This is a genomic window from Microbacterium sp. NPDC056052, assembly GCF_042266785.1.
Lineage (GTDB): Bacteria > Actinomycetota > Actinomycetes > Actinomycetales > Microbacteriaceae > Microbacterium.
Window position 1 is genome coordinate 309,446 of the sequence record NZ_JBHJWV010000005.1, and the last position, 42,615, is coordinate 352,060.

General features: G+C 70.9%; 42 protein-coding genes (1 of these 42 running past the window's edge). 17 read left to right on the top strand and 25 right to left on the bottom strand.

Annotation, left to right across the window (positions count from 1 at the left end; all coding sequences use genetic code 11):
* Positions 1–776 carry the 3' portion of an NERD domain-containing protein gene (locus ACFC1J_RS12130; protein ID WP_375906076.1) on the top strand. The gene continues 349 nt to the left of window position 1, outside the view, so only the last 776 of its 1,125 coding nucleotides appear in the window; its start codon lies off the left edge, out of view; the stop codon is at positions 774–776.
* Between the two features lie 12 nt (positions 777–788).
* On the opposite strand, the gene ACFC1J_RS12135 is transcribed toward ACFC1J_RS12130, so the two are convergent.
* The 4 genes from ACFC1J_RS12135 to ACFC1J_RS12150 all read right to left on the bottom strand — a co-directional run bounded on the left by ACFC1J_RS12135 (position 789) and on the right by ACFC1J_RS12150 (position 4,520).
* Entirely contained in the window at positions 789–2,381 is a 1,593-nt protein-coding gene (locus tag ACFC1J_RS12135) for an APC family permease (RefSeq protein ID WP_375906079.1), read from the bottom strand.
* Between the two features lie 123 nt (positions 2,382–2,504).
* A complete protein-coding gene (locus ACFC1J_RS12140; RefSeq protein WP_375906081.1) occupies positions 2,505–3,005 on the bottom strand; it encodes a hypothetical protein in 501 nt (166 codons plus the stop codon).
* Between the two features lie 338 nt (positions 3,006–3,343).
* Positions 3,344–3,865, bottom strand: a complete 522-nt coding sequence (locus ACFC1J_RS12145) for a hypothetical protein (protein ID WP_375906084.1) — start codon at positions 3,863–3,865, stop codon at positions 3,344–3,346.
* An 82-nt stretch (positions 3,866–3,947) separates the two neighbouring features.
* Positions 3,948–4,520: a TetR/AcrR family transcriptional regulator gene (locus tag ACFC1J_RS12150; protein ID WP_375906087.1), complete on the bottom strand. Its 573-nt coding sequence runs from the start codon at positions 4,518–4,520 to the stop codon at positions 3,948–3,950.
* Positions 4,521–4,625: 105 nt separating this feature from the next.
* On the opposite strand from ACFC1J_RS12150, the gene ACFC1J_RS12155 reads away from it, so the two are divergent.
* From ACFC1J_RS12155 to ACFC1J_RS12175, 5 genes are all read left to right on the top strand, one after another.
* The gene (locus tag ACFC1J_RS12155) at positions 4,626–5,621 is read left to right on the top strand and encodes an SDR family NAD(P)-dependent oxidoreductase (protein ID WP_375906090.1); all 996 of its coding nucleotides are present in this window, start codon (positions 4,626–4,628) and stop codon (positions 5,619–5,621) included.
* A 402-nt stretch (positions 5,622–6,023) separates the two neighbouring features.
* Positions 6,024–8,351, top strand: coding sequence for a phosphoribosylformylglycinamidine synthase subunit PurL (gene purL, locus ACFC1J_RS12160; RefSeq protein ID WP_375906093.1), 2,328 nt, complete (start codon positions 6,024–6,026; stop codon positions 8,349–8,351).
* 18 nt (positions 8,352–8,369) lie between these two features.
* On the top strand, positions 8,370–8,534 hold the full coding sequence (locus tag ACFC1J_RS12165) for a hypothetical protein (protein ID WP_375906096.1): 165 nt from the start codon (positions 8,370–8,372) through the stop codon (positions 8,532–8,534).
* A 344-nt stretch (positions 8,535–8,878) separates the two neighbouring features.
* Positions 8,879–9,739, top strand: coding sequence for a hypothetical protein (locus tag ACFC1J_RS12170; protein ID WP_375906099.1), 861 nt, complete (start codon positions 8,879–8,881; stop codon positions 9,737–9,739).
* Positions 9,729–10,715 carry a Gfo/Idh/MocA family protein gene (locus tag ACFC1J_RS12175; protein WP_375906102.1) on the top strand — a complete coding sequence of 329 codons (987 nt, stop codon included), beginning with the start codon at positions 9,729–9,731 and terminating at the stop codon, positions 10,713–10,715. Before ACFC1J_RS12170 ends, ACFC1J_RS12175 begins: the two co-directional genes overlap by 11 nt.
* Here ACFC1J_RS12175 and ACFC1J_RS12180 read toward each other — a convergent pair.
* The 10 genes from ACFC1J_RS12180 to ACFC1J_RS12225 all read right to left on the bottom strand — a co-directional run bounded on the left by ACFC1J_RS12180 (position 10,712) and on the right by ACFC1J_RS12225 (position 22,986).
* A complete protein-coding gene (locus tag ACFC1J_RS12180; RefSeq protein ID WP_375906105.1) occupies positions 10,712–12,850 on the bottom strand; it encodes a CapA family protein in 2,139 nt (712 codons plus the stop codon). The genes ACFC1J_RS12175 and ACFC1J_RS12180 overlap by 4 nt on opposite strands.
* The gene (locus ACFC1J_RS12185) at positions 12,847–13,830 is read right to left on the bottom strand and encodes an ATP-grasp domain-containing protein (protein ID WP_375906107.1); all 984 of its coding nucleotides are present in this window, start codon (positions 13,828–13,830) and stop codon (positions 12,847–12,849) included. The genes ACFC1J_RS12180 and ACFC1J_RS12185 overlap by 4 nt, the downstream gene beginning before the upstream one ends.
* The gene (gene alr / locus ACFC1J_RS12190; RefSeq protein ID WP_375906110.1) at positions 13,719–14,978 is read right to left on the bottom strand and encodes an alanine racemase; all 1,260 of its coding nucleotides are present in this window, start codon (positions 14,976–14,978) and stop codon (positions 13,719–13,721) included. Before alr ends, ACFC1J_RS12185 begins: the two co-directional genes overlap by 112 nt.
* A 143-nt stretch (positions 14,979–15,121) precedes the next feature.
* Complete coding sequence (locus tag ACFC1J_RS12195; RefSeq protein ID WP_375906113.1) at positions 15,122–16,633, bottom strand: lipase maturation factor family protein; 1,512 nt, start codon at positions 16,631–16,633, stop codon at positions 15,122–15,124.
* A gap of 262 nt (positions 16,634–16,895) precedes the next feature.
* Positions 16,896–17,504, bottom strand: coding sequence for a DUF305 domain-containing protein (locus ACFC1J_RS12200; RefSeq protein ID WP_375906116.1), 609 nt, complete (start codon positions 17,502–17,504; stop codon positions 16,896–16,898).
* Between the two features lie 112 nt (positions 17,505–17,616).
* A complete protein-coding gene (locus ACFC1J_RS12205) occupies positions 17,617–18,147 on the bottom strand; it encodes a hypothetical protein (protein WP_375906119.1) in 531 nt (176 codons plus the stop codon).
* Positions 18,148–18,216: 69 nt separating this feature from the next.
* A complete protein-coding gene (locus tag ACFC1J_RS12210; protein ID WP_375906122.1) occupies positions 18,217–19,146 on the bottom strand; it encodes a glycine betaine ABC transporter substrate-binding protein in 930 nt (309 codons plus the stop codon).
* Complete coding sequence (locus ACFC1J_RS12215; RefSeq protein ID WP_375906125.1) at positions 19,139–20,086, bottom strand: ABC transporter permease; 948 nt, start codon at positions 20,084–20,086, stop codon at positions 19,139–19,141. The genes ACFC1J_RS12210 and ACFC1J_RS12215 overlap by 8 nt, the downstream gene beginning before the upstream one ends.
* The gene (locus tag ACFC1J_RS12220; protein ID WP_375906128.1) at positions 20,083–21,423 is read right to left on the bottom strand and encodes a glycine betaine/L-proline ABC transporter ATP-binding protein; all 1,341 of its coding nucleotides are present in this window, start codon (positions 21,421–21,423) and stop codon (positions 20,083–20,085) included. Before ACFC1J_RS12220 ends, ACFC1J_RS12215 begins: the two co-directional genes overlap by 4 nt.
* Before the next feature lie 411 nt (positions 21,424–21,834).
* Entirely contained in the window at positions 21,835–22,986 is a 1,152-nt protein-coding gene (locus ACFC1J_RS12225; protein ID WP_375906130.1) for a class I SAM-dependent methyltransferase, read from the bottom strand.
* Between the two features lie 332 nt (positions 22,987–23,318).
* Between ACFC1J_RS12225 and ACFC1J_RS12230 the strand changes: the two genes are divergently transcribed.
* Complete coding sequence (locus ACFC1J_RS12230) at positions 23,319–25,310, top strand: DUF5107 domain-containing protein (protein WP_375906133.1); 1,992 nt, start codon at positions 23,319–23,321, stop codon at positions 25,308–25,310.
* A 149-nt stretch (positions 25,311–25,459) separates the two neighbouring features.
* Here the strand turns inward: ACFC1J_RS12230 and ACFC1J_RS12235 are convergent, their stop codons facing one another.
* The gene (locus tag ACFC1J_RS12235) at positions 25,460–25,783 is read right to left on the bottom strand and encodes an ArsR/SmtB family transcription factor (RefSeq protein WP_375906136.1); all 324 of its coding nucleotides are present in this window, start codon (positions 25,781–25,783) and stop codon (positions 25,460–25,462) included.
* A 16-nt stretch (positions 25,784–25,799) separates the two neighbouring features.
* Between ACFC1J_RS12235 and ACFC1J_RS12240 the strand changes: the two genes are divergently transcribed.
* The gene (locus ACFC1J_RS12240; protein WP_375906139.1) at positions 25,800–26,294 is read left to right on the top strand and encodes an SRPBCC domain-containing protein; all 495 of its coding nucleotides are present in this window, start codon (positions 25,800–25,802) and stop codon (positions 26,292–26,294) included.
* Positions 26,295–26,313: 19 nt separating this feature from the next.
* Here ACFC1J_RS12240 and ACFC1J_RS12245 read toward each other — a convergent pair whose 3' ends face one another.
* Positions 26,314–27,078 (bottom strand): M15 family metallopeptidase, encoded by a 765-nt coding sequence (locus ACFC1J_RS12245; protein ID WP_375906141.1) that lies wholly within the window; start codon positions 27,076–27,078, stop codon positions 26,314–26,316.
* Between the two features lie 86 nt (positions 27,079–27,164).
* Between ACFC1J_RS12245 and ACFC1J_RS12250 the strand changes: the two genes are divergently transcribed.
* The gene (locus tag ACFC1J_RS12250) at positions 27,165–27,917 is read left to right on the top strand and encodes a response regulator transcription factor (RefSeq protein WP_375906144.1); all 753 of its coding nucleotides are present in this window, start codon (positions 27,165–27,167) and stop codon (positions 27,915–27,917) included.
* Entirely contained in the window at positions 27,910–29,097 is a 1,188-nt protein-coding gene (locus ACFC1J_RS12255; RefSeq protein ID WP_375906147.1) for a sensor histidine kinase, read from the top strand. The genes ACFC1J_RS12250 and ACFC1J_RS12255 overlap by 8 nt, the downstream gene beginning before the upstream one ends.
* A 28-nt stretch (positions 29,098–29,125) precedes the next feature.
* Here the strand turns inward: ACFC1J_RS12255 and ACFC1J_RS12260 are convergent, their stop codons facing one another.
* Positions 29,126–29,980, bottom strand: a complete 855-nt coding sequence (locus tag ACFC1J_RS12260) for a helix-turn-helix transcriptional regulator (protein ID WP_375906150.1) — start codon at positions 29,978–29,980, stop codon at positions 29,126–29,128.
* Positions 29,981–30,081: 101 nt separating this feature from the next.
* Between ACFC1J_RS12260 and ACFC1J_RS12265 the strand changes: the two genes are divergently transcribed.
* Positions 30,082–30,843 carry an SDR family oxidoreductase gene (locus tag ACFC1J_RS12265; RefSeq protein WP_375906153.1) on the top strand — a complete coding sequence of 254 codons (762 nt, stop codon included), beginning with the start codon at positions 30,082–30,084 and terminating at the stop codon, positions 30,841–30,843.
* Between the two features lie 2 nt (positions 30,844–30,845).
* On the opposite strand, the gene ACFC1J_RS12270 is transcribed toward ACFC1J_RS12265, so the two are convergent.
* Together ACFC1J_RS12270 and ACFC1J_RS12275 are read right to left on the bottom strand one after the other, a co-directional pair.
* Positions 30,846–31,070, bottom strand: a complete 225-nt coding sequence (locus ACFC1J_RS12270; protein ID WP_375906156.1) for a hypothetical protein — start codon at positions 31,068–31,070, stop codon at positions 30,846–30,848.
* Between the two features lie 448 nt (positions 31,071–31,518).
* A complete protein-coding gene (locus ACFC1J_RS12275) occupies positions 31,519–31,761 on the bottom strand; it encodes a hypothetical protein (RefSeq protein WP_375906158.1) in 243 nt (80 codons plus the stop codon).
* A gap of 161 nt (positions 31,762–31,922) precedes the next feature.
* On the opposite strand from ACFC1J_RS12275, the gene ACFC1J_RS12280 reads away from it, so the two are divergent.
* The 4 genes from ACFC1J_RS12280 (at position 31,923) to ACFC1J_RS12295 (ending at position 35,056) form a co-directional block, all read left to right on the top strand.
* Positions 31,923–32,531 (top strand): hypothetical protein, encoded by a 609-nt coding sequence (locus tag ACFC1J_RS12280; protein WP_375906161.1) that lies wholly within the window; start codon positions 31,923–31,925, stop codon positions 32,529–32,531.
* A gap of 119 nt (positions 32,532–32,650) precedes the next feature.
* Positions 32,651–33,277 (top strand): copper resistance protein CopC, encoded by a 627-nt coding sequence (locus ACFC1J_RS12285; RefSeq protein WP_375906164.1) that lies wholly within the window; start codon positions 32,651–32,653, stop codon positions 33,275–33,277.
* 13 nt (positions 33,278–33,290) lie between these two features.
* Positions 33,291–33,830, top strand: coding sequence for a copper chaperone PCu(A)C (locus tag ACFC1J_RS12290; protein ID WP_375906167.1), 540 nt, complete (start codon positions 33,291–33,293; stop codon positions 33,828–33,830).
* Positions 33,830–35,056: a Dyp-type peroxidase gene (locus tag ACFC1J_RS12295; protein ID WP_375906170.1), complete on the top strand. Its 1,227-nt coding sequence runs from the start codon at positions 33,830–33,832 to the stop codon at positions 35,054–35,056. The genes ACFC1J_RS12290 and ACFC1J_RS12295 overlap by 1 nt, the downstream gene beginning before the upstream one ends.
* Before the next feature lie 88 nt (positions 35,057–35,144).
* Here ACFC1J_RS12295 and ACFC1J_RS12300 read toward each other — a convergent pair whose 3' ends face one another.
* The 6 genes from ACFC1J_RS12300 to ACFC1J_RS12325 all read right to left on the bottom strand — a co-directional run bounded on the left by ACFC1J_RS12300 (position 35,145) and on the right by ACFC1J_RS12325 (position 40,250).
* Positions 35,145–35,921, bottom strand: coding sequence for a DeoR/GlpR family DNA-binding transcription regulator (locus tag ACFC1J_RS12300; protein ID WP_375906173.1), 777 nt, complete (start codon positions 35,919–35,921; stop codon positions 35,145–35,147).
* Complete coding sequence (locus ACFC1J_RS12305) at positions 35,918–36,790, bottom strand: ketose-bisphosphate aldolase (protein WP_375906175.1); 873 nt, start codon at positions 36,788–36,790, stop codon at positions 35,918–35,920. Before ACFC1J_RS12305 ends, ACFC1J_RS12300 begins: the two co-directional genes overlap by 4 nt.
* On the bottom strand, positions 36,787–37,812 hold the full coding sequence (locus tag ACFC1J_RS12310; protein WP_375906178.1) for a 1-phosphofructokinase family hexose kinase: 1,026 nt from the start codon (positions 37,810–37,812) through the stop codon (positions 36,787–36,789). The genes ACFC1J_RS12305 and ACFC1J_RS12310 overlap by 4 nt, the downstream gene beginning before the upstream one ends.
* The gene (locus tag ACFC1J_RS12315; RefSeq protein ID WP_375906180.1) at positions 37,809–38,849 is read right to left on the bottom strand and encodes an ROK family protein; all 1,041 of its coding nucleotides are present in this window, start codon (positions 38,847–38,849) and stop codon (positions 37,809–37,811) included. The genes ACFC1J_RS12310 and ACFC1J_RS12315 overlap by 4 nt, the downstream gene beginning before the upstream one ends.
* A gap of 9 nt (positions 38,850–38,858) precedes the next feature.
* Entirely contained in the window at positions 38,859–39,773 is a 915-nt protein-coding gene (locus tag ACFC1J_RS12320) for an SIS domain-containing protein (protein ID WP_375906183.1), read from the bottom strand.
* Positions 39,774–39,953: 180 nt separating this feature from the next.
* Positions 39,954–40,250 carry a chorismate mutase gene (locus ACFC1J_RS12325; RefSeq protein WP_375906186.1) on the bottom strand — a complete coding sequence of 99 codons (297 nt, stop codon included), beginning with the start codon at positions 40,248–40,250 and terminating at the stop codon, positions 39,954–39,956.
* A gap of 148 nt (positions 40,251–40,398) precedes the next feature.
* Between ACFC1J_RS12325 and ACFC1J_RS12330 the strand changes: the two genes are divergently transcribed.
* Together ACFC1J_RS12330 and ACFC1J_RS12335 are read left to right on the top strand one after the other, a co-directional pair.
* Positions 40,399–41,634, top strand: coding sequence for an AI-2E family transporter (locus ACFC1J_RS12330; protein WP_375906189.1), 1,236 nt, complete (start codon positions 40,399–40,401; stop codon positions 41,632–41,634).
* A gap of 194 nt (positions 41,635–41,828) precedes the next feature.
* Positions 41,829–42,615 (top strand): DUF222 domain-containing protein (locus ACFC1J_RS12335; RefSeq protein WP_375906191.1); only part of this gene is annotated, 787 nt, incomplete at its 3' end.

Here is a 42,615-nt window from a genome sequence, read left to right on the forward strand (position 1 = left end):
TGCGGTGGGAACTCGCCTCGCGCGAGCTGCTCGTCGACGCGTGCACCGCCGCGGGGCTCGACGCGATCATCGCCACGAACATCGTGTTCTCGCCGCACGACGACGAGGCCACCGCGCCGTACTGCGTGCAGCTGGACCATCTGGTGATCACCGAGAAGGCCGTGGTGCTCGTCGACAGCAAGAACTGGAAGGGGCTCATCTTCGACGGCAAGAAGCCTTCGTCAATGGCCGGTGCGCTGTCCATCCTGTTCGACGAGACCGCTCTGCCGACGTCATACGCGATCTCGTTGAAGCGCGACAGCGCCGGGTCCGTTTCGGTGCGCTCGAAGCTCGAGCGCGAGTCGCCGGCGTTCCAGGTGCGGCGGCAGGCACGGCGGTTCCACGGCCACCTCGCTGCCCGGCACGGATCCGCGCCGTACGTGCAGACGTGCGTCTTCTACTCTCATCCGGACGCACGGGTGTGGACGAACGGGCTGGACGAGGGCGAGCGCGGCCGGGCGACGCGGATCGCCTCGGCCCGCACGATCCAGAAGGCGCTCATCGACGTGCAGGCGAACGGATCCGCGCCGACCTCGCATCAGCTGACCCAGCTGGTCGCGACCGTCCGCGAGCTCGGCGCCGACCTGCACGGCACGGGCCGGTTCGCCTCCGAGTTCGCCAGTCCGGTGCCGCTCACCTTCCGCATGCCGGCGCGCGCGGCGCGGACGACGGCTTCCGCGCCGACCGCGACGCAGGACGGCCCGCGGATGGCGGCCCGACGGCGCGCGGTGGCCTGACCGGCCGCCGGTTTACAGCCCGTCGTCGAAGACCTGCGCCGACGTGTCCCTGGTGGCGTCGGTCTGCGCGAGCCGCTCGCCACGGAAGAACGCCGGATCCACCTTGGCCTGCACGAACATCAGGATCACGCCGATCCCGAGCACCGTCACGCCGATGATGCCGACCAGGCCCACTCCGGCGATGTTGCTGCCGGATCCGGCCGACGGATCCATCGCATCGATCGTCGTCTTCACGAACACGATGAGCAGCAGGATCCCGCCGATACCCGGGAGCACGACCTTCGAGATGACGGATCCGAGGCCCTCGCGGAACGCGGATTTGCGGAAGTACCAGGGGCTCGCCAGCGCTGTGATGCCGTAGTAGAAGCAGACCATCATGCCGAGCGCGGTGATCGTGTCCCACAGCACGTCTTCGCTGATGAAACGCATCACCGCGTAGAACACGGATGCGACGACCGAGGAGAGCAGCAGCGCCACATGCGGCGACTTGTACTTCGGGTGCACCTTCTTGATCGCCGCCGGCAGCGCGCCGTAGTGCGACATCGCGAGCAGCGTGCGCGCGGGCGAGATGGCCGTGGAGTTGATCGACGCCATGGCGCTCACCAGGATCGCGAGCGAGAGCAGGATCGCCGCCGGCCCCATGACCGGGTGAGCGAGCGCCGCGAAGACGTTCTCGATGATGTCGGGGTTGCCGAGGCCGGTCGGGCCATCGCCGAGTCCGGCGTAGGCGACGGTCGCGGTCGCGGTGCCGACGTAGAGGACGACGAGGATCCCGACCAGGATCATGGCCGCCTTGCTCTCGGTCGACAGCCGGCCCTTGGACGGCTTCGTCTCCTCGCCCATGGTCAGCACCGTGTCCCAGCCCCAGTAGACGAAGATCGAGACTGCGATACCCGCGGCGAAGGCACTGAAGCTCGACACCTCGAACGGGTTGAACCAGCTCAGCTCCGGCATCTTCGCCTGCTTGTTGGCGGGGTCGCCCGCGCCCACGAACATCGCGACGACGAACCAGACCATGACGGCCATCTGGAAGATCACGGTGATGTACTGGAAGATCTTCGTCGACGTCATGCCGCGGTACGAGATATAGGTCGCGAGCGCCATGAACGCGAGGCACACGAGGATGTTGATGAACTTGTCCGACGCCAGATCGGCGATCGACGGATCCCCGACGAGAATGCTGATCGACTGGAACAGGAACTCCACCGCGATGCCGGCGAGGTTCGACAGTACGAGCACCGTCGCCGCGACGAGGCCCCATCCCGCCATCCAGCCGATCCAGGGACCGAACGCGCGCGTCGCCCAGGTGAAGGACGTGCCGGAGTCGGGCATCGCCGAGTTGAGGGCGCGATAGCCGAGCGCGACGAGCAGCATCGGGATGAAGCCCATGAGGAAGATGGCAGGCGTCTGGTAGCCGACCTCGCTCGCTGCCGGGCCGACCGCTGCCGTCAGCGTGTAGGCGGGCGCGCACGTCGAGATGCCGATCACGAGGGCGCCGAGTACGCCGACGGTTCCCGTCGGAAGACCCTTCTTGCTGATCCCGGTGACCGAGTCGAGGGTTCGTGTCGCCGGATCCGATGTGGCCTGGTCGTACTTCTCTGCCATGAGAGTCCTGCTTCCTGCGTGGGTCGCGCGTGTGCGGGGGTCGGGGGAGCGGATCGGGAGCTCATGACCGCGTGCCGCGATGTTACGACCTTATGGGTTGGCTGAATAGTTGTGGAATCCCGTTCAGCAGCCGGGCGCCGACGGGCGCTCATGACAGGTACCGAGGACGAGTGCTGTGTGTGCCTGGACGACACGGATCTCCTGGCTTGCGGGCGGGCCGTTCAGGGTGCCACGGATCGGGATCCAGCCGCTGCCGAGGTCGATATCCGCGGCGTAGGTGACGGCGACAGAGACGGTGTAGCGGCCGGCCTCCTTGTAGACGTGGCTCGTGCTCGTCGGCGTGAACTGGGCTTGGCCATTCGCGTCCCATGCGGTGCCCGGTCCGGCGCTGTCTCGGCGGTGTCCGTCGCCATAGTCGAAGGCGTAGTTCACGGGAGTGAAGCGGATCGTGAGCGATCGCCCCAGGACCGTGCCGGGGATGGTCTCGGTCTTCGCGCTGCTGAGGAAGTTGGCGGGCAGGCCGACCACCGCGACATTGCCGGGCTCACCCTCGACGGTGGCTGCGGACGGAACGAAACGGGCGAGGTCGGTGACGGTGACGCTCCAGCCCGGTGTGCCGGACATCGGTGCCGCGTCCACTACGCCTACCGGCCTGAGCGAACGGCAGTAGGCGCTCGGCGGTCCTGGCGTTGCCGCGCAGACCTCCTGCGGGGACGGTTCGGCGGCTGCATCGTCGGAATTCTCTGGCGTGCCTGTCTCACCTTCGGAACCACCACCAGTTGTTTCTGACTCGCCGATACTGACATCGCCGTCGTTGGCCCCACAAAGCCCGACCTGAGATTCACGCCAAGTGCACGCTGATGACTGATCCCGTCCAGGACCAGCGCCGGTCGACGGGAGAAGCGCCCACCCAGGGAAGACGAGGGCCACCACCGCCGCCATCATCCCCGCCCTCGCGATCATCATTGGCACGACAGCTCGTTCGGAATGAGGGATACGATCTTGAGCCCGCTTCGGTCAGGAGCCATTCGCACTGAAAGACCCACCAATGACTGCCGATTGTTCGGTGTCACGTCCACTCCAGCGGAGTTCACGACTCGACTCTGAGAGACATCGAGGCATGCGAGACTCTCGACCCCATCGGATTTCGGCTCGAAAGACTGCGCGCGAAAATACTTGATCATGGAAGTACCCGTGATCTTCAATCCCGACTTCTCGAAGTCGCGGACGGATCTGACATCATCAGCCAGAGCAGTCCCAGCAAGGTACTTTTGCGGGTCCACATCCACGGCCCCGTTCTGCTGAGCATTCGCCGCATCGACATAGTCCCGGTACACCTGCTCCGCCGCCTTGAAGGCCTCCGCTTCGCTCGCGAACAGCGGGGTGGGCGTCGGTGTGGGCGCCGGGCCTGGCGTGCAGCCGGCGAGCGCGATCACGGCAGCGACGACGGCCGTGGTGATGAGAGCACTGCGCCGGGGATTCATCCCGATACCGTAGCTAGGTCCTCCGGAGCGCCGCAGAAGTTATCCACAGGCCCGGCGGGCGGATGCGTCGGGCAAACGAGCCTCAGCGCACCGCGAGCCCGTGCATCACAAGGTCCACGAGTGCGTCCACGCGCTCGGCCGTCAGGGGACGGCCGAGCAGCGCCGCGTACGACGTCGCTGCGACGAACTGGTCCGCGACGGCAGCCGGGTCCGCGTCAGGCCGCACCGCGCCCTCGTCCTGCGCACGGGTGATCCTGGCGACGATCCACGTCACGATCGGATCCGCGAACCGATGGTTCAGGGCCATACCCAGCTCCGGATCCGTCGCGGTCACGGCGATGAGCGCACGGGCGAGCTCCACGTTCTCGGAGCGGGACAGGTGCTCGCCCGCAGTGGCGAACCACGCCCGCAGGTCCGCCGCCAGGTCTGCCGAGAACGGCAGAGCGACGTCGGCGCCCGGGAGCGAGCCCTCGAGCAGGGCCTCGCCGAGGATCGCCGCCTTCGATCCCCACCACCGGTAGATCGTCTGCTTCGAGACACCGGCCTCGGCGGCCAGGCCCTCGATCGTCACGGCGTCGTAGCCGTCTGCCGCGAGCGCGCGACGCATCGCCGCCAGCACGGACTGGCGGGCGTTCTCACTGCGCGGACGAGGCACCCTCCGAGGGTAGCGAGGTGTACGCTCGTGAATAAGTGGACGCGCCGTTGCGAAACTCGATCGCAGCCGAACGACCGGATCCACGAGCGAACGAAGGAGACACCCATGGCCCTGACCGCGAATTCCTCCATCGGCGACTGGCTGGCCGATCCGGCTGGTGGCGAGCTGATCCGCGGGCTGCTGGCGCAGTCCGGCGCGAGCGCCGACTCGCTCACCCCCGTGCTCGGCCTGCCCTTGCAGCAGCTCGTCGTGATGAGCCAGGGCGCCATGCCGCAGTCCGTGGTCGACGACCTCGTGCGGGCGGCGAACGGCGGAGTGATCCCCGAGGACGCCGAGCCGCGGGGCTGGACGGAGCAGGTCACGCCCGGACGCTTCACCGGGAAGACCCTGATCGTCACGGGCGCCGCATCCGGAATCGGGAAGGCCACCGCTTCCCGCATCGCCCGCGAGGGAGGCCGCGTCATCGCCTGCGACATCGCGGCGGACAAGCTCGACGCGCTGAGCGCGGAACTCCCCGGCATCGTGACCGTCGCCGGCGACCTCACCCAGCAGGACGCGATCGACCGGGTCGTCGCCGCAGCGGGCGACCGCATCGACGGCCTCGCCAACGTCGCCGGCATCAACGACGACTTCTCCCCCGCCGGCGAGACGCCCGACGCCGTCTGGGACCGCGTGATCGCGATCAACCTCACCGCGCCGTTCAAGCTCATGCGCGCGGTGCTGCCGCTCATGGAGGCGGCGGGCCGTGGATCCATCCTCAACGTGTCGAGCGAGGCCGGCCTGCGCGGCAACGCGTCCGGCAACGCCTACACGGCCAGCAAGCACGGCATCATCGGCGTCACCAAGTCCGCGGCCTTCATGTACGGGCCGAAGGGGATCCGCGTGAACTCCGTCGCCCCCGGCGGCGTCGCGACCGGGATCCCGATGCCGCCGCGCATGTCCGAATACGGATCCGGCCGACTCGCGCCCTTCCAGCAGGCCATCCCCACCGTGGCCACGGCCGAGCACCTCGCGGCGTCGATCACCTTCCTGCTCTCGGACGACGCCGTGAACATCAACGGCGCGATCCTCGCCTCGGACGGCGGCTGGTCGGTGCAGTAGTCCGCCGCGACACCCCAAGTCCCGGGCCGATTCGGTATTGGCCCGGGTCTTTTCGCTGGTGGACCCGGATCTTTTCTATGCAGAAGTGCCGACGCCGCCCGAGATCGACCCGCGACCCATCCAGGCCTACGCGAACTCCGCCAACACGTCCGGAGGGATCCAGCTCCCCGACGAGGCCACCCTGGATCTCTGAGTACCCCAGAGCCCCTCGGGCGCGACGATCCGCACAGCGCGTCGCGATCCGCACAGGATTCGGCCGGATCCGTGTGCAGATCGTCACATCGTGTGCGGATCGTCGCGGCGCAGAGCGGCGGCCGGAGCGGCGCGAACGGCGGCGGACCGACCCTCTCCACCGCAAGTAGACTGGGTCCTGCCCCGCCTCCCCTCGCTCCAGGAGCCCGCGTGACCTCTCCGAACACCCCCACCGACCACGTCCCCGACTCGGTCGCCAACGCAGAAGCGACTCCGGAGAAGGAGCAGCCGTACGCGGCGCTCGGCCTCAAGGACGACGAGTACGCGCGGATCCGCGAGATCCTGGGCCGCCGCCCCACATCGGGCGAGCTGGCGATGTACTCGGTCATGTGGAGCGAGCACTGCTCCTACAAGTCCTCGAAGAACTACCTGCGCCGGTTCGGCCAGAAGGTCTCCGACGAGATGAAGAAGCGCCTCATGGTCGGCATGGGCCAGAACGCGGGCGTCATCGACGTCGGCGAGGGCTGGGCCGTCACGTTCAAGGCGGAGTCGCACAACCACCCCTCCTTCATCGAGCCGTTCCAGGGTGCGGCCACGGGCGTCGGCGGCATCGTCCGCGACATCATCTCGATGGGCGCCCGCCCTGTGGCCGTCATGGACGCGCTGCGCTTCGGCGCGATCGACGACCCCGACACGGCCCGCGTCGTGCACGGCGTCACCGCCGGCATCAGCTTCTACGGCAACTGCCTCGGCCTGCCGAACATTGGCGGCGAAACGGTGTTCGACGCCGTCTACCAGGCCAACCCCCTCGTGAACGCGCTCGCCGTGGGCGTGCTGCGCCACGAGGACCTCAAGCTCGCGAACGCCACCGGCGTCGGCAACAAGGTCGTCCTCTTCGGCGCCCGCACCGGCGGCGACGGCATCGGCGGTGCGTCGATCCTCGCCTCCGACTCGTTCGATTCGACGGGCCCGACCAAGCGTCCCGCCGTGCAGGTCGGCGACCCGTTCGCCGAGAAGGTGCTCATCGAGTGCTGCCTCGAGCTGTACCGCGATGAGCTCGTCGAGGCGATCCAGGATCTCGGCGCCGCGGGCATCTCCTGCGCCACGAGCGAGCTGGCCGCGAACGGCGACTCCGGCATGCACGTGTCGCTCGACAACGTGCTGCTGCGCGACCCCACCCTGACCGCTGAGGAGATCCTCATGTCGGAGTCGCAGGAGCGCATGATGGCGATCGTCGCCCCCGAGAAGCTCGACGCGTTCCTCGCCGTCGTGAAGAAGTGGGACGTCGAGACCTCGGTCCTCGGCGAGGTCACCGGCGACGGCCGCCTCATCATCGACTGGCAGGGCGAGCGCATCGTCGACGTGGATCCCTCCACCGTCGCCGTCGACGGCCCGGTCTACGACCGCCCGGTCGCCTACCCCACCTGGATCGACGCGCTGCAGGCCGACGCAGCCGAGCTGCTCCCCCGCGACAACGACCCCGAGGCGCTCACCCAGCAGTTCCTCGCGCTGCTGGAGAGCCCGAACCTCGCCGACACCCGCTGGATCACCAACCAGTACGACTACTACGTGCTCGGCAACACCGCCCTCGCCTTCCCCGACGACGCCGGCATGATCCGCGTCGACGAGGAGTCGGGCCTCGGCTTCTCCATCTCGACCGACGCGAACGGCCGCTACAGCCAGCTCGACCCCTACGCGGGTGCGCAGCTCGCCCTCGCCGAGGCGTACCGCAACGTCGCCGTCACGGGCGCGGAGCCCACCGCGATCACCGACTGCCTGAACTTCGGATCCCCCGAGAACCCCGAGGTCATGTGGCAGTTCGGCCAGACGGTCGACGGCCTCGCGGATGGCTGCTTCGAGCTCGGCACGCCGGTCACCGGTGGCAATGTCTCGTTCTACAACCAGACCGGAGACGTGCCGATCCACCCCACCCCGCTGGTCGGCGTGCTCGGCATCATCGACGACGTCTCGCGCCGGATCCCCTCCGGCTGGCAGGACGAGGGGCAGAACATCTACCTGCTCGGCACCACCTCCACCGAGCTGTCCGGATCCGCCTGGGCCGATGTCATCCACGGCCACCTCGGCGGCCTGCCGCCCAAGGTGGACCTTGCCGGCGAGAAGCGTCTGGCCGGCCTGATCGGCGCGGCGCGCGACGAGTGGCTGATCTCCTCCGCGCACGACCTGAGCGAGGGCGGCCTCGGCCAGGCCCTCGCCGAGGGCGTCATGCGCTTCGGCGTCGGCGCCCGCGTGTGGCTGACCGAGCTCATGGAGCGCGACGGCGTGGACGCCGCGACGGCCCTGTTCTCCGAGTCGGCCGGCCGCGTGATCGTGACCGTGCCCCGCGAGGACGACGTGAAGTTCCAGGGCCTCTGCGAGGGCCGGGGCTACCCCGTGCTGCGCATCGGAGTGACCGACAGTGCCCCGCAGCTCGAGGTGCAGGACGTCTTCACGATCTCGGTCGACGAACTGCGCGAGACCGCCCAGGCGACCCTTCCGGCCGCGTTCGGCCCCACCGTCGCGGAGCCGGTCGGCGCCTGACGGCCCGCGAGGACGCTCATGAACAGCACCCCCGACCCTTCGACGAACTCAGGGACCACCGAGGACCTCTCGATCTACAGCACCCGACGGCAGCGCCGGATCCGCATCACCGCATGGGTCGTGATCGTCGCGCTCATCCTGGTGGGAGGCGGATCCACCGTGCTCGCGGTGCTGCTCGGCTGAGGCGCAGGCCTGCGCGCGCGCAGGGCGGGAGGACCACGATCGAGGATCCGGGCGGCGTCGCGAACGGGCGGCGTCGCGAACGGGCGGCAGAGCGCCTCGCCGACCGTCTGGGGAACGGCCCGCCGTCTGGGGAACGGCCACTGAAGGTCGAGGCGCCCCACCCGGCCCAAGTCCCGCTGGGCCGATCGGAGCCGTGCACGACCCCGTTCGATGATGATGCAACCGATATACCAGATAGGCAACCCCTGCGGCGAACACCACCGATCGCGAACGGGTGCTCGGCATCGCCCGGCAGACGTCCTCGCCCGCACCGCGGATCCGTGCGCAATAGGCTGAGGGGCATCATGGACGCTCTCAACCAGATCTTCGCGTGGTTCGGCGGCCACTGGTGGATCATCTTCCCCCTCATGGGCGTGGGTGGCGCCATCGCCGGGCGGGTGCAGTCCCTCTCCCGCCAGCACCACAAGCAAAAGCTGGAGACGCTGCGCCTGAAGGGCGAGATCAAGGCCGCCCAGCTCGCCGCGAGGGGCCAGATCGCGCCGCAGCCGTCCCCCCGCGAGGCCGCCGTGCAACACGCGAACGCGTCGAAGGAGCTGCTCGAACGCCTGTTCGCCGAACATGACGGGATCACCGCCCGCTGGCTGGACTACGAGCTCGACGTCGCGAAGATGATCGCGTTCCCCGCGATGAGCGACGGACGCCAACCGCTGACCGCCGCCTTCCTGCGCGCCAAGAAGATCGCCGATGCACTGCGTCCGAGTGCTTCCGACGCGAAGGTCGCAGAGCAGCAGGTCTCCGAATACCTCGATGCGGTCGGCAACTACGCGGTCGCCTTCGAGATCGCGGAGAAGGACGCCCGTCGGCTGCGCGACTCGACCTTCACCGACGACGAGCGCAAGCGTCTCGAACGCGCGCAGCACCTGCTCAAGGTCGCCGTCGACCAGTCCGCCACGCCTGCCGAACGACAGACCGCCTATCGTCGCGTGCGCGAGGAACTGGACGGCCTCATCGACCTCTCGGACGCCGCCGTCGAGAACCTCGAGAAGAAGGTCGCGCTCCAGCTCGAGCCCGGTCGCGCCCCCGAGCCCGTGACCGCGGAGCCGGTCGCGGATCCGATCCCGGTCCCGGACCCTCTCGCGAAGGCCGATCCGCTGCGGCAGGCCGCGCCGTCGCGCAACCCGGAGCACGGACACCATGCCGGGTGAGAGCGCGCCGCCGCGGGTCGGGCTGATCGGCGCGGGCGCCATCGCCGCCGCGCACCTCGACGCGTGGCAGGCGCTCGGCGCGGAATGCGTGATCTCCTCGCGCACCCGGCCGACCGCGCTCGCGGAGCGCTTCGGTGCGGAGATCGCGGAGGACGCGGACGCGCTCATCGACCGGGTCGACATCGTGGGCATCCTCGCCCCCACCCCGACGCACCTCAACCTCGCCCTGCGTGCGATCGCGCGCGGGCGGCACGTCGTGTGCGAGAAGCCGCTCGCGCTGACCTCGGCCGAGGCGCAGCGCATGGCGGACGCGGCGGATGCGGCGGGCGTGCGGCTGCTCCCCGCGCACGTGGTGCGATACTTCGCCGCCTACCGGCGGATCCAGCAGGCCGTCGTCGCCGGCGGAATCGGGGCGCTGCAGACCCTGCGCCTGAGTCGTGCCGGCGCGGGTCCCACCACCGCATGGTTCTACGACGAGAACGCAGGCGGCGGACTCATCCGCGACCTGCTGATCCACGACATCGACCAGGCGCTCTGGCTCGCCGGCACCGTGACCTCGGTGAGCGCGAGGCAGGATCCGCCCAGCATCGACGGACGCCTGTCGGCCCCCGTGACGGCGACGGTCGAGCTGACCCACGCGAACGGCGTCACCTCGCGGATCGACGGCGGCTGGCTGGGCGAGGGAACGCCGTTCCGCACCACGATCGAGGCCGTCGGCACCGCCGGGGCGCTTGCGCACGACAGCGCCGCGGAGGCCGGCGGCACTGCGCGCGCCTCGTCGGTCGATGCCGATACCGGATACCTCCCGCCGCAGACCGAGGACCACCCCTACCGCGCCCAGATCGCCGACTTCGCGGAGGCGATCCGCACCGGGCGCCCTGCCCTGGTGACCCCGGCCGACGGCGTCGCGGCGGTGGCCGTCGTGGATGCCGCCTACGCCTCGCTCGCGGCGGGCGGCGCGCCGATCCCTGTCTAGGGCATCGCGATCACGCCGTCGGGCCCGACGCGCACCGCGGCGCCGTGGAAGTCGCGGTGCCCGCGCTGATCCATGAGGCGCGCGGCCCCGCCGTCGGGATCCGGCACGGGGACCCTATCGAGATAGTCGAATCGCACGGACTGCACGCGGCCCGCGATCACGGTCCCATCCGCGCGCAGCCGCACCGAGAGATAGGCCCCGTAGCGCGTGGCGGGGTCCTTGCCGAAGACGCCCCCGCCGCCGAAGTTGCCGAGGCTGTATGCGATGAGCCGGCCGTGGTACCACTCCATCCCGCGCAGCACGTGCGGCCCGTGGCCGAGGACGAGATCCGCTCCCGCGTCGATCGCCGCATGGGAGAACGCGACAGGATCCCCGCGGTCCTCCCCGTACATCGTCTCGGTCCCCGGCGTGACCGCGTCCGCGTTCGGCCCCTCCGCACCCATGTGCGCCTGCACGATCACGACATCCGCGCGCGCAGCGGCGGCGCGGACGACCGCGCTCACACGCCGCAGGTCGGTCAACCGGTTGAACTCGCCGTAGGGCGCGAAGCCGATCATCGCCATGGTGATCCCGCCGACGCGCGTGTAGACGATCTCGTCCCTGCCGCCCACCGCGCGGATGCCCGCGCCCGCGAGGGCAGCCCTGGTCTCGTCGTAGCCGGCCTGCCCGAAGTCGCGGCTGTGATTGTTCGCGAGGTTGAGGATGTCGAAGCCGGCGAGGCCCGCGACGGAATCGGGATCGCTGCGGAAGGCGAGGCAGTCGGCGTCCTTCCCGCACTTGTCGTGCCCCGTGTCGGGCGAGATCGCCTGTTCGAGGTTGCCCGTGACGAGATCCTGCGTGAACCAGGGGCGCACCCGGTCGAAGTGGCCGGCGCCGTGGTCCGCGGGCACCGTACGGCTCGCGTCGTAGAGCAGGATGTCGCCGGTCGCACCGATGCCGACCTCCCCGGCGTGCTGTGCGGACTGCTGCGGGATCCGTGCCGGCATCGCGGGGAGCGCCGCCGCCCCGGTCGAGGCGATGCCGACGGCCACCAGCGCGACCACGGCGACGGGCGTGCGCCACGGGAGACGAGGGCGGATCCCGGCGTCGGCGCGAGCGCGCCGGCGCGGCAGGTCGAACAGCCAGGACAGCCGGTCGCGGGTGATGAGGTCGCCGATCGCCAGGCTGACCGCGATCACGACGGCTGTGAGGACGACGGGGAGCACGACGGCCGCGACCAGCTGCACCGCCTTCCCGGCATCCGACACCCACCCCGCCACCAGGGCGTCGACGAGCGCGAGCACCGGCATGTGGATCAGGTAGATCTGCAACGTGCGCCCGCCGAGCCGGCCCAGGCCGGGTCCGAGTCGGGGCGTCCTCGCGAGCAGCGGCGCCACGGCCATCCCCGCGCCGAGTCCGATCAGCGCGACGGCGGGCCACACCCCGGGGAACAGCTCCACTCCGGTGATCCTCACGGCCGCGAACGCCGCCAGGTAGAGCACGACGGCGCCGGCGGCGAGCACGGGGCGCGGCCGGGCAGCGAATCCGATGATCTGCCGGGAGAAGGAGGTGCCGAGGAGGAAGTAGAGCAGGTTCGCGAGCAGCGATCCCCGGTTGCTGACGACGTCGATGAGCCCCGCCCCCACGGCGGTCGTCAGCACCGCGGCCGCGGCCAGCGGGATCCAGACGGGCAACCAGCGCAGCCCCTTGGCGACGAGGAAGTAGAGCGCGAGGGCATAGAGGTACCAGGCGTTCGGCGGGCTGATCGTGATCGCGTCGACGAACGCCGCGACGGATCTCGGGACCAGGGTCGGGAAGTCGGGGAACGCCCACAGCGTCGCCATGTGGATGAGGGTCCAGAGCAGATACAGGTACAGGAAGCGCAGGACGCGGCCCCGGAGCACGGCGGCCCACGGCCGGGCGATCGCGTTCGCGGCGAAGCATCCGGAGATGAGGAAGAACAGCGGCATCCGCACCGGGTAGGCGAGGTCGGAGATGAGGCCCCAGGCGCCGGGGATCGGCAGGCCGATGCGCCAGTCGATCGTGAGGTAGCTCTTGAGCACGACATGCCAGAACACGACGAGGACGATCAGCAGCCCCTTGGCGGTGTCCGCCCAGGCCAGCCGTGTCGTCGGAGCCGTCGCGGCAGCCGTCATCCGGGCGCCCCGGCCCGCCGCGGCGCCGGCACCGCGTCGAGGAGCTCGGCGATCAATCCGGTGTAGTCGAGACCGATCGCCGCGTACATCAGCGGAACCTGCGAGCGCTCGGTCATGCCCGGCGCCGTGTTCACCTCGTTGAGCACGGGCCCGTCGGCGGTCACGAAGAAGTCGAAGCGGGCGACTCCGGCGCACCCCAGCGCCTCGTAGAGCCGGGCCGCCGCCGCGCGGACGGCCGCCTCCTCGGCGTCGCCGATCGGGGCAGGCACCGTGAACCGGGCGCTGCCGTCGTACTTCTCGACCGCGCCGAACACGCCGCCGGACGAGACTCCGATCTCGAGCGCGGCGCCGAGGCGCAGCACGCCGTGCCGATCGCGGAAGACGGCGACGTCCACCTCCCGCCCCGCGACGTACTCCTCGACCAGGACCGGATCCCCGAACGCCCTCGCCCGGTCGACGGCCTCGGCGACGCCGCTGGGATCTGCGACGACGAAGACCCCGTTGCTGGATCCGCCGCTCGCGGGCTTCACGACGAAGGGCGGGGTCAGACCGGTGATCGCCGCCACGGATCCGGCCTCGATGAGACGCGCGTTCGCCGTCGCGATGCCCAGCGATGCCGCGACCAGCTTCGTGACGTGCTTGTCCATCCCCCGCGCGCCCGCGCGGACCGGCGAGCCTGCGGAGGGCACTCCGCAGAGCTCCAGCAGGCCTGCGATCGCGCCGTCCTCGCCCCGGACGCCGTGCAGCATCGGGATCGCCCCATCGCAGCCGGTGAGCAGCTCGATCGCGCGAGGGGCGGGCAGCACCGCGTCCTGCTCGTCCCGCCACGCGCCGTCCTCGCCGATCGTGAGCAGGACCGCGGTGTGCCTCAGCGCGCGGACAGCGCGCGCGACGGCGGCCGCCGAGGCGAGGGAGACCGCGTGCTCGTCGTTCGCGCCGCCTCCGATGACGGCGATCCGGCGGCGGGTGTGCTGAGGCATGCGGTTTCTCCAGAGGGTGCGGGCGTGCGGGGGGTCGAGGTGTCGAGGGTGCGGCGGATCCGGGAGGTCCGGGAGCCCACCGCGGTCACGATCTCGTGCTCGATCGTGTGCGACCAGGCCGCCCATTCGGCGACCGTCGGCTCGCCGTCCCGGCCGGGGCCGAAGACCGTGACGCGCTCCCCCGGGCGCAGGAGCACGCCCCCGGTGTCGACGACGACCATGTCCATCGAGAACCTGCCCACGAGCGGCCGGCGCTCTCCGCGTACGAGCACCTCCGCCTGCCCGGACGCCGCGCGAGGGAGCCCGTCGGCGTAGCCGAGCGACAGCAGCGCGAGGTGGGTGCGCTCCGGGGTGACGAAGTCGTGGCCGTATCCGACGCCGGTGCCCGCCGGCGCCTCGCGGGACGACACGACGGTCGACGTCAGGGTCAGCGCGGACCGCAGAACATCGGTCGTGCGCGACGGGTCGATGCCGAACAGCCCTGCGCCGATGCGGTGCGGACCGTATCCCGCTCCCGCGCCGGTGATCGTCGCCGCCGTGGCCGCGAGGTGCAGGAGGTGCGGGCGCAGCGCGCGACGGCGCGCGGTGCGGATCGCGTTCTCGAACACCAGGCGCTCGCGCACGTTCTGCCCGTTCAGGGGGTCGTCGGCGCAGGACATGTGCCCCATCACCCCGACCACGCGGATCGCACCCGCCGCCTCCTGCTCGCGGGCGAGGGCGCACAGCGTCGCCCAGTCGCGCGGAGGGCAGCCGTCGCGGCCGGTGCCGACATCGATGTGCAGGTGCACGCGGGCCGTCGCCCCCGCGGCCCGCGCGGCGCGTGCGATCTCGAAGAGCAGTTCGAGGCCGGGCACGGCGAGGTCGATGCCTTCGCGCACCGCCGTCTCGAAGTCGGCGCCCGGCGCATTGAGCCAGCTCAGGATCGGCGCGCCGACATCCGCCTGCCGGAGGGCGAGCGCCTCGTCGATACTCGTCACGCCGATCGATTCCGCCCCCGCCTCGAGTACCGCGGCGGCGACGTCCCCGTGCCCGAACGCGTCCGCCTTGAGGACCGCCATGAGCCTTCCTCCGGACAGCGCCCGCATGCGGGCGGTGTTCTCGCGGAGCGCGTCCTCATGGACGACGAGTTCCGAGGCGGGTGATCGCATGGATCGAGTCAAGCGAGCGGCGGGTTGCCGGAGCGTATCCGGATTTCGATACGGGCACGATACGAATGTCGACCGGGTGCCAGGCAGCGGGTGCCGGGCAGCGGGTCCGGGCAGCGCCGCCGCGCAGCGGGTCAGGCCCGCCGCTAGCGATCGCCCAGCGACAGCGGACGCACCACCACCCGACGGCGATCGCGGATCCACACGCGCCCGCTCTCACGATGCTGGGCGCGCGTCGTGAACCGATAGCGGTAGGCGACGGCCCGCACCTGGCGCGGCCGCTCCCCCGCGAAGGGGTCGTGTCGCAGCAGCCGCAGCGTGGGGGCATCCGCCTCGAGCAGTCGCACGAGGAGCATCGCGAGCCAGTCCTCGTGCATCCGGCCCAGCGGCAGGAACCACATCAGCCAGTCCAGGCGCAGGTGGTACGGCGCGAACAGCCCCGGAATGCGGTGCAGCTCGCCGGGCTTTCCGCGGAAGCCGTACTCGCGCCACTCCCCCGCGACCGGATCCGGGTCGGCGTCCTGCCGCATCGTGCCCTCCACGACGATCTCGATCCGCTCCTTCGTGACGGTTCCGAAGGCGCCGTACGCGTTCGCGAGCTGCCAGCGGTTGAACGACGCGTTCATCGCCTGGCTGCGCGAGAAGAGGTTCCGCGCCGCCGGCACCGAGAGCCAGACGTAGAGCACGGCCACCGCCGAGGTGACGGCGAACCACGGCAGCGACAGGCCGTCGATCGTCCAGGGCAGGTCCGTCGCCGGGCGGCGCGGCGCGCCTGTCGGGATCCCGACGGCGGAGAAGGCGATCACGATCGTCGCCCAGTTCAGCCATGCGAAGTTGCCGGTCAGGACGAGCCAGAGCTGGGTGGCGATGACCACGCCGGCGCCCACCGCACCCACGGTCGCCGGCCAGGTCGCTGAGCCGGTTGCGGCGCCCGGGACCCACAGTCCGAGGATCGGCACGAGCAGGAGCCAGGGCGCGCCGAGCTGCGCGACGTGGTTGCCGATCACCTCGAGACGGTGGAACCAGCGGGGCAGCAGGTGCGCCTGCCGGCTGAGCGGCCCCGGCATGGGCTGCGTCTCGTGGTGGTACATGAGCGCGGTGAGGTCGCGCCACTCGCGACCGCCGCGGATCTTGATCATCCCCGCGCCGAACTCGAGCCGGATCACGAGCCACCAGAACAGCACGATGACGGCGGTCGGCGGCGGCTGCGACGCGGATCCCAGGAACGCGGCGAGGAACCCGGCTTCGAGCAGCAGCATCTCCCAGCCGAAACCGTAGAAGGTCTGCCCGATCGAGGAGATCGACATGTATCCGAGCCAGAGCAGCAGGAAGCACGCCATCGGCACCCACGGCGGCGCGAGCTGCGGCAGGCCGGTCACGAGTGCGGCCGACAGGACGATCCCTGCGACGCACAGTGCCACGAGCCGTCGATCCGTGTACCGGACGCGCAGGAACAGCGTCGGGCGGAGGAGCCGGCGGGCGCGCGGGGAGGATCCGGCCCAGGCGAGGAGCTCCGGCGCCGGCAACAGGCCGTGCTCGCCCAGCAGCGCGCGGAACTGGTTCAGCGTGCTGACGAAGGCGACCAGATACAGCGCCGCGATGCCCCGCTGGAGCACCTCACGCGCGAAGCCGAAGTCGACCGCCGCGAAGCCGTCCATACCGGAAGGCTACGCGCGCCCCCCGCCTCCGGACAGGTGGTCTGTGCAGCCCACCTCCGAGTCGTCCCCATGAGCGCACCCCAGGGGCTCCGCTGACGGGGACGACCCGGAAGTGGGGGACGCGGAGGGCCGGTCTGCACAGCCCGGCCCTCCGAGTCGTCCCCATGAGCGCACGCCACAGGCTCCGCTGACGGGGACGACCCGGAACTGGGGGGCGCGGAGACCGGGACGACTCAGTCCGGCCTTCCGAGTCGCCTCCCCGTCAGAGCGCGGCGAGCAGGCTCTTCATCTCGGCGATCTCGGCGGTCTGCGCGTCGATGATCGTGCTGGCGAGGGCGACGGCCAGGGGATCCGCGCCGTCCGCCTTCTCGGTGCGGGCCATGTCGACCGCGCCCTCGTGGTGCACGATCATCTGCTGCAGGAACAGCTTCCCCGCCTCGGCGCCCGAGGCCGCCTCGAGCGCCGCCATGTCGGCCTCGCTCATCATGCCGTCGCCATGGTTCATGGATCCGGCCGTCGCGGACGGCATGCCCCAATCGGCGAGCCAGCCGCGCATCTTGGTGATCTCGGGCGTCTGCGCGTCCTTGATCCTGGTCGCGAGGTCGACCACGCGCGCATCCACGCCGGTCTTGGCGAGGAGCGTGTCGCTCATGTCGATCGCCTGCTGGTGGTGGTCGATCATCATGGTCGCGAACATCGCATCGGCGGCGTTCGCGGACCCCTGGGCGTCCCCGGCCGCGGGGGCGGAGGAACCGGGCGACATCCCGGGCATCCCGGAGTGGTCGGCCGTGGGCGCGCAGGCGGTGAGGGCGATCCCGGCGAGGGCGATGGTCCCGATCGCGAGGGCGCGGTGGAGGGTGCGGATGGTCATGTCGTTCTCTGCTTTCGTCGTCGATGACGCGCCCCGCCGGACGGCGGGCGCGAAGCCGTTCCGGTGCGTCCGCCCGCGAAACCGGGGGCTGCGGGACGCATCGGGCGCCGGCTCATCTGCGACTGATGCAGAGCACGGAGATGCTCGGAGGGCGCGGATCCGCGGGGTCGTTGGCCGGAGAGGCGACGACGGATGCCGCGATCGCGGGGCGGAGATCCTCGGCGGGCGGCCCCGGCAGCGCGGCGGGCGCGACCGGCGCGAGCACGCAGGCCTCCGCCATTGCGGCATGCTCGGCGCAGTCCGCGCACCCGTGACCGAGGCCGGCCGGGGCGGCGTCGTGGTGCGCCGACGGCACGAGCGCGGTCGCATCGGCGGCCATCGGCGCCGAGACCGGATCCCCGGTCACGGCCGCCATCGCCGAGACGGGCTCCCCGGTCGACGCCGACATCGCGGGCATCACCTCACCGGACACCGCCAACCCGTCCATCGCGGCGTGCGACGTCGGATCAGCGCCCGCCGCCGGGGATCCGTGCCCGGCGAGCACGTGCATCCCGAGGAGGCCGGCGATCAGCGCCGAGACGAGGAGCACGATCGCCGGCGACCACGTCGTCGACGTGCTCCCCGCTCGGATCCGATACCCCATGGGGGTACAGCATACCGGCCCCGATCCGGAAGGACCGAGGCCGGTGTCAGCGGGCGGCTGCGCCGGAGGCTACTTCTGCACCCAGTCGAAGTCGCCGCCGTGCTCCTGGATCCATCTGTCGATCGCCTGGGGCTCCTCGCCCTCGCCGAACTGGTTCACGACCATGTCCTCGAGCGAGCCGTACTGCGCGTCGTCGAGCTTGATCTTCCCGATCAGGTCGGCCACGTCGGGGTGCTTCTCGGCGAAGCCCTTCGCACCGAGGAAGTGCAGCCCCTCCGGCTTGCCCATCGCGCCCTTGGGATCCTTGAGGTCCTTCACCGGGAAGGCGCTGTTGGCCCAGAACGGACGCCACAGGGTGACCGCGATGTCCTGCTTCTTCTCGGTCGCCGACTTCAGCTCGGTGAGCATCGCGGCGGTCGACGAGGTGATCAGCTGGTACTCGCCGTCCAGGCCGTACTCGGGCAGCATCTTCTGCGCCTGGCCGGTGAGGCCGGCACCGGGCTCGATGCCGATGATCTTGCCGCCGAAGGTCGAGGCGCTGCCCTTGAGCTGGTCGATCGAGTCGATATCGGAGTAGGTCGGCACCGCGATCGTGAGGCGGGCGTTCCCGTAGTACGTGCCGAGATCCTCGATCGACCCCCTGTACTGGTCCATGTACGCCTTCTGCGTCACCTCGGGCCACGCCGACGGGAAGATGTCCACATCGCCCTGCGAGAGCCCGGCATACAGCGGGCCCGCGTCGGAGAGCGTCTGCATCTTCACGTCGTAGCCCATCTTGCCGAGCTGGTCCTGCAGCAGGTACGCGGTGCTCAGCCCGTCGGTCCAGCTGGGCAGGAAGCCGATCGTGATGGTGCCCTTGTCGCCCGAGCCCCCACCGTGCGACGGGGCCTTGCCCGCCATCTCGAGCGTGCCTCCTGCGCCGTCGCTCGCGCATCCGGCCAGGGTGAGGACGGCCGCGACGCCGAGCGCCGCGAGGGCGGTGAATCTGCTCTTACGCATTCTGCAGCTCCTTCTCTTCGGCGGGCAGCTCCGGGGGCGCGACGGCGGCGGCGGGGACCGCCGCGAGGCGCCGCGCGGTGCGACGGCGCGCCATCATGCCGAGCAGCGAGGCGGGGTGCTCCCCGAGCGACCCGAGCGAGGCGGTGACCCGGTCCAGGAACACCGCGATCAGCACGACGCCGAGACCGGCCTCGACGCCCTTGGCGATGTTGACGGTCGAGATCGCCTCGACCACGAGCTTGCCGAGACCATCGGCGCCGGCCATTCCGGCGATGACCGCCATCGACAGCGAGAGCATGATGACCTGGTTGACGCCGGCGAGGATCGTCGGCATCGCGAGCGGCAGCTGGATCCCGCGCAGGATCTGGCCCGGCGTCGCACCGAACGACTGTCCGGCCTCGACCGTCTCGGAGTCCACACCGCGGATGCCGAGCTCGGTGAAGCGCACCCCTGGTGGCAGGGCGAAGATGACCGTGGCCACGAGGCCCGGCACGACGCCGATACTGAAGAACACGATCGCGGGGATGAGGTAGACGAAGGCGGGCATCGTCTGCATGAAGTCGAGCGCGGGCTTGAGCACCGCCCGCACGGTCGCATTGCGGGCGGACCAGATGCCGAGCGGGATCGCGATCAGCACGGCGACCGCGCCGGCCACGAGCACCAGCGCGAGCGTCTGCATCGCGGGGACCCACAGGCCCATCGCGACGATCAGCCCGAACGAGATGACGGTGCCGATCGCCAGGCGCCAGGAGCGCACGAGCCACGCGATGAGCGCGGCGATGAGGATGACGACGTAGAACCACGGCATCAGGAGCACGAAGCTCAGGCCGTCGACGAGGAACGACACCACGGTCGAGATGACGCTCAGCAGGCCGTCGAGATTGGCCTTGATCCAGTCGACCGCGACTGCGACCCAGGATCCGATGGGAAGGACGTTCATCGGGTGACCTCCTCGGTCGGCGCGTCCGGCGTGTGCGGCGTGTGCGGCGTGTGCGGCGTGTGCGGCGAGGGCTCGGCGGTCCAGCCGTCGTCGAGGACCGCATCGACCTCCGCCTGCGGCAGCGGCAGCACCGGGAGGTTGATCTCGCCCGTGGCACCCGAACCGGGGCCGAGCGCCGCGAGCAGCGTGATGCGCGGGATGACGCCGACGAGACGGCCCTCCGCATCGGCCACGGCGAGGGGCAGCGGCGACTCGACGGCCGGGATGAACAGGTTCATCAGGATCTCGTCCTCGTCGACCACCTGCGCCGCGGGCTTGATCACCGAGGTCAGGGTGCTCTGGCCGCGACGGATCAGCTTGACGACGTCGCGGTCGGTCACGATGCCGATGAGCTTGCGGTCGCGGCCGACGACGTACGTCGCCGACATGAACGCATCGCGCATCTGCTTGAGCGCGGTGCGAGGGCCGGCGTTCTCGGAGACGACGGGGCGCGGACGCTCCATGACGTTCGCGGCGGTGAGCACGCGGGCGCGATCCACGTCCTGCACGAACTGCTCGACGTAGCTGTTGGCGGGGTCCGTCAGGATGTCCTCCGGCGTGCCGATCTGCACGATGCGGCCGTCGCGCATCACGGCGATGCGATCGCCGAGGAACATGGCCTCGTTCAGATCGTGCGTGATGAACACGATGGTCTTCTGCAGCTTCTGCTGCAGCTCGAGCAGCTGCTCCTGCATCTCCCGGCGGATGAGCGGATCCAGCGCGCTGAACGCCTCGTCCATCAGCAGGATGTCGGTGTCGGCGGCGAGCGCACGGGCGATGCCGACGCGCTGCTGCATGCCACCGGACAGCTCGGAGGGCAGCTTCTCGCCCTGCCCTTCCAGGCCGACAAGGCTCAGGATCTCCTCAGCCTTGGCCAGGCGCTCGGTCTTGCCGACGCCCTTCAGCTCGAGCGGGTACGCGACGTTCGCGGCGACGGTGCGGTGCGGCAGCAGCGCGAAGTGCTGGAACACCATCGACACGCGATCGCGGCGGATCTCGCGCAGTCGCGAGGCCGGAATGCCGGTGATCGGATCCCCCGCGACGAGGACGGATCCGTCCGTCGCCTCGTGCAGGCCGTTGAGCATGCGGATGATCGTGGACTTGCCGGATCCGGACAGTCCCATGATGACGAAGATCTCGCCGCGGTTGACGGTGAAGCTCGCGTCGATGACGGCGGCGGTGCCGGCGTCGGCGACCTCGGATCGGCTCTCGCCCGCCTTCAGCCGGCGGATGGCCTGGTTCGGATTCTTCCCGAACACCTTGAACAGATGACGCGCTTCCAGAGCGGTTTCGGACACGTTTCCCCCGCGGCCTCACCTCAAGGGGAGGCCTGCATCGGTCTCGCCCGGGTGATGATCACAGGGCCGTTTCGAAGGAAGCCATGCGGGCGGCGCAGGAGGAGGATTTCGGATCCTCAGCAGAGATCATCGACCGTACGCCCACGCCTCTTCGTGCACAGCAGAATCGAAAGAAGGACGCGGCCGCGGACTGGTCTTGGGCCGTCAGGCCCGCGTTCCAACGTAACGAGAACCTGATCCCGTGGCAAATCCGAGATCGATGGCGTAGGGAGTGCGCGCTGGTTCGAGGGCTGGATCTGGGCTGGATCTGGGCTGGATCTGGGCTGGATCTGGGCCGGTTCGGGCTTGTTCTGGGGGCTGCTTCCTGGGCTCGTTCGGGGGCTGGCTCGGGGTTCGCGGCGTCGGGTTCGTTCAGCGGCGCACGGACCGCGTCACGGTGAACTTCGGCGTGCGCGCGAGCTGCTCGGTGTGCCCGACGGCGGCGGTGAGCGCACGACGATGATCGAGGTGCGAGTTGAACACGGTCCAGACCTCGCCGCCCGGACGGAGCATGCGCGCGGCCGCGTCGATGAGGCGACGCCCGGCGCCCTCATGCACGGTCGCGCCGAGGTGGAACGGCGGATTCAGCAGCACGAGGTCGACGGATCCGTCGGGGATCTCGGATCCGGCGTCATCGAGTGTAAGGGTCACCCGATCGGCGACGCGGTTCGCGACCATCGTGGCGCGGGCGGAGCGCACTGCGGCGGCCGAACGGTCCGTCGCGACGACGCGGGCATCGGGAACCGCGAGCGCGAGGGACGCGGCGAGCGCACCCGTTCCGCAGCCCAGGTCCACGGCGGTGAACCCCTCGCGCCGGGAGAGCGCGATGAGCTCGGCGGCATGATCGCGCATCACGTCGAGCAGCACGCGGGTGCCGATGTCGATGCGGTCTCCCGCGAAGGCCCCGCCGTGCGCGCACAGCGTGAGGCCGTATTCGGGATGCGTCGTCGACACCGGGAAGGGCGGATCCGGCGGCACCGGCAGCGGATCCGTCGCGACGATGAGGCGCGACTTCCGCTCTGCACGCTGCGGCTGCACCTGAGCGAAGAAGCGGCCGAGCAGGTCGTTCTGCGCCAGGGTCATGTGCTTCACGCGTCCGCCGGCGAGCAGTACGACGTCGGGCACCGCCGCGCGCGCGACCGCGTCCGCGATCTCCTCGAGCTCGGCGAGACCCTTCGGGAGCTGCAGCAGCACGAGCCGGGCCCCGCGCAGCAGTTGCGCATCGAGCTCGTGCGCGACGAAGCCCGTCGCTCCGAGCTCGGCCGCGTTGCGCGCGAGCGCCCTGCGTCCGGTCACCAGATCCTGGTGCACGCGCACGCCGTCGAAGCCCGCGGCGGTCAGCGCCAGCGCGAGCGCGCCGTAGCCGTCGCCGATGACCGCGATCGCGGATCCGTCGATCCCGCGCTCGGCCGCCAAGGTCAGCGCCCGTGCGACGAGCAGTTCGTCCGTCGCGTCCCACGCCTGCAGGTTCGGCGCCTCCACGTCGGGGTACCGGCGCAGCCGCGCATACGGGAACTCGGGCACCCGCCCAGCGTACGCGCCCCACCACCTTCGGGTCGTCCCCATGAGCGCACGCTCTGGGATCCGCTGATGGGGACGACTCGGAGTGCGGGAAGGGCGGATCCGGGTCGTCCCCATGAGCGCATGCCATAGCGTCCCCTGGCGGGGACGACTCCGAGATGGGGGACGCCACCCAGCCAGTGACGCGGGGTACATGTCTGTGCCCCCTTCCTCCGGGTCGTCCCCGTGAGCGCACGCCAGGGGCTCCGCTGATGGGGACGGCTCGGAGGCGGGAGGGGCGGATCCGGGGGTGAGGGCTTCCGGGGGCATAGGGGGAGCGGGGATACTGGTCCTCGATGAGCGCAACGTTGACCGTCACCCAGGTCGTCCTCCCCACCGCCCCTGTCGGATCCTCGAACCCCCTCCCTGCGATTGCGGCGATGCCGGAGGCGCCGTATCAGGCCACGACGGAGGGCCTTCCGGCCGAGATGGCGGCGAACATCCGGTACGGGCAGGTCACGTCGATCCATCCGTACCTGCTCCAGGACGGCTATGACCGCGAGCGCACACCCGCGCGGATGCGCGTCGCGACGCTGGAGAACGAGCAGCTGCGCGCGGAGTTCGCCCTCGACCTCGGCGGGCGTCTCGTGCGCCTCTTCGACAAGACCACAGGCCGCGACCTCGTGTACCGCAACGCGATCCTGCAGCCCGCGAACCTCGCGCTGCGCGATGCCTGGTTCTCCGGCGGCGCCGAGTGGAACATCGGCATGCGCGGACACTGGCCCCTGACCTGCTCCCCGCTGTACGCCGCCGAGATCACCGGCGCCGATGGCGAGCCGATCCTGCGGATGTGGGAGTACGAGCGCGTGCGCGGGCTGATCCTGCAGCTCGACGCGACGCTCGACGGCTCCGCGCTGCACGTGCGCGTGCGGGTGCGCAACCCCCGCGAGCGCGAGACCGGGATGTACTGGTGGACCAACATCGCCGTCGCGCAGACCGAGGGCAGCCGGGTGTTCGCCCCGGCGACGCACGCGTACATGACGGGCTACGACGGCACGCTCGGCCGGGTGGACCTGACGGAGACGGATCCGCGCCTCCCCGCATCCGCGCCCGCCGCCGCGGACTACTTCTTCGACCTCGCCCCGGGCCTCGAGGCGGACGCCGCCGATGGCGAAGACGACGACGCACCTTCGCCCCGCCCTTGGATCGCCGCGGTCGACGCGGACGGATCCGGCCTCGCGCACGTCTCGACCGCGCGTCTGCTCGGCCGCAAGCTCTTCGTCTGGGGCGACACCCCTGGCGGAAGGAACTGGTGCGACTGGCTCGGCGGCGAGACGGGCGCCTACTTCGAGATCCAGGCCGGCCTCGCCGCCACCCAGTACGAGCACCTGCGCATGCCGGGAGGCGCGACGTGGGAGTGGACCGAGACGTTCCTGCCGCTGCAGCTCGCGGATCCGCGCCTCGACGGCGCATGGACCGAGGATGTCGCGACGGTCGGCGCCCAGGTGCTGCAGACGGCTGACGCGGCCGGATCCGCCGGTATCGCGCGGCTCGAAGCCGCCGCCGACATCGCTCCGGACGCGCTGCTCTCGGTCGGTTCGCCCTGGGGCGCGCTGGAACAGCAGCTCGCCGCACGGACGGGCTCGGCGTTCGATCCTCTCGCCGGCGTGCGGTTCGTCCGCGACGGCGAGGAGGGCGCCTACTGGGCAGGGCTCCTCGACGACGCTCTCAACGCGCCCGCGGGCACCACGGAGCCGGATCCCTCCGAGGCCCCGGCGTCCTACGTCGTCGGGGACGAGTGGGATCACCTGCTCGCCGAGGCCCCCGCCACCTGGCTGACGCACTACCACCGCGCCGTCTCCGCTCACACGCGGGGCGAGCACGGCACCGCGATCTCGCACTACGAGGCGTCGCTGCGCCATCGGCGCAACGCCTGGGCCCTGCGCGGGCTCGCGCTGGCGTTGCGCGAGTCCGACGGCGGCGGCACTGCGGCGCGGGAACAGGGCGTCAGCCGCCTCGCCGAGGCGCGCGAGCTGGCCCCCGACCTCGTCCCGCTCGCCCTCGAGCTCGCCGAGGCCCTGCTCGCCGACGGACGCGCCGACGAGGTGCGCACCCTGCTCGGGACCCTGCCCGCGGAGATGCGGGAGCTTGGACGGTTCCGGGTGGCGGAGATCCGCGCCGCCCTCGCCGGCGGAGATCGGGAGACGGCCGGCCGGATCCTCGAGGACCGCTTCGAGGTGCCGAACCTCCGCGAGGGCGAGCTGAGCATGTCGGCGCTCTGGCACGAGGCCTTCCCCGATCGGCCGGTGCCCGCCTGGTACGACTTCGAGATGGCTCCGGAGGACTGAGGATCCGAGCTAGGGGACGGACGCTGGGGGTGCGCGCTGGTGCGAAACTCAGTCGATTCGGGCCGCCTGGCGGAGAATTCGATGCTCGGGCACCATAGCGACTGAGTTCGGAACGCGGCGTCAACGCCCCGCCCTGAATCCTGAGCCCGTCAGCCCCGGTCGAGGTCGTCCAGCAGCTGGACGGCGGCCGCGGCATAGGCGCCGATCCAGCGATCGTGGATCCGCTTGATCGGCAGCGGAGCGAGAGTGAGGTGCCGCTCCCTGCCCTCGCGGCGCCCGAGCACGAGCTCGGCACGCTCGAGCACCTTCAGATGCTGCAGCACGGTGGTGCGGTCGAGTTCGGGGAAGCACGCGCAGAGCTCGCCCGTGGTCCGCGGCGCCTCGCGCAGGGCATCGAGCATCCGCCGCCGAATAGGGGCGGCGAGCGCCTTGAAGACGAGATCGTCGTCGCCGGTTCCCCTCTCCGCATTCATGTTGTAATCTTACAACATGTCTCAGATCGAAGTCACTGCGGACATGGCTCCGCTCAGCGAATTGTCGTTCTCCGTCTCGGGCCGCGTCTCCCGGCCGCCCGCGGAGGTCTACGAGGCCGTGGCCGATCCGGCGCAGCTCTCGCGCTACTTCACCACCGGCGGCGCTCGGGGCCGCCTCGAGACCGACGCCGACGTCAGCTGGGACTTCGCCGACTTCCCCGGACGCTTCCCGGTCGTCGTGATCGAGGCGAAGGCGCCGGAGCGCATCGTGATCGAGTGGGCGGCCGCCCCCGGCAGCAACGACACCGGCACCACGCGCACGGTGTTCGAGTTCGCCCCGATCGACGGCAGCGCCCGCACGCTCGTCACGATCACCGAGTCGACCTGGCGGGCGACCGCGGGCGGTGCGAAGAGCGCCTTCGGCAACTGCGAGGGGTGGACCGGCATGCTCGCGGCGCTCAAGGCCTGGCTCGAGCACGGCATCAACCTGCGCGACGGCTTCTACAAGTAGGAGAACGCCGGACCCCGGCTCAGCCCTGCATGCGGGGATCCTCGGTCGGATCGCGGAACATCGGCGGGCAGCCCTGATCGATCGCGGAGGGGCTCAGCTCGAAGTGCCAGGCCTCGTTGTCGTAGGTGCGGCAGAGCCCGAACTGCGCGCCGTGGCGGTTCAGCCAGTCCGCGGCGTCGTAGGGGCCGATGTCGACCGCCTGACCCTTGACGTGAAGCGACGTGTCCGGCGTGCCCACCCAGCGCGCCGCCTCCGCCTCGGATCCGTAGGTGTGCACGGCGTCGCGCAGCAGCCACGCCTGATACGCCTTCGAGCGCCAGCCGCTCGCCACGCGCAGCTCGAGCCCGTCCTCCTCGGCCGCGGCGAGCGCCTGCCCGAGGGCCTCGCGCAGTCCGGGATCCAGGTTCGTCACCGCCGGCACCGAGTCCGACAGCGCCACGGAGTCGCCGTCGGCGAGGTAGCCGTCCTCGGCGGTCGGCATCCCACCGTTGCGCGCCGACGCGGAGCCGCCCCCGGCCGCCGCCACAGGCCCCGGATAGTCCGGCCGTGACGCGACGGCGGCCGTGATCACCGCGGCCGCGGTGCCGGCCCCCAGCGTGGCGAGCACCGTCAGCGTGACGACGATCCGGAACAGTCGCGGGCGTCGCAGAGACTTCCGCGGCCGCACGTGCTGCGGGCCGCGAGTCAGTGCCGCGGTGGGTGCGCCGTCGTCGTGCGGATCCCTATGCAGGATCCTGTCCGGTGCGGATCCGGGTCTCCGCAGAGCAGAGGTGTTCGTGTCCATGCCTCCACCCCATCGAGACCCGCGTTGCCCGGCCGTACGCGATTTCGCATACGCCGGCGATATGCCGGTGTGCTTAGGCTTCTGGCATGCGCGTGCTGATCGTGGAGGACGAACCCGCCCTGGCCGGAGCGGTCCGTGATGGACTGCGTCTCGCGGCGATCGCCGCGGACACCGCCGGCGACGGGCACGTCGCCCTGGAGATGTTGGACATCAACGCCTACGACGTGGCGGTCCTCGACCGGGATATCCCGGGGCCCAGCGGCGACGCCATCGCGCAGGCGATCGTCGCCTCCGGATCCGGCCTGCCGATCCTCATGCTCACGGCCGCCGATCGTCTCGACGACAAGGCGAGCGGCTTCGAACTCGGCGCCGACGACTACCTGACCAAGCCCTTCGAGATGCGCGAGCTGATCCTGCGGATCAGGGCGCTCGCGCGGCGGTCCCCGCGCTCGACGCCGCCGGTGCACGAGCTGGCCGGGATCCGGCTCGACCCGTTCCGTCGCGAGGTCTACCGCGACGGGCGTTACGTCGCCCTCACCCGCAAGCAGTTCGCCGTGCTGCAGGTGCTCGTCGAGGCCGGCGGCGGCGTGATCAGCGCGGAGGAGCTGCTCGAACGCGCCTGGGACGAGAACGCGGATCCGTTCACGAACGCGGTGCGCATCACGGTGTCGTCCCTGCGCAAGCGGCTCGGCGAGCCCTGGGTGATCCTCACGGTGCCGGGCGTCGGCTACCGGATCGGCACCGACAGCGCCCCGGGTGAAGACGAGGAGACGATGGCCGAAGACGAGGAGACGATGGCCGAGGACGCGACGCTGCCGGGAAGGACGGGGAATGCCTGACGCGGCGCCGAGCCCCGAGGTTCCGGCGACGCCTGCACTTCCGCCGACACCCGCACTCTCGCCGAGCCCCGCACTCCCGCCGCGCCCCGCCCGGCCCGTCGGGCTGTCCGTGCGCTGGCGCCTCACACTCAGCTACGTCGCGCTCGTCGCCGTGGCGGGCGCCGTGCTGCTCGGCGTCGTCGCGCTGTGGCTCCTGCGCTACGTGCCGGACGGCACGGTCTACAACACCGACCCGATCGCCGGCACGAGCTGGGCGCCGAACCGCACGGACATCATCCGCGCGTTCGTGCCTCCGGCCACCTGGGCGCTCCTCGGGCTCATCGCGCTCGGCGTGCTCGGCGGCTGGCTCCTCGCCGGCCGGGTGCTCCGTCCGCTCACCGTGATCGGTGCGACCGCGCAGGCCGTGAGCGACGGCGACCTCGACGCGCGGATCGCGCTGCCGGGCCGCGACGACGAGTTCCGCCGCCTGGCCGACGTCTTCGACGGCATGCTCGACCGGATCCAGCACGACATGGAGCGCGAGCGCCGGTTCGCGGCGAGCGCGTCCCACGAACTGCGCACGCCGCTCGCGATCACCCGCGCCCTGCTCGACGTCGCCGAGGCGGATCCGGATCCGGATGTCCCACAGCTGCTCGTGCGCCTCCGCGCCGCGAACGAGCGCGCGATCACGCTCACCGAGGCGCTCCTGCTGCTCGCGCGACTGGACGCGCGGCCTCCGGCACGCACTCCGGTCGACCTCTCGCTCGCCGCGGAGGGCGCGATCGAACTGCTGCACGAGGTCGCGGCCTCCCACGATGTGCGGCTCGACGTGGTCGGCGACCCCGTCATCGTGCACGGGGATGCGGCGCTGCTCGACCAGCTCGCCCTGAACCTCGTGCAGAACGCGCTCGTGCACAACCTCCGCTCCGGAGGATCCGCGACCGTGCGCACGGTCAGCCTCGGCGGTCAGGGCGCGCTCATCGTGGAGAACACCGGAGACCGGCTCGACCCCGCGGTGGTCGCCACCCTGGTCGAGCCGTTCCAGCGCGGCGCGGGCCGCACGCGCGACGGCGCCCACGGCGGATCCGGACTGGGTCTGGCGATCGCGGGATCGATCGTCGAGGTGCTGGGCGGATCCCTCGTCCTGACCGCACGACCGGAGGGCGGCCTTCGCGTCGAGGCGACGTTCCCGCTGGCCTGAGCCGGCAGATCCGTCACGGGCCGGAGCGTCAGCGCGGTTCGCTCGTCGCCTCGAACCGCTGCGCGCCGATCACGGACAGCAGCTGCAGCTTCTGCCACCCGTCCGTCCGCGGCGGGGCGGTGAGCACGAGCAGAGCCTGCGACTGGTCCTCGGTGAAGAGCGCCTGGCAGTCGAGCTCGATCGGCCCGAGCTCGGGGTGCACCAGGGTCTTGTGATCCTCGAAGCGGACGGCGACCTCGTGCCGCTCCCAGAGCTCGGCGAACTCGGAGCTCTCCGCTTGCAGCGCCCGCACGAGCTCGCCCGCCCGTGACCGCGTCCCCATCGCGCCGTATGCGGCGCGCAGCCCCGCGACCTGGGCGCGGGCGTGCCGCGCGTGGTCGGCCTCGGGATACACCGCCCGCGCGGCCGGATCCGTGAACCAGCGGTAGACGTCGCTGCGGGCGAGTCCGGTGCGCTCGGACGAATCCCCGAGCAGTGCTTGCGCCATCCGGTTGGCCACGAGCGTCTCGCCCAGGTTCGAGAGGACCAGCGCCGGGGTGTCGTCGAGGCGGTCGAGCACCCTGAGCAGGGCCGGCGCGACGTGCGGCAGCGTGCTGCGCCGGTCGGGCGCCGAGTGCCCCGCGGTGCGGAACAGGTAGTCCCGTTCGTCGGCGGTCAGCCGCAGGGCGCGGGCGAGGGCGGCGAGCATCTGCTCGCTCGGCTGCGGTCCGCGTCGCTGCTCCAGGCGGGTGTAGTAGTCGACGGACATGCCGGTGAGCTGGGCGACCTCCTCGCGGCGCAGGCCCTGCGCACGACGGCGCGCCCCCTCATGCAGACCGACGTCGCCGGGGCGCAGCGCCTCGCGGCGGCGGCGCAGGAAGTCGGCGAGGGCGATGCGGTCCATGGATCCATTGTCCGACGCCGGCGAATCCGCAACCAGGGATCGCGGATCCCCCGATCGCCCGGTCTCTTATCGTCGGAGCGGATCCCGCCGAGCCTGGAGTCATGAACATCTCCGGAAACACCGTCTTCATCCCCGGCGCGACGAGCGGCATCGGCCTCGCCCTCGCGCTGCGTCTGCAGTCCGCGGGCAACACCGTGATCATCGGAGGGCGCCGTGCCGAGCTCCTCGCACAGCTCGCGGCCGCGCACGGCTTCGACACCGTGCGCATCGACACCGCCGATCCCGAGAGCATCCGCGCGGCCGCCGCCGAGGTGGTCTCCACCCACCCCGAGCTCGACGTACTGATCGCGATGGCCGGCATCATGCGCGTCGAGGACTGGCGCGGCGACGGCTTCCTCGCCGACGCCGAGGAGATCGTGACGACCAACCTGCTCGGTCCGATCCGGCTCATCGCGGCGCTCACCGAGCACCTGCAGAGCCGCCCCGCCGCGACGATCGTCACGGTCTCGAGCGGCCTCGCGCACACCCCGCTGCGCGTCACGCCGACCTACAACGCGACCAAGGCCGCGATCCACATGCTGTCGGAGTCGATCCGCCTGCAGCTCGACGGCACGAGCGTCTCGGTGCTCGAACTCGTTCCGCCCGCCGTCGCGACCGAGCTCATGCCGGGACAGAGCGAGAGCCCGTTCGCGATGCCGCTCGACGCCTTCGTCGACGAGACGATGGCGCTCATCGCGGCCCAGCCTGGTGCGCACGAGATCCTCGTTGAGAACGTGAAGCTGCTCCGTTTCGGAGAGGTGCGCGGCGACTACGCGCAGACCGTCGCGACGCTGAACCGGCTGGATCCGCACGGCGACGCCTGAGATCACCCCAATCCGAGGGAACGTCCGAGCGCTGCAGCCGACGGCCCGAAAGCGCTCGCGATGAGGGCCCAGGCCCCGACGATGCCGATCACGACGATGAGGGCGCCGATCAGATGGATGCCGATCATCGCGGCGACCCAGGCGACCGCCTCGCCGAGCGTGCCCCCATCCGTCCCTTCCTCGCCGTCTTCGAGCGCCAGAAGATCAGTGCCCTCATGCATAGTCATTCCGTCCCCGGTGCTTCCTCGGTCAAGATCTGGTTCATCGCCGCAGTCGCGATCTCGCGCGACGCATCTGCGGGATCCGGTGCGGCCGGACGCCTGTCCGGCCGCACCTCGCCCCCTCCGCGAACATGGAGACGATCGGCGGGTGACGACACCGCCCGGCGAACACGGCGATGGGAGTCGACAGGCTGAGATCAGGGATTCCGGCCTGCGAACGCCGTGCACCTGAGAGACCACGACGCCCTCATCGGATTACGCCGCCCGCGGCTCAGATGACCATTCGGTCGCGAATCGCTGGGTGCGATGTCGCAACACGACGGTTACGGAACCTTACGAAGGGCTGGGCCGGCGGACGCGGACAACAGGCGGAGTCCTCGCGATCATGGCTGTGCCAGTGACGCTCGGAGCGATGATGCTGCTGCCCCGCTACCTCCTCGGCCGCGTGCGCTCCTCAGGAGCGCCAGAACCGCTCGGCGAGAGTCGCCACTTCCTTGTCGAGCGTCGAGAACTTCACGTCCATCGTGTCGAATCGCGCGTTCATCTCCACGCGAAGGGTCTCGATCCGGCTGTCGGCGGCGTCGGACTTCGCGGAGATCGTGCGCGTCAGCAGCGTCGTCATGAGCGTCATGCCTCCGAGCATGACCGCCGCGAACACTCCGATCAGCGTCCACACCTGCGGTTCCGTCATGGTCATGCCCCATTCTCACTCGCGGGACCCACGATGTCACGGGAATGCCTCGCGTGTGAGAGCTGCATGCGATCTGTGCAGAACTCCGGTTTCCGGCGGGCGGTGGGGGACGAGCCGCGGATCGTGGGTCGGACGGGGAGTTCCGGCACTCGTGACAGACTGGGTGCGTGTTCGCGTCCCGGAAGCCTGCGGTCATCCGCGGCTTTGCGGCCGCGACGCTCTCGATCTTCATCGCCCTGGCCGGTCACATCACGGGCGGCGGCGAGATGCCTGGCCCCCTCGGACTGCTCGTGCCCTGGCTGCTGTCGCTCATGGTGTGCGTCCTGCTCGCCGGGCGGAAGCTCTCACTGATCCGCCTCGGGCTGTCGGTGGGAGCGAGCCAGTTCCTGTTCCACGCGCTCTTCGTGCTCGGCACGATCACGCCGTCCAAGACGCCGAGGCCGCATGTGCACGGGATGACGCAGGCGCTGCCCGAGGCATCGGGAGTCCTCCCGGAAGTAGTGGCCGCGGACGGGAGCATGTGGGTCGGTCACGCGGTCGCCGCAGCGATGACGATCGCCGCACTGCACTGGGGCGAGAGACTCGTCCTCGCGATCCGCGATCTGGCCGGGCAGGCCGTGCGCTGGCTGCACCGGCGCACCGTCGCGGTCGTCGTCGCCCCGTCGCACGAGACGAAGCCCGCCCTCTGGGGCGCGTTCGACGTCGTGCGCCCTGCGGATGCCCCTCGCCTGGCGACGCTGCGCGGGCGCGCGCCGCCTGTTCTCGCTGCGATCTGATCCGAACCGCGCTGGCGACGTCTCCGTCGTGCAGTGCGTCCTGCCCGCGCGGTCTCGCGCGCGGCGATCTGAACGTAGGAACGACGCCGTATCGGCGTCCATCGAGAGGTCCTTGACTCATGTCCCCTTTCCGCAGGTATGCGGCGGGGCTGGCGTTGGCATCCGTCGTCGTGCTCACGACGGCGTCACCCGCGTCCGCCCATGACCAGCTGGTCTCGAGCACTCCTGGCGTCGGCGAACAGCTCGCCGTCGCGCCGACGAGCATCTCGATGACCTTCTCCGGCGATCTCCTCGCGCTCGATGACACGGGCCTCGGCGCCGTGGTGCTCGTCGTCGACGACTCCGACACGAACTGGGCGACCGGCCGGGCCGAAGTGGTCGGGAACATCGTGACCGTCGAGCTGAAGCCGGGCATGCCTGTCTCCGGATATCAGGTGCGGTGGCAGGTCGTGTCCGCGGATGGGCACCCGATCGCGGGAGTCGTCCCGTTCACGGTCGGCGACGCCGATCCCCTGCCCGCGGGAACCACCGCCGGCAGGGGAAGCACGTCGGCACGTCCGGAGATCAGGACCACTACGTCGGATCAGATCGCAGACGAATCCAGCGGCGCCCTGCGGGTGCTGCTCATCGGCGGAGCCGGGGCGGCGATCGCTGCGCTCGGTTTCGTCCTGTTCCGATTCCTTCGCCGTCCTCGGACGGAAGCCGCGACGCCGGACACCGGCGAGTCCGCGGCAGATGATCTGTAAAGGCACAACGACCATGAACACCACCACCAACACCGCGACCAGGCTTGCCCGCCTCACCGTGCTCGCCGCCGTCTCGCTGCTCGCGCTGACCGGGTGCGCCGCATCCGCAGCACCCGCACCGGCCACGTCCGCACCCGCGGGCGATGTCGTCACCATCGAGAACGCCTGGGTGAAGTCGGCCGCGGACGGCATGTCCGCAACGTTCGGAACTCTCGCGAACAGCAGCGGCGACGACGTGACGGTCGTCTCCGTCGCCTCGGATGCGTCGAACATGCTGCAGTTGCATGAGACGGTCGCGAACGATTCGGGCGAGATGGTCATGCGGGAGATCGAGGGCGGCTTCGTCATCCCTGCGCGTGGCGAGCTCGCTCTCGAGCCGGGCGCGAACCACATCATGCTGATGGATCTCACCGCACCGCTGAAGGCCGGGGCGGAGGCCAGCTTCACGCTCACGTTCTCCGACCGCTCGACGTACACCTTCACGGCACCCGTGAAGGACTACTCGGGCGCGAACGAGAACTACGACGACGGCCACAAGGGCGCGGGTCACTGATGCCCGCGCCCGCTGAGGGCGCCCGCACCCGTCGCACCGGGTCGACCCGGCGGCAGTTCCTCCTCGGAGGGGCTGTCGCCGGGGCCGGCGCGGTCGCCGCGGTCGGCGTGGACCTCGCCCTCAACCGTCGGCAGGAGACGCCCGTCGCCGCGGCCGCACCCATGAACGGCGAGAGCACCGTGCCGTTCTTCGGCGTGCATCAGGCCGGCGTCGACACCGACGCGCAGGCGCACGGGGCGTTCATCGCTCTCGACCTCCACGGCGATGTCGACCGGGTGGCACTCACCCGTCTGCTGCGGATCCTGACCGACGATGCGGCCCGGCTCACCCAGGGCAAGCCCGCCCTGGCGGATTCCGAACCGGAACTGTCGCACGCGCCCGCGCGTCTGACGGTCACCTTCGGGTTCGGGCCAGGCCTGGTGGCACGAGCGAGCGGATCCGGCCCGGCATGGCTGGGCCCGCTGCCTGCCTTCCGCATGGATCAGCTGCGTCCGGAATTCTCCGACGGGGACCTGCTGCTCCAGATCGCCGGGGACGATCCCCTCACGGTCGCCCATGCCACCCGGATGCTGCTGAAAGATGCACGCGGTTTCGCGGACGTGCGATGGACCCAGCAGGGGTTCCGACGCGCGTACGGCACCGAGCGGCCCGGCACCACGATGCGCAACCTGTTCGGTCAGGTCGACGGGACCACGAATCCCCGGCCGGGGACGGACGACTTCGACGAGGTCGTCTGGACCACGGACGGCTGGCTCGCGGGCGGCACCGGAATGGTCGTGCGCCGCATCCGGATGGATCTCGACAAGTGGGATCGCCTGGACCGCTCCGGCCGCGACGCGAGCATCGGGCGCACCCTCGCGAACGGGGCGCCGCTCACCGGAACCGACGAGTTCGACGAGCCGGACTTCGAGGCGAAGACATCCATCGGGTTCCCGGTCATCCCCCCGTTCGCGCACATGCGGCGGGCTCGCGGCGACGGATCCGAACGCATCTTCCGCCGCGCCTACAACTACGACGAACGGCCGATCGGGACTCAGATCTCCGACTCAGGCCTTATCTTCGTCTCCTTCCAGGCCGACGTCGAGCAGCAGTTCACGCCCATGCAGCGTCGCCTCGACGAGCTCGACCTCCTCAACGAATGGACGACGCCCATCGGATCCGCCGTCTTCGCCGTTCCGCCCGGATGCGCCGAAGACGGATTCATCGGCGACACCCTGCTCGCGTGAGAAGCGCCTGCTCGGGCCGAGGTCGCTCCGCTCGAGCAGGCGCCGATGGATCCGGATCGGGTCCGGGGTCCGGGGTCCGGGGTCCGGGTCAGTCCGCCAGGACCACGTCGAAACCGGCGTCGCCGAGCGAGCGCCGGTCCGCGGGCGCGAGGCCGTCGTCGGTCAGCAGCGTGGGGAAGAGATCCGCGCCGCCGACCGCGGCGAACGCGGAGGCGCCGATCTTCGACGAGTCGGCGACGATCACCGCACGTCGCGCGCGACTCGCCATCAGGCGGTTCACGGCCGCCTCGCGCTCGTCGTGCGTGCTCGCCATGCCCTCCACGGACATCGCATTCACACCGATGAACGCGATGTCGAGCGCGATGCCCGCGAGCAGCTGCTCGACGAACGGGCCCACGAGCTCGTAGCTGCGGGAGTGGATCACCCCGCCGGTCACCACGACTTTGATGTCGGGGCGTGTGGCGAGCTGGGCGGCGATGTTCACGGCGTTCGTCACCACCGTGAGCCCCTGGTCGGCGAGATCCTCCCTGGCCGCGAGCGCCGTCGCGATCGCCGTCGTGGTGGTGCCGCCGGAGAGGCCCACCACGGATCCGGGTGCGACCAGCGCCGACGCCGCCTGCGCGATGCGCTCCTTCTGCGAGGTGCGCTGATGGCTCTTGTACCGGATCGGCAGCTCGTACGCGACGGACTGCGCCACCGCCCCGCCGTGGGTGCGGGTGAGCAGCCGCCGCTCGGACAGGCTGTCCAGGTCGCGGCGGATCGTGGCGGCGGATGCGTCGAAGCGCTCCGCGAGCTCCTCGACAGACACGTCCCCCCGCGCGGCGAGGAGGTCGAGGATCGCCGTCAGCCGGTTCGCCCTGTTCATCTGCCGGCCCCGGATCCGGCGAGCAGGCGCAGCAGCCGCGCGGCCTCGCCGGCGACGGCGTCGCGGGCGGGGGCCAGGTACTTCCGCGAGTCGACGAGGCGCGGATCCGCCTCGAGCCTCTCCCGGATCGCGCGCGTGAAGAAGCCGTTCAGATGCGTCGAGACGTTGATCTTCGTCATGCCCGCGCGCACCGCCGCCGCGATCGCGTCATCCGGCACACCGCTGGAGCCGTGCAGCACGAGCGGCACGTCGACACCGTCCTCCCCCGCGCCGCGCAGGGCCTCGCGCAGGCGGCCGATGAGATCGAGGTCGAGTGCCGCGGTGCGGTCGGTCATCGCATGCGAGGACCCCACGGCCACGGCGAGGGCGTCGACACCGGTCTCCGCGACGAAGGCCCGAGCCTCCTGCGGATCCGTGCGGACGCCCGGCGCGTGCGCACCGTCCTTGCCGCCGACCTCGCCGAGCTCGCCCTCCACGTACACCTCGGCGGCATGGGCGCGCTCGACGACCTGCGCGGTGAGCGCGACGTTCTCGGCGTAGTCGAGCGCGCCGCCGTCGAACATCACGGAGCCGAAGCCCAGGGCGATGGCCTCGTCCACGAGCTCGGGACGCTCGGCATGGTCGAGGTGCACGGCGACCGGGGTGGCGGCGCGGCGCGCGACCGCGAGGGTGGCGAGCGCGATCGGTTCGAGACCGCCGTGGTAATCGGCGCAGTTCTGCGAGATCTGCAGGATCACGGGCAGCTCGGCCTGCACGGACGCGGCGACCAGCGCCTCGGCCGTCTCGAGGTGGATCACGTTGAAGGCGCCGACGCCGGTGCCGCGGCGGGCCGCGTCGTGCACGAGGTCGCGGGCGGAGACGAGGGTCATCGGGGTGTCCTTTCGGTGGACGGTCGGCTCAGCGCCGTCAGCGGTGGGCTGTCGACGATCAGGGAGTCCTCGAGGTCGGGCCAGGACGGATGGATCTCGCCCGCGAGGGGCATCAGCACGGCGGCGGCCGACCAGGCGGTCGCACGGCGCAGCAGCGCGACCGGGTCCTTCTCGCCCTGCGCCATCAGCACGGCGCAGGCGGCGACGGCGGCATCGCCCGCGCCGGTCGGGTTGCCCGCGAGAGGGTGCGCCAGCCGGGCGCGCACGACCTCGTCGGCGGTGACCGCCAGCATCCCGTCCGCCCCGCGGGAGAGCAGGACCAGCGATGCTCCGCGGTGCAGCAGTTCGCACGCGCCGGCGATGGGGTCCGCGATGCCGGTGGCCTCCGCGAGCTCGGCGGTGTTGGGCTTGAGCACGGTCGCGCCGGCGTCGGCGGCGGCGAGGAGCGCGGGCCCGGACGTGTCGGCGATCACGATCGCGCCGGCGTCGCGGCCGATCCGGATGAGCGCCGGCAGCAGGCCGTCGGGAGCCCCGGGCGGAAGGGATCCGGAGAGGACGAGGACGCGCTTGGTCGCCTTCGTGATCGAAGGAGCGCTCGCGGAGCCGGGCCCTTCGACAGGCTCAGGGACCGGAGTGGCATCCAGCGCACGCACCACGGCGACCTTCAGCGCTTCCCACTCCCGCGTCGTGGGGTTGACGCCGCGCTCGTTCACGATCGTGGTGTCGCCGAGATGCTCGTCGACCAGTGCGACGCTCCGGCGAGTCGCCCCTTGCACGGGGACGAGCTCGTGCGGAACCGGGGAAGAGGCCAGTTCGGCGGCGAACTCGGCGCCCGTCGCCCCGCCCGAAGTCGCGACCGCGAGGACGGCGGCGCCCTGCGCGTGCGCCACCCGGGCGACGTTCAGGCCCTTGCCGCCCGCCCGGGAGATGCCGGTGTCGGCGCGATGGGTCCCGCCCGGCACGATCCGATCGACGTGCCAGGTGAGATCCAGGGCGGGATTCGGCGTGACGGTGACGATCATCCGAGACTCCTCGCGCGCAGCGCCGCACCCAGGATCCCTGCGTTGCCCAGCAGCTGCGCGGGCACCAGTTCCGGGATCCGGTGAAAGCTGAGGCGCGCTCTCAGGCGCGCGCGGAGCTCGTCGAACAGCGCACCGCCCGCGCGCGACAGCCCGCCACCGATCACGATGGCCTGCGGCGCGACGACCGCGGTGAGCTGCGCGAGCGACAGGGCGAGCGCGTCGAGCGCCTCGTTCCAGACCTCGGCGGCGGCCTCGTCGCCCTCGGCGGCGAGCGCGATGACCTCCTTCGCCCCCTCCACGGCGATCCCGCTGCGTGCGGTGTAGCGGCGGGCGATCGCGCCTGCGGAGGCGATGGCCTCGAGACAGCCGCGCGCGCCGCACGGGCACAGCGGCTCGTCCGCGACCGGGGAGTGGCCGACCTCGCCGGCGTAGCCGCCGGACGTGAAGGGCACTCCGCCCAGCAGCAGCGCGCCGGCGATCCCGGTGCCGATGATCAGCACGATCGAGTTCGGGTATGGGCGCGCGCCGCCGAGCACATGCTCGGCCCAGCCGCCCGTGCGCACGTCGTGGTCGAAGGCGACCGGCAGGCCGAACGCCTCCTCCGCGAGCGCGCGGATCGGTGCGTCCCGCCAGCCCATGTTGCTGGCGAAGACGCCGACACCGGCGACCTCGTCGACGATGCCGGGGACGACGAGCCCGACCGCGACCGGATCCACCCCTGGATGCTCCTCGCGCAGCTGCGCGCCGAGCTCGACCAGCCGGGCGATCAGCCGCTCCGGGAGATCGGTCCCCGGATCCGGCGTCGGCGTGCGGCGCAGCCCGAGCATGGCTCCCCCGGCGTCGAAGAGGGCCGACTTGATGTCGGTGCCGCCGACGTCGAACGCGAGCACGGGGGCGCCCGCGCCGAGCTCGGCCGCTGATCTCGGATCCAGACGCGGGACGAGGGGGTCCCCCGAGGCATCGGTGATCACATCGGGCACGGCCCGGGCGGTTTCCGCCGCCTCGTGCGCGCGGGCGTCGCCGGAGGGGATCGTCATCGCCGGTTCTCAGTCCTCAAGGATGACCGAGCGGGTGAGGTTGCGCGGCTCGTCGGGGTTGAGCCCCTTCGCCAGCGCGCGGTCGAGCGCCACGCGGTGCAGGCGCGCGAGGTCGGCCATCGGGTCGATCGCGTGCTGCACCCAGCGGCCGCCGGTCGCGGCAACCTGGGCGTCCAGGCCCTCAGGCGCGGCGCCGAACTGCCAGGTGATGCGGCCGGGTGCGGCGATCGCGATCGGACCGTGACGGTAGTCCATCGACGGGTACGACTCGGTCCACGACTGCGACGACTCGCGCATCTTCAGGGCCGCCTCGTGCGCGAGGCCGATGGTCCAGCCGCGGCCGAGGAACGTGTACTGCTCGGCGCCGGCGAGGGTCGGATCCACCTCGTCGATCGCGGTGCGGGCGTCGGCGATGGCGGTGGTGAGGTCCTCGCCGAGCGAGGCGCGGAACAGCGCGAGCGCGGTGGTCGCGAAGCGGGTCTGCACGACGGACTGCTCGTCGGCGAACGGCAGCAGGATCGCGTCGTCGACCATGCCCACGAGCGGCGAGGTCGCGTCGCCGATGACGCCGACGATGCGCGGGGCGGATCCGGATCCCTTGAGCTCGTCGACGAGCTCGAGCACCTCGGTCGTCGTTCCGGAGCGGGTCAGGGCGACGACCGCGTCGTAGCCGCGATCCATGAACGCCTCGCTCGCGGCATAGGCGTCGGTGATGCCGAAGCCCGCGCGCTCGCGTAGCGCGGCGTAGGACTGGGCCATGAACCACGAGGTGCCGCAGCCGATCACGGCGACGCGCTGTCCCTTCGCCGGCAGCAGCGCCTGTTCGGCCGTCATGCCGACCGCGCGCTCCCACGTCTCGGGCTGCGAGTCGAGCTCGGCGCGCATGTGGGCGCCGGGGGCGAGCTTCTCGTTCGGGTCGGTCATGCGTCCTCCTCGGCGGCTTTGGTCGACGTCATATGCGCGACCATGATCGATCTTACGGTAAAACACGCACTTTCCGTCACCCCGAATTGCCGTCCGGCGACGCGCGGCGCACCACGAACACCGCCCGCAGGAGGCCTGTCCGTCCTGCGTTCGGCGGCCTTCGCCTGCCGGTCCGCCGGATCAGCGGGACTCGGCGGCCTCGGTGTGGTGGCGGATGACCTCGGCGACGACGAAGTTGAACCACTTCTCCGCGAACTCCGGATCCAGGTGAGCCTCCTCGGCCAAGGCGCGCAGACGCGCGACCTGCTGCTCCTCGCGGCCCGGATCCGAGGCCGGCATCTCGTGCTCGGCCTTGAGCACGCCGACCTGCTGCGTGCAGCGGAACCGCTCGGCCAGCATGAAGATGAGGGCGGCGTCGATGTTGTCGATGCTGGCGCGCAGTCGCAGCAGTTCGGTGCGGGGATCGGGGGCGGACATCGGGGCTCCTCACCGGGCGGCGGACGTGCGATCCCTCCGACGATAACCCGTCCCGCCCCGCGACGGACCCGCCGTGACGCGACCGGGAACCTCGGAAGTGCGGGGCGGGCACCCGCCGGCCCGCACACCCCTCCCCTAAAGTGAAGCCATGACCAGCGATGACTCCGGCCTCGAAAACAGCGCTGTCGCAGAGGCGGAAGAGGGCGAACGCGCCGCCGCGACGGCCCCGGCCGACACCATCGCCGCAGACGACCACACCGAGGGCGACTACACGCCCCGGCCGGTCGCCGAGCCGGGGACGCCGCGCGCCTCGTTCTGGACCCGGATCGACCGCCCGTTCGCGTTCGGCTTCCTCGTCACCCTGGGCGGTCTCGCCGCGATCCTCCTCGGGCTGGCTCTGACGAGCCTGTCGACCGTGCTCATCTACATCGCGTTCGCGCTGTTCGCCGCGCTCGGCCTCGATCCGGCCGTCCGGTGGCTCGAGCGGCGCGGCGTCTCGCGCGCGTGGTCGGTCGTGATCGTGATCGTCGGGTTCGCGCTCGCGCTCGTGCTCGTCATCCTCGCGATCGTCCCCGTCGTGGTCACGCAGATCGCGGAGTTCGTCAAGTCCATCCCGTCGACGATCCAGGAGTTCCTGCACAGCGATCTGTACCACTGGATCCAGGGGCAGTTCGGCGGCGGCGTGAGCGACCTCATGGCCGAGGTGCAGAAGTTCCTCAGCGACCCGAACAAGCTCATGCAGCTCGGCGGCGGCGCACTGCAGGTCGGCAACGCGGCGCTGCAGGTCGGCGCGGCGATCGCGACCGGCATCTCCGGCGGCCTCATCGTCATCGTCCTCACGCTGTACTTCCTCGCCACGCTGCCCTCGATGAAGAGCGGCCTGCTGCAGCTGGCTCCGGCGCGCGACCGCAAGAACGTCTCGCGGATCACCACCCAGATCACCGACTCGGTCGGCGGCTACGTGATGGGAATGGTGGTGCTCGCACTCATCAACGCGGCCCTCGTCTTCGTGCTCTACCTCGTGCTCGGACTGCCGTTCCCGCCCCTGATGGCGACCGTGGCCTTCCTCATCACGATGATCCCGCTGGTCGGCCCGATCCTGTTCTGGATCATCGGCACCGGCATCGCGCTGTTCAGTTCCCCGCTGATGGCTCTGATCTTCGCGCTCATCTACCTCGTCTACATGCAGGTGGAGGCGTACGTCATCACTCCGCGTGTGATGAACAGGGCGATCTCGATCCCCGGATCCCTTGTCGTGATCGGCGCGCTCGTGGGCGGCACGCTGCTCGGGTTGCTGGGTGCGCTCATCGCGGTGCCGGTGACCGCGTCGATCCTGATCATCATCAAGCAGGTCTGGATCCCCCGGCAGAACGCCCGCGTCTGATCCACGCGTCGCGTCCGATCGACTCCCCGCGTCCGGTCGATTCGTGCCTGTCTGATCGACGCCCCACCGCACGACACGCTCCCCTGATCGGCGCCCCTCCGCACGATCAAGACGTGATCTGTTTGTGATGTTTCGCCTGTTGAGGGGACGCTTTCCGGGGTGGGAATGTCGGTGGCCCCGTGTTGACTTGACGCATGACGAACTCGGCGGGTGCGGTGATGGATCCCGGGGTGGACCCGGTGGATCCGGTCACGGTGCTGCGCATGCTGAGGGAGGGGGTGGCGGCGGCGGAGGGGGCGATCATCCGGTTCCAGGCGTTGCGGGACGCGCAGCTCGCCGCCGCGCAACGCGTGGCCGAGGAGATCGCCGCCAGAGACGCCGGTAGCGCCTCCGTGCGGGGTGAGGCGGTGGAGATCGCGGCGCGCAGCGTTGCGGCCGAGCTGGCCGGGGTGCTGCGGATGTCGGACCGGGTCGTGCAGGCCCGCATGATGCGCGCGGCGGATCTGATGACGAAGTTCCCGGAGACGATGCGGGCGTTCGGGGAGGCGCGGATCAACGCCGCCCACGTCCGGGTGATCCAGGACGCCGGCGCCCGCCTCGACGAGACGGTGCGGGCGGAGTTCGAAGGGATTGCGGTGGAGGCGTGTGCGGGTGAGACCCCGCACCGGGCGAAACGGATCGTCGAACGCGTCGCGGAACGCCTCGCCCCGCGGAGCCTGACCGAACGGCACCGGGACGCGCAAGAGGACCGTCGGGTGTGGCGGGAAGACCTCGGCGACGGGCAGAAGGCGCTCGGGGTAATCCACTCCGCCGCGATCATCGACGGGATCTACGACCGGCTCACACAGCAGGCCCGGATGATCGCGGTCGCGAACGCGCAGGCCGCGAAGGACGAGGCCGGTGGGGTCACGCCGGATCCGGACGGTCTCGGCGCCCCCGGCGACGAGAGGACCATGGATCAGCTGCGCGCCGACCTCTGCG

What these genes read in the sequence shown, in the direction of transcription:
- ACFC1J_RS12135 (WP_375906079.1), bottom strand. Translation starts at nt 2,381, where the DNA reads ATGGCAGAGAAGTACGACCAGGCCACATCGGATCCGGCGACACGAACC.
- ACFC1J_RS12140 (WP_375906081.1), bottom strand. Translation starts at nt 3,005, where the DNA reads ATGTCCGGCACACCGGGCTGGAGCGTCACCGTCACCGACCTCGCCCGT.
- ACFC1J_RS12145 (WP_375906084.1), bottom strand. Translation starts at nt 3,865, where the DNA reads ATGAATCCCCGGCGCAGTGCTCTCATCACCACGGCCGTCGTCGCTGCC.
- ACFC1J_RS12155 (WP_375906090.1), top strand. Translation starts at nt 4,626, where the DNA reads ATGGCCCTGACCGCGAATTCCTCCATCGGCGACTGGCTGGCCGATCCG.
- ACFC1J_RS12165 (WP_375906096.1), top strand. Translation starts at nt 8,370, where the DNA reads ATGAACAGCACCCCCGACCCTTCGACGAACTCAGGGACCACCGAGGAC.
- ACFC1J_RS12170 (WP_375906099.1), top strand. Translation starts at nt 8,879, where the DNA reads ATGGACGCTCTCAACCAGATCTTCGCGTGGTTCGGCGGCCACTGGTGG.
- ACFC1J_RS12175 (WP_375906102.1), top strand. Translation starts at nt 9,729, where the DNA reads ATGCCGGGTGAGAGCGCGCCGCCGCGGGTCGGGCTGATCGGCGCGGGC.
- ACFC1J_RS12180 (WP_375906105.1), bottom strand. Translation starts at nt 12,850, where the DNA reads ATGACGGCTGCCGCGACGGCTCCGACGACACGGCTGGCCTGGGCGGAC.
- ACFC1J_RS12185 (WP_375906107.1), bottom strand. Translation starts at nt 13,830, where the DNA reads ATGCCTCAGCACACCCGCCGCCGGATCGCCGTCATCGGAGGCGGCGCG.
- alr (WP_375906110.1), bottom strand. Translation starts at nt 14,978, where the DNA reads ATGCGATCACCCGCCTCGGAACTCGTCGTCCATGAGGACGCGCTCCGC.
- ACFC1J_RS12195 (WP_375906113.1), bottom strand. Translation starts at nt 16,633, where the DNA reads ATGGACGGCTTCGCGGCGGTCGACTTCGGCTTCGCGCGTGAGGTGCTC.
- ACFC1J_RS12200 (WP_375906116.1), bottom strand. Translation starts at nt 17,504, where the DNA reads ATGACCATCCGCACCCTCCACCGCGCCCTCGCGATCGGGACCATCGCC.
- ACFC1J_RS12205 (WP_375906119.1), bottom strand. Translation starts at nt 18,147, where the DNA reads ATGGGGTATCGGATCCGAGCGGGGAGCACGTCGACGACGTGGTCGCCG.
- ACFC1J_RS12210 (WP_375906122.1), bottom strand. Translation starts at nt 19,146, where the DNA reads ATGCGTAAGAGCAGATTCACCGCCCTCGCGGCGCTCGGCGTCGCGGCC.
- ACFC1J_RS12215 (WP_375906125.1), bottom strand. Translation starts at nt 20,086, where the DNA reads ATGAACGTCCTTCCCATCGGATCCTGGGTCGCAGTCGCGGTCGACTGG.
- ACFC1J_RS12230 (WP_375906133.1), top strand. Translation starts at nt 23,319, where the DNA reads ATGAGCGCAACGTTGACCGTCACCCAGGTCGTCCTCCCCACCGCCCCT.
- ACFC1J_RS12235 (WP_375906136.1), bottom strand. Translation starts at nt 25,783, where the DNA reads ATGAATGCGGAGAGGGGAACCGGCGACGACGATCTCGTCTTCAAGGCG.
- ACFC1J_RS12240 (WP_375906139.1), top strand. Translation starts at nt 25,800, where the DNA reads ATGTCTCAGATCGAAGTCACTGCGGACATGGCTCCGCTCAGCGAATTG.
- ACFC1J_RS12245 (WP_375906141.1), bottom strand. Translation starts at nt 27,078, where the DNA reads ATGGACACGAACACCTCTGCTCTGCGGAGACCCGGATCCGCACCGGAC.
- ACFC1J_RS12250 (WP_375906144.1), top strand. Translation starts at nt 27,165, where the DNA reads ATGCGCGTGCTGATCGTGGAGGACGAACCCGCCCTGGCCGGAGCGGTC.
- ACFC1J_RS12255 (WP_375906147.1), top strand. Translation starts at nt 27,910, where the DNA reads ATGCCTGACGCGGCGCCGAGCCCCGAGGTTCCGGCGACGCCTGCACTT.
- ACFC1J_RS12260 (WP_375906150.1), bottom strand. Translation starts at nt 29,980, where the DNA reads ATGGACCGCATCGCCCTCGCCGACTTCCTGCGCCGCCGCCGCGAGGCG.
- ACFC1J_RS12265 (WP_375906153.1), top strand. Translation starts at nt 30,082, where the DNA reads ATGAACATCTCCGGAAACACCGTCTTCATCCCCGGCGCGACGAGCGGC.
- ACFC1J_RS12270 (WP_375906156.1), bottom strand. Translation starts at nt 31,070, where the DNA reads ATGACTATGCATGAGGGCACTGATCTTCTGGCGCTCGAAGACGGCGAG.
- ACFC1J_RS12275 (WP_375906158.1), bottom strand. Translation starts at nt 31,761, where the DNA reads ATGACCATGACGGAACCGCAGGTGTGGACGCTGATCGGAGTGTTCGCG.
- ACFC1J_RS12285 (WP_375906164.1), top strand. Translation starts at nt 32,651, where the DNA reads ATGTCCCCTTTCCGCAGGTATGCGGCGGGGCTGGCGTTGGCATCCGTC.
- ACFC1J_RS12290 (WP_375906167.1), top strand. Translation starts at nt 33,291, where the DNA reads ATGAACACCACCACCAACACCGCGACCAGGCTTGCCCGCCTCACCGTG.
- ACFC1J_RS12295 (WP_375906170.1), top strand. Translation starts at nt 33,830, where the DNA reads ATGCCCGCGCCCGCTGAGGGCGCCCGCACCCGTCGCACCGGGTCGACC.
- ACFC1J_RS12300 (WP_375906173.1), bottom strand. Translation starts at nt 35,921, where the DNA reads ATGAACAGGGCGAACCGGCTGACGGCGATCCTCGACCTCCTCGCCGCG.
- ACFC1J_RS12305 (WP_375906175.1), bottom strand. Translation starts at nt 36,790, where the DNA reads ATGACCCTCGTCTCCGCCCGCGACCTCGTGCACGACGCGGCCCGCCGC.
- ACFC1J_RS12310 (WP_375906178.1), bottom strand. Translation starts at nt 37,812, where the DNA reads ATGATCGTCACCGTCACGCCGAATCCCGCCCTGGATCTCACCTGGCAC.
- ACFC1J_RS12315 (WP_375906180.1), bottom strand. Translation starts at nt 38,849, where the DNA reads ATGACGATCCCCTCCGGCGACGCCCGCGCGCACGAGGCGGCGGAAACC.
- ACFC1J_RS12320 (WP_375906183.1), bottom strand. Translation starts at nt 39,773, where the DNA reads ATGACCGACCCGAACGAGAAGCTCGCCCCCGGCGCCCACATGCGCGCC.
- ACFC1J_RS12325 (WP_375906186.1), bottom strand. Translation starts at nt 40,250, where the DNA reads ATGTCCGCCCCCGATCCCCGCACCGAACTGCTGCGACTGCGCGCCAGC.
- ACFC1J_RS12330 (WP_375906189.1), top strand. Translation starts at nt 40,399, where the DNA reads ATGACCAGCGATGACTCCGGCCTCGAAAACAGCGCTGTCGCAGAGGCG.